Origin of the sequence: Microbacterium sp. ZOR0019 (genome assembly GCF_000800925.1) — a bacterium.
GTDB lineage: Bacteria > Actinomycetota > Actinomycetes > Actinomycetales > Microbacteriaceae > Microbacterium > Microbacterium aurugineum.
Genome location: NZ_JRKC01000019.1, coordinates 1 through 54,918 on the forward strand (window position 1 = coordinate 1; position 54,918 = coordinate 54,918).

Annotated in this window: 61 protein-coding genes and 3 tRNA genes (1 of these 64 only partly in view); 30 read left to right on the forward strand and 34 right to left on the reverse strand. The window is 68.1% G+C overall.

Annotated elements, in window-relative coordinates:
• The first annotated feature begins 192 nt into the window (after positions 1-192).
• Entirely contained in the window at positions 193-480 is a 288-nt protein-coding gene (locus L978_RS06285) for a WXG100 family type VII secretion target (RefSeq protein WP_047521471.1), read from the forward strand.
• Positions 481-546: 66 nt separating this feature from the next.
• Here L978_RS06285 and groL read toward each other — a convergent pair whose 3' ends face one another.
• The 4 genes from groL to L978_RS06305 form a co-directional block, all read right to left on the reverse strand.
• Positions 547-2,166 carry a chaperonin GroEL gene (gene groL / locus L978_RS06290; RefSeq protein WP_047521477.1) on the reverse strand — a complete coding sequence of 540 codons (1,620 nt, stop codon included), beginning with the start codon at positions 2,164-2,166 and terminating at the stop codon, positions 547-549.
• A 124-nt stretch (positions 2,167-2,290) separates the two neighbouring features.
• Complete coding sequence (locus tag L978_RS06295; protein ID WP_227991732.1) at positions 2,291-2,869, reverse strand: LytR C-terminal domain-containing protein; 579 nt, start codon at positions 2,867-2,869, stop codon at positions 2,291-2,293.
• Positions 2,870-2,948: 79 nt separating this feature from the next.
• Entirely contained in the window at positions 2,949-3,206 is a 258-nt protein-coding gene (locus tag L978_RS06300) for a DUF3263 domain-containing protein (RefSeq protein ID WP_047521479.1), read from the reverse strand.
• 9 nt (positions 3,207-3,215) lie between these two features.
• On the reverse strand, positions 3,216-4,208 hold the full coding sequence (locus L978_RS06305) for a DUF2332 domain-containing protein (protein WP_047521484.1): 993 nt from the start codon (positions 4,206-4,208) through the stop codon (positions 3,216-3,218).
• 71 nt (positions 4,209-4,279) lie between these two features.
• Here L978_RS06305 and msrB point away from each other — a divergent pair, with 71 nt between their 5' ends.
• Together msrB and L978_RS06315 are read left to right on the forward strand one after the other, a co-directional pair.
• On the forward strand, positions 4,280-4,684 hold the full coding sequence (gene msrB, locus L978_RS06310) for a peptide-methionine (R)-S-oxide reductase MsrB (protein ID WP_047521486.1): 405 nt from the start codon (positions 4,280-4,282) through the stop codon (positions 4,682-4,684).
• Positions 4,681-5,274, forward strand: a complete 594-nt coding sequence (locus L978_RS06315; protein WP_047521488.1) for a nitroreductase family protein — start codon at positions 4,681-4,683, stop codon at positions 5,272-5,274. Before msrB ends, L978_RS06315 begins: the two co-directional genes overlap by 4 nt.
• 4 nt (positions 5,275-5,278) lie before the next feature.
• Here L978_RS06315 and L978_RS06320 read toward each other — a convergent pair whose 3' ends face one another.
• Positions 5,279-6,190, reverse strand: a complete 912-nt coding sequence (locus L978_RS06320) for a DMT family transporter (RefSeq protein WP_047521586.1) — start codon at positions 6,188-6,190, stop codon at positions 5,279-5,281.
• A gap of 102 nt (positions 6,191-6,292) precedes the next feature.
• Here L978_RS06320 and L978_RS06325 point away from each other — a divergent pair, with 102 nt between their 5' ends.
• The 7 genes from L978_RS06325 (at position 6,293) to L978_RS06355 (ending at position 12,199) form a co-directional block, all read left to right on the forward strand.
• On the forward strand, positions 6,293-6,925 hold the full coding sequence (locus L978_RS06325; RefSeq protein ID WP_047521490.1) for an SOS response-associated peptidase family protein: 633 nt from the start codon (positions 6,293-6,295) through the stop codon (positions 6,923-6,925).
• Between the two features lie 79 nt (positions 6,926-7,004).
• On the forward strand, positions 7,005-7,976 hold the full coding sequence (locus L978_RS06330) for a metalloregulator ArsR/SmtB family transcription factor (protein ID WP_047521493.1): 972 nt from the start codon (positions 7,005-7,007) through the stop codon (positions 7,974-7,976).
• A 24-nt stretch (positions 7,977-8,000) separates the two neighbouring features.
• Entirely contained in the window at positions 8,001-8,411 is a 411-nt protein-coding gene (locus tag L978_RS06335; protein ID WP_047521495.1) for an arsenate reductase ArsC, read from the forward strand.
• Between the two features lie 105 nt (positions 8,412-8,516).
• Entirely contained in the window at positions 8,517-9,428 is a 912-nt protein-coding gene (locus L978_RS06340) for an ABC transporter ATP-binding protein (RefSeq protein ID WP_047521497.1), read from the forward strand.
• Entirely contained in the window at positions 9,425-10,240 is an 816-nt protein-coding gene (locus tag L978_RS06345) for an integral membrane transport protein (RefSeq protein WP_047521499.1), read from the forward strand. Before L978_RS06340 ends, L978_RS06345 begins: the two co-directional genes overlap by 4 nt.
• Before the next feature lie 10 nt (positions 10,241-10,250).
• Positions 10,251-11,525, forward strand: a complete 1,275-nt coding sequence (locus L978_RS06350; protein WP_047521500.1) for a sensor histidine kinase — start codon at positions 10,251-10,253, stop codon at positions 11,523-11,525.
• Positions 11,522-12,199, forward strand: a complete 678-nt coding sequence (locus L978_RS06355) for a response regulator transcription factor (protein WP_047521502.1) — start codon at positions 11,522-11,524, stop codon at positions 12,197-12,199. The genes L978_RS06350 and L978_RS06355 overlap by 4 nt, the downstream gene beginning before the upstream one ends.
• A gap of 10 nt (positions 12,200-12,209) precedes the next feature.
• Here the strand turns inward: L978_RS06355 and L978_RS06360 are convergent, their stop codons facing one another.
• The gene (locus L978_RS06360; protein ID WP_047521587.1) at positions 12,210-13,163 is read right to left on the reverse strand and encodes an aldo/keto reductase; all 954 of its coding nucleotides are present in this window, start codon (positions 13,161-13,163) and stop codon (positions 12,210-12,212) included.
• Entirely contained in the window at positions 13,144-14,022 is an 879-nt protein-coding gene (gene ppk2, locus L978_RS06365) for a polyphosphate kinase 2 (RefSeq protein WP_081996942.1), read from the reverse strand. Before ppk2 ends, L978_RS06360 begins: the two co-directional genes overlap by 20 nt.
• A 224-nt stretch (positions 14,023-14,246) precedes the next feature.
• Here ppk2 and L978_RS06370 point away from each other — a divergent pair, with 224 nt between their 5' ends.
• From L978_RS06370 to L978_RS06380, 3 genes are all read left to right on the forward strand, one after another.
• Entirely contained in the window at positions 14,247-14,561 is a 315-nt protein-coding gene (locus L978_RS06370; RefSeq protein WP_047521504.1) for a DUF7882 family protein, read from the forward strand.
• Between the two features lie 4 nt (positions 14,562-14,565).
• Complete coding sequence (locus L978_RS06375; protein WP_047521506.1) at positions 14,566-15,189, forward strand: hypothetical protein; 624 nt, start codon at positions 14,566-14,568, stop codon at positions 15,187-15,189.
• An 85-nt stretch (positions 15,190-15,274) separates the two neighbouring features.
• Positions 15,275-15,904: a hypothetical protein gene (locus tag L978_RS06380; protein WP_047521508.1), complete on the forward strand. Its 630-nt coding sequence runs from the start codon at positions 15,275-15,277 to the stop codon at positions 15,902-15,904.
• 42 nt (positions 15,905-15,946) lie between these two features.
• On the opposite strand, the gene L978_RS06385 is transcribed toward L978_RS06380, so the two are convergent.
• The 3 genes from L978_RS06385 to L978_RS06395 all read right to left on the reverse strand — a co-directional run bounded on the left by L978_RS06385 (position 15,947) and on the right by L978_RS06395 (position 19,497).
• Entirely contained in the window at positions 15,947-18,184 is a 2,238-nt protein-coding gene (locus tag L978_RS06385) for an arylsulfatase (RefSeq protein WP_156118240.1), read from the reverse strand.
• Positions 18,185-18,445: 261 nt separating this feature from the next.
• A tRNA-Thr gene (locus L978_RS06390) sits at positions 18,446-18,518 on the reverse strand.
• A gap of 40 nt (positions 18,519-18,558) precedes the next feature.
• Positions 18,559-19,497 (reverse strand): DsbA family protein, encoded by a 939-nt coding sequence (locus L978_RS06395; RefSeq protein ID WP_047521510.1) that lies wholly within the window; start codon positions 19,495-19,497, stop codon positions 18,559-18,561.
• A gap of 233 nt (positions 19,498-19,730) precedes the next feature.
• Here L978_RS06395 and L978_RS06400 point away from each other — a divergent pair, with 233 nt between their 5' ends.
• Positions 19,731-20,834, forward strand: coding sequence for an ABC transporter ATP-binding protein (locus tag L978_RS06400; RefSeq protein WP_047521512.1), 1,104 nt, complete (start codon positions 19,731-19,733; stop codon positions 20,832-20,834).
• 90 nt (positions 20,835-20,924) lie between these two features.
• Entirely contained in the window at positions 20,925-22,229 is a 1,305-nt protein-coding gene (locus L978_RS06405) for a DUF4032 domain-containing protein (protein WP_047521514.1), read from the forward strand.
• Between the two features lie 171 nt (positions 22,230-22,400).
• On the opposite strand, the gene L978_RS06410 is transcribed toward L978_RS06405, so the two are convergent.
• From L978_RS06410 to L978_RS06430, 5 genes are all read right to left on the reverse strand, one after another.
• Complete coding sequence (locus L978_RS06410; RefSeq protein ID WP_047521517.1) at positions 22,401-23,042, reverse strand: NAD(P)-dependent oxidoreductase; 642 nt, start codon at positions 23,040-23,042, stop codon at positions 22,401-22,403.
• A 24-nt stretch (positions 23,043-23,066) separates the two neighbouring features.
• Positions 23,067-24,080 (reverse strand): 23S rRNA (guanosine(2251)-2'-O)-methyltransferase RlmB, encoded by a 1,014-nt coding sequence (gene rlmB, locus L978_RS06415; RefSeq protein WP_047521519.1) that lies wholly within the window; start codon positions 24,078-24,080, stop codon positions 23,067-23,069.
• Positions 24,073-25,479, reverse strand: coding sequence for a cysteine--tRNA ligase (cysS, locus tag L978_RS06420; RefSeq protein ID WP_047521521.1), 1,407 nt, complete (start codon positions 25,477-25,479; stop codon positions 24,073-24,075). The genes rlmB and cysS overlap by 8 nt, the downstream gene beginning before the upstream one ends.
• A gap of 85 nt (positions 25,480-25,564) precedes the next feature.
• A complete protein-coding gene (gene ispD / locus L978_RS06425; protein WP_047521523.1) occupies positions 25,565-26,794 on the reverse strand; it encodes a 2-C-methyl-D-erythritol 4-phosphate cytidylyltransferase in 1,230 nt (409 codons plus the stop codon).
• A gap of 71 nt (positions 26,795-26,865) precedes the next feature.
• Positions 26,866-27,348 carry a CarD family transcriptional regulator gene (locus L978_RS06430; protein WP_017201416.1) on the reverse strand — a complete coding sequence of 161 codons (483 nt, stop codon included), beginning with the start codon at positions 27,346-27,348 and terminating at the stop codon, positions 26,866-26,868.
• Positions 27,349-27,483: 135 nt separating this feature from the next.
• Here L978_RS06430 and L978_RS06435 point away from each other — a divergent pair, with 135 nt between their 5' ends.
• Positions 27,484-28,017 carry a DNA modification methylase gene (locus L978_RS06435; RefSeq protein ID WP_047521526.1) on the forward strand — a complete coding sequence of 178 codons (534 nt, stop codon included), beginning with the start codon at positions 27,484-27,486 and terminating at the stop codon, positions 28,015-28,017.
• Positions 28,018-28,074: 57 nt separating this feature from the next.
• On the opposite strand, the gene L978_RS06440 is transcribed toward L978_RS06435, so the two are convergent.
• Both L978_RS06440 and L978_RS06445 read right to left on the reverse strand, forming a co-directional pair.
• On the reverse strand, positions 28,075-28,758 hold the full coding sequence (locus L978_RS06440) for a response regulator transcription factor (RefSeq protein ID WP_047521528.1): 684 nt from the start codon (positions 28,756-28,758) through the stop codon (positions 28,075-28,077).
• Positions 28,755-29,978 carry a sensor histidine kinase gene (locus L978_RS06445; protein WP_047521530.1) on the reverse strand — a complete coding sequence of 408 codons (1,224 nt, stop codon included), beginning with the start codon at positions 29,976-29,978 and terminating at the stop codon, positions 28,755-28,757. Before L978_RS06445 ends, L978_RS06440 begins: the two co-directional genes overlap by 4 nt.
• A 216-nt stretch (positions 29,979-30,194) precedes the next feature.
• Between L978_RS06445 and phoU the strand changes: the two genes are divergently transcribed.
• Entirely contained in the window at positions 30,195-30,905 is a 711-nt protein-coding gene (gene phoU, locus L978_RS06450; RefSeq protein ID WP_047521531.1) for a phosphate signaling complex protein PhoU, read from the forward strand.
• A gap of 111 nt (positions 30,906-31,016) precedes the next feature.
• Here the strand turns inward: phoU and L978_RS06455 are convergent, their stop codons facing one another.
• Positions 31,017-31,766: a phosphoglyceromutase gene (locus L978_RS06455; RefSeq protein WP_047521533.1), complete on the reverse strand. Its 750-nt coding sequence runs from the start codon at positions 31,764-31,766 to the stop codon at positions 31,017-31,019.
• 58 nt (positions 31,767-31,824) lie between these two features.
• On the opposite strand from L978_RS06455, the gene L978_RS06460 reads away from it, so the two are divergent.
• Entirely contained in the window at positions 31,825-32,652 is an 828-nt protein-coding gene (locus tag L978_RS06460; protein WP_047521535.1) for a class I SAM-dependent methyltransferase, read from the forward strand.
• 2 nt (positions 32,653-32,654) lie between these two features.
• Here the strand turns inward: L978_RS06460 and ygfZ are convergent, their stop codons facing one another.
• The 3 genes from ygfZ to L978_RS06480 form a co-directional block, all read right to left on the reverse strand.
• On the reverse strand, positions 32,655-33,791 hold the full coding sequence (gene ygfZ / locus L978_RS06465; RefSeq protein WP_052193383.1) for a CAF17-like 4Fe-4S cluster assembly/insertion protein YgfZ: 1,137 nt from the start codon (positions 33,789-33,791) through the stop codon (positions 32,655-32,657).
• A 1-nt stretch (position 33,792) separates the two neighbouring features.
• On the reverse strand, positions 33,793-34,395 hold the full coding sequence (locus tag L978_RS06470) for an FABP family protein (protein WP_047521538.1): 603 nt from the start codon (positions 34,393-34,395) through the stop codon (positions 33,793-33,795).
• Positions 34,396-34,545: 150 nt separating this feature from the next.
• Positions 34,546-34,836 (reverse strand): hypothetical protein, encoded by a 291-nt coding sequence (locus L978_RS06480; RefSeq protein WP_047521540.1) that lies wholly within the window; start codon positions 34,834-34,836, stop codon positions 34,546-34,548.
• Between the two features lie 73 nt (positions 34,837-34,909).
• On the opposite strand from L978_RS06480, the gene L978_RS06485 reads away from it, so the two are divergent.
• The 8 genes from L978_RS06485 (at position 34,910) to L978_RS18710 (ending at position 43,305) form a co-directional block, all read left to right on the forward strand.
• Positions 34,910-35,593 carry a winged helix-turn-helix transcriptional regulator gene (locus tag L978_RS06485; RefSeq protein ID WP_047521542.1) on the forward strand — a complete coding sequence of 228 codons (684 nt, stop codon included), beginning with the start codon at positions 34,910-34,912 and terminating at the stop codon, positions 35,591-35,593.
• 51 nt (positions 35,594-35,644) lie between these two features.
• The gene (locus L978_RS06490; protein WP_047521544.1) at positions 35,645-37,810 is read left to right on the forward strand and encodes an RNA degradosome polyphosphate kinase; all 2,166 of its coding nucleotides are present in this window, start codon (positions 35,645-35,647) and stop codon (positions 37,808-37,810) included.
• Positions 37,807-38,796 carry an NUDIX hydrolase gene (locus L978_RS06495; RefSeq protein WP_052193384.1) on the forward strand — a complete coding sequence of 330 codons (990 nt, stop codon included), beginning with the start codon at positions 37,807-37,809 and terminating at the stop codon, positions 38,794-38,796. The genes L978_RS06490 and L978_RS06495 overlap by 4 nt, the downstream gene beginning before the upstream one ends.
• A 171-nt stretch (positions 38,797-38,967) precedes the next feature.
• Positions 38,968-40,068 (forward strand): phosphate ABC transporter substrate-binding protein PstS, encoded by a 1,101-nt coding sequence (locus tag L978_RS06500; protein WP_047521546.1) that lies wholly within the window; start codon positions 38,968-38,970, stop codon positions 40,066-40,068.
• Between the two features lie 104 nt (positions 40,069-40,172).
• Positions 40,173-41,150, forward strand: coding sequence for a phosphate ABC transporter permease subunit PstC (gene pstC, locus L978_RS06505; protein ID WP_047521548.1), 978 nt, complete (start codon positions 40,173-40,175; stop codon positions 41,148-41,150).
• 1 nt (position 41,151) lies between these two features.
• The gene (pstA, locus tag L978_RS06510; protein WP_047521550.1) at positions 41,152-42,237 is read left to right on the forward strand and encodes a phosphate ABC transporter permease PstA; all 1,086 of its coding nucleotides are present in this window, start codon (positions 41,152-41,154) and stop codon (positions 42,235-42,237) included.
• Between the two features lie 28 nt (positions 42,238-42,265).
• Positions 42,266-43,045 (forward strand): phosphate ABC transporter ATP-binding protein PstB, encoded by a 780-nt coding sequence (gene pstB, locus L978_RS06515; protein WP_047521552.1) that lies wholly within the window; start codon positions 42,266-42,268, stop codon positions 43,043-43,045.
• A gap of 113 nt (positions 43,046-43,158) precedes the next feature.
• Positions 43,159-43,305, forward strand: a complete 147-nt coding sequence (locus L978_RS18710; RefSeq protein ID WP_156118241.1) for a hypothetical protein — start codon at positions 43,159-43,161, stop codon at positions 43,303-43,305.
• 122 nt (positions 43,306-43,427) lie between these two features.
• On the opposite strand, the gene L978_RS06520 is transcribed toward L978_RS18710, so the two are convergent.
• The 4 genes from L978_RS06520 to sigK all read right to left on the reverse strand — a co-directional run bounded on the left by L978_RS06520 (position 43,428) and on the right by sigK (position 46,558).
• Complete coding sequence (locus L978_RS06520) at positions 43,428-44,312, reverse strand: aminodeoxychorismate lyase (protein WP_047521554.1); 885 nt, start codon at positions 44,310-44,312, stop codon at positions 43,428-43,430.
• Between the two features lie 196 nt (positions 44,313-44,508).
• The gene (locus L978_RS06525; protein WP_047521556.1) at positions 44,509-45,138 is read right to left on the reverse strand and encodes a hypothetical protein; all 630 of its coding nucleotides are present in this window, start codon (positions 45,136-45,138) and stop codon (positions 44,509-44,511) included.
• A 29-nt stretch (positions 45,139-45,167) separates the two neighbouring features.
• Positions 45,168-45,962: an anti-sigma factor gene (locus L978_RS06530; protein ID WP_047521558.1), complete on the reverse strand. Its 795-nt coding sequence runs from the start codon at positions 45,960-45,962 to the stop codon at positions 45,168-45,170.
• Positions 45,959-46,558, reverse strand: a complete 600-nt coding sequence (sigK, locus tag L978_RS06535) for an ECF RNA polymerase sigma factor SigK (protein ID WP_194239273.1) — start codon at positions 46,556-46,558, stop codon at positions 45,959-45,961. Before sigK ends, L978_RS06530 begins: the two co-directional genes overlap by 4 nt.
• Positions 46,559-46,708: 150 nt before the next feature.
• Between sigK and L978_RS06540 the strand changes: the two genes are divergently transcribed.
• On the forward strand, positions 46,709-47,368 hold the full coding sequence (locus L978_RS06540) for a fasciclin domain-containing protein (protein ID WP_047521562.1): 660 nt from the start codon (positions 46,709-46,711) through the stop codon (positions 47,366-47,368).
• Between the two features lie 139 nt (positions 47,369-47,507).
• Positions 47,508-47,583 (forward strand) — tRNA-Lys (locus L978_RS06545).
• 23 nt (positions 47,584-47,606) lie between these two features.
• Here L978_RS06545 and L978_RS06550 read toward each other — a convergent pair.
• Positions 47,607-48,059 carry a hypothetical protein gene (locus L978_RS06550; RefSeq protein WP_047521564.1) on the reverse strand — a complete coding sequence of 151 codons (453 nt, stop codon included), beginning with the start codon at positions 48,057-48,059 and terminating at the stop codon, positions 47,607-47,609.
• A 172-nt stretch (positions 48,060-48,231) separates the two neighbouring features.
• Between L978_RS06550 and L978_RS06555 the strand changes: the two genes are divergently transcribed.
• Positions 48,232-48,777 carry a type 1 glutamine amidotransferase domain-containing protein gene (locus L978_RS06555; RefSeq protein WP_047521566.1) on the forward strand — a complete coding sequence of 182 codons (546 nt, stop codon included), beginning with the start codon at positions 48,232-48,234 and terminating at the stop codon, positions 48,775-48,777.
• Positions 48,778-48,806: 29 nt separating this feature from the next.
• On the opposite strand, the gene L978_RS06560 is transcribed toward L978_RS06555, so the two are convergent.
• Positions 48,807-49,322 carry a CGNR zinc finger domain-containing protein gene (locus L978_RS06560; protein WP_047521568.1) on the reverse strand — a complete coding sequence of 172 codons (516 nt, stop codon included), beginning with the start codon at positions 49,320-49,322 and terminating at the stop codon, positions 48,807-48,809.
• Between the two features lie 25 nt (positions 49,323-49,347).
• On the opposite strand from L978_RS06560, the gene L978_RS18895 reads away from it, so the two are divergent.
• Entirely contained in the window at positions 49,348-49,563 is a 216-nt protein-coding gene (locus L978_RS18895) for a hypothetical protein (protein WP_081996943.1), read from the forward strand.
• 17 nt (positions 49,564-49,580) lie between these two features.
• Here L978_RS18895 and L978_RS06565 read toward each other — a convergent pair whose 3' ends face one another.
• The 7 genes from L978_RS06565 to topA all read right to left on the reverse strand — a co-directional run.
• Positions 49,581-50,114, reverse strand: a complete 534-nt coding sequence (locus L978_RS06565) for a DUF1697 domain-containing protein (protein WP_047521570.1) — start codon at positions 50,112-50,114, stop codon at positions 49,581-49,583.
• A complete protein-coding gene (locus L978_RS06570) occupies positions 50,111-50,692 on the reverse strand; it encodes an isochorismatase family protein (protein ID WP_047521572.1) in 582 nt (193 codons plus the stop codon). Before L978_RS06570 ends, L978_RS06565 begins: the two co-directional genes overlap by 4 nt.
• Before the next feature lie 66 nt (positions 50,693-50,758).
• Positions 50,759-50,831 (reverse strand) — tRNA-Thr (locus L978_RS06575).
• 69 nt (positions 50,832-50,900) lie between these two features.
• Entirely contained in the window at positions 50,901-52,454 is a 1,554-nt protein-coding gene (locus L978_RS06580) for an alpha/beta hydrolase (protein ID WP_047521574.1), read from the reverse strand.
• Positions 52,451-53,608 (reverse strand): DNA polymerase III subunit delta', encoded by a 1,158-nt coding sequence (locus L978_RS06585; RefSeq protein ID WP_047521576.1) that lies wholly within the window; start codon positions 53,606-53,608, stop codon positions 52,451-52,453. Before L978_RS06585 ends, L978_RS06580 begins: the two co-directional genes overlap by 4 nt.
• 71 nt (positions 53,609-53,679) lie before the next feature.
• Positions 53,680-54,309 carry a dTMP kinase gene (gene tmk / locus L978_RS06590; RefSeq protein WP_047521578.1) on the reverse strand — a complete coding sequence of 210 codons (630 nt, stop codon included), beginning with the start codon at positions 54,307-54,309 and terminating at the stop codon, positions 53,680-53,682.
• Positions 54,306-54,918 carry the end of a type I DNA topoisomerase gene (gene topA / locus L978_RS06595; protein ID WP_047521580.1) on the reverse strand. The gene runs 2,249 nt beyond the window's last position, so the window shows 613 of its 2,862 coding nt (coding positions 2,250-2,862); its start codon lies beyond the right edge, outside the window; the stop codon is at positions 54,306-54,308. The genes tmk and topA overlap by 4 nt, the downstream gene beginning before the upstream one ends.

Consider the following 54,918-nt stretch of genomic DNA (forward strand, 5'->3'; position numbering starts at 1 on the left):
CAGCCGTTGGATCGGCTCGACCTCCCCTGACCCGCAGCCGCCACGGACGAGGGGACGATCCGTGACGCCGAGAGTTCTGCACGGCTCACGGGATCGATCGGCTTCCCCCAGGTGCCGAGTCCTCCCGTGACGGACGTGATTCTCGGTGCCGCCTCGCACCTAGCGTCGGAGCTCCAACGAGAAGGAGTTCCCATGTCTGTCTTCACCGTCGACACCGAAGCCGTCCACGCTGCGCACGGCGCCGTCAGGGCCACCATCGAGCGCCTGCAGAGCGAATCGGCGACTCTCATGGCGCAGCTCCGTCAGCTGCAGACATCCTGGGTCGGAAGCGCCTCCAACGCATTCCAGGGCTGTGCAGAGCAGTGGCAGGGAGCCCAGCTGCATGTGGAGCAGGCCCTCGACTCGATCGGCACCTCGCTCGGATCGGCCGCCTCCCAGTACGCCGATGCCGACCAGTACTCGGCGAGCCTGTTCCGCTGAGACTGGTTCCCGAGAATGCAGAACGCCCCCGGCCGAAGCCGGGGGCGTTCTGTCAGGAAGGATGGATCAGAAGTCCATGCCACCCGACGGGTCAGCCATCGGAGCAGCTGCCTTCTCGGGCTTGTCGGCCACGACGACCTCGGTCGTGAGGAACAGAGCCGCGATCGATGCCGCGTTCTGCAGCGCCGAGCGGGTGACCTTGGCCGGGTCGATGATGCCGGCGCCGAACATGTCGACGTACTCGCCCGTCGCCGCGTTCAGACCCTGGCCCGCGGGGAGCTCAGCGACCTTGTTGGCGACGACACCGGCCTCGAGACCGGCGTTCAGCGCGATCTGCTTCAGCGGAGCCTGGATGGCGACGCGGACGATGTTCGCGCCGGTCGACTCGTCGCCCGTGAGCGAGAGGGCGTCGAGCGCCTTCGTGCCGGACTGGATCAGCGCGACGCCACCACCAGGGACGATGCCCTCCTCGACGGCCGCCTTCGCGTTGCGGACGGCGTCTTCGATGCGGTGCTTGCGCTCCTTGAGCTCGACCTCGGTCGCTGCACCCGCCTTGATGACGGCGACGCCACCGGCGAGCTTGGCCAGGCGCTCCTGGAGCTTCTCACGGTCGTAGTCGCTGTCGGTGTTCTCGATCTCGCGACGGATCTGCGTGACGCGACCCTCGATCTGGTCGGCCTCGCCGGCACCCTCGACGATCGTGGTCTCGTCCTTGGTGACGATGACCTTGCGCGCACGGCCCAGCAGGTCGAGCGTGGCGTTCTCCAGCTTGAGGCCGACCTCTTCGGTGATGACCTGACCACCGGTGAGGATCGCGATGTCCTGCAGCTGCGCCTTGCGACGGTCGCCGAAGCCGGGAGCCTTGACGGCGACCGACTTGAAGATGCCCTTGAGCTTGTTCAGCACGAGCGTCGCGAGAGCCTCGCCCTCGACGTCCTCGGCGATGATGACGAGCTCCTTGCCGTCCTGGATCACCTTGTCGACGATGGGCAGGAGGTCCTTGATGTTGGAGACCTTCTGGTTCGCGATGAGGATGTACGGGTCCTCGAAGACAGCCTCCTGGCGCTCCGGGTCCGTGACGAAGTACGGGTTCAGGTAGCCCTTGTCGAAGCGCATACCCTCGGTGAGCTCGAGCTCGGTGCCGAACGTCTGCGACTCCTCGACGGTGACGACGCCTTCCTTGCCGACCTTGTCGATCGCCTCGGCGATGAGCTCGCCGATCGCGGGGTCCGCAGCGGAGATGGAAGCCGTGGCCGCGATCTGCTCCTTCGAGTCGATCTCCTTGGCGGTCGAGAGCAGCTCCTCGGTGATCGCTGCGACGGCCTTCTCGATGCCGCGCTTGAGCGAGATGGGGTCGGCGCCGGCCGCGACGTTGCGCAGACCTTCACGGACCAGAGCCTGAGCGAGGACCGTGGCGGTGGTGGTGCCGTCACCCGCGACGTCGTCGGTCTTCTTGGCGACCTCCTTGACGAGCTCCGCGCCGATCTTCTCGTACGGGTCGTCCAGCTCGATCTCCTTGGCGATGGAGACACCGTCGTTCGTGATCGTGGGGGCGCCCCACTTCTTCTCGAGGACGACGTTGCGACCGCGCGGGCCGAGGGTCACCTTGACCGCGTCGGCGAGGATGTTCAGGCCGCGCTCGAGGCCGCGGCGGGCCTCCTCATCGAAAGCAATGATCTTTGCCATGAGTTTTTTCGTCCCTCCTGGACGTAGACGTTGGGTTTAGCACTCAGAGTGAGAGAGTGCTAACGCCATTCTGGCACTCGACACCTTCGAGTGCAAGCCGCCGGGCGCGGGTCACCTCCGGAGGTCAGGAGGCGGGCTCGTCGGCGGGCGTCTCCGGCGCGGAGGGCGATCGATCGAGACCGATCACCACGGTGAACTGCTTCTCCCCGTCTTCGGTCTGACCGGAGTAGTAGTCGCTCTGCTGGACCTGTGCGCCACCGAGGAGGTTGGCCAATCCGATCGCGGCCTCCTCATCCTCTTCGTTGACGTAGAAGACGGTCGTCTCGGCGAAATCCTGGCTGGAGCTGTCGCCGGCGAAGACGTCGTCGGCCGCCCAGCCGTTGTTGATCAGGGTGTCGCGCATCTGCGTGTCGAGGCCCTCGTCCGGCGTCCCGTTCAGGACCATCACGGAGATGGTCGGGTCGACGATCCCCGTGTCGACCGGCGACGGGACCACGGACGGCGCGGCCTCGGGAAACAGCGAGACCCGCCCCATCACGACGAGCGAGCCGAAGATGCCGGCGATGATGAGGATGAGCGCGGCGACGAAAGACCACAGCAGCACGACCCAGCCGTTCATGCCGGGCGCTTCGGCGCGGTGCGCTCCCACGCGTCCGGAGGAACGGGGAACGTCATCGAAACGATCGCGGGAGGGCTTTGACACCCCTCGATGCTAGCGGCAGGTTCCTGTCAATCGGTTCTGCGGCGAGGCGACGACGCCCCCACGATTCGGGCAGGACCGCTCAGCCGACGAAACCGGGGGTGCGTGCGCGACGCCGTGCCGCTCGCGAATCGCGGAGGCGACGGAGCCTGCGCACCAGCATCGGGTCGTATTCCAGCGCGACCTCCGAATCGATCAGACGTCCGAGGAGCTGGTAGTAGCGCGCGGCGCTCATCCCCAGCTGCGTGCGGATGACCTCTTCTTTCGCCCCGTCATGTCGGGGCCAGGTCCCTTCCAGGGCGAGGATCGCGCGATCGCGCTCCGTGAGGTCTCCGATCATGGGTACAGGTTAGGGCGCGTTCGCAGGCAGAGCCGCTCGCCACTCCCACCAGCGCCCGAGCGGATCCGCGGCGGCGCGCACTCGACCGTCCAGCGCGACCACGAAACCCGGCCAGTCGTCTGCATCGACCGGCGGCTCCCAGACGTCGAGCACACCCGGCGGATCGATCGTGATCCAGCGCGCGTCCAGGCCGTCGATGGTCGCGACGAGCGCGTTCCGGGACGCCCGCGGGATGTGCACGAGCACCCCCGGCGTCGTGATGACGAGGGTGGCGTCGTGCGGGGCGGACGCGGCGAGCGCCTCGATGGACGCCAGCGCATCTCCGGCGACGAGCCTCGGAGGATCGACCGCGACGATGTCGAGGGCAGCGGCGATGCGCTCATCGCGTCCCGTCTCGCCCGGCCACACGAGCCCACGCAACCAGCGACGGTCGCGCTCATCCGCCGCGTCGAGCGGAGCCAAGTCGATTCCGGCACGCCAGATCACCTCCGGCATACGCAGGGGCGGCAGAGGCCCGGACGCCCGGGTCTCCAACACGACCGACGACGGCCCGTCCACCGGATCCAGTGCGACACGCAGCTCCCCGTCCTCCCCGGCGACCCGGTACGAGTATCGATCCGGGTAGAGGCAGAGTCCGGCCGCAGCGCCGACCTCGAGCAGTGCCAGCGGGCCGGGTATCTCGGAGAGCACGGGAAGGAGAGCCGCGAGCCGGAGCGGCTCGTTTGTCTGCAGCGACCGCCGCGCGCACTCGGCGACGATCTCGTCCGCATGCTCCAGAACGAAATCACGCCATTGCGGGTATCCGGCCAGCGGTGCGCCGAGGAGCCGCGTGACGGCGAACACCAGCGGAGGCTGCCTCCTCGTCTCCGGGATGCGACGGAGGACCGCCGCCACCGCATCGTCGTCCGCCACTCCGCTCGCCCATTCGACATAGAGGGCACTACGACCCGGCGCCTCGTCACGAGCGAAGCGCACATACCGCTCCTGGACAGCATCCGTCATCCGTCCATTCTGACGCGAAGCACCCGAGTGGCCGTTGCAGGAGGGAGAATGGAGGCGACTCAGGAGGACACATGTCGTACAGCGTGGACAAGACCGAAGACGAATGGCGCGAGGAGCTCGGCGATGAGCGATACGCCGTACTGAGGAAGGCCGCCACCGAGCGCGCGTGGACGGGTGAACTTCTCGACGAGGAACGCGCGGGCCTCTACACCTGCGGTGCCTGCAACGCCGAGCTGTTCAAGAGCGGGACCAAATTCGACTCCGGCTGCGGGTGGCCGAGCTTCTACGAGTCGATCCGTCCCGACGCGGTGGAGCTCCTCGAGGACGACAGCCTGGGCATGGTGCGCACCGAAGTCCGCTGCGCCAACTGCGGCTCGCACCTCGGCCACGTCTTCCCCGACGGGTTCGGCACGCCGACCGGCGACCGCTACTGCATGAACTCGATCGCGATGAACTTCACCCCCGACGCCTCGTGAGCGCCCTGGACGCCGTTCGCGCGCGTCAATCCTGGTCGAAGGTCGAGGACACGGCCCCGGGCCGCGAGGAGTTGCTGACCTTCGTGGCCGCAGCCGGTCGCGTCGCCGATCATTCTTCGCTGCGCCCCTGGCGGCTCATCGAGCTACGCGGCACGGACCGCGAAGCGCTCGGCGCTGCGATCGCGAAAGCCCAGGGGGACTCCTCTCCTTCCACCAAGCCGCTGCGCGCTCCCCTGCTGATCGCCGTCGTCGCGAGCTACCGCAAGAGCGAGAAGGTGCCGCGCTGGGAGCAGGAGGCCGTCGCCTCCGGCGTCGCGCACATGCTGAGCCTGCTGCTCGATGAGGCCGGCTGGGGCGTGATCTGGCGGACGGGTCACTACACCCGCGCCAAGGCGGTGGCGAAGGTGCATGGTCTCGGTAAGGACGAAGAACTTCTGGGCTGGCTCTACGTGGGCGGCAAGCCGGAGGGGAAGAAAGCGGGACGCCGCAAGATGGTCGATGCGCGGAAGCTGCTCACACGCATGCCCGCGCCGGGCTCGGCCTCCCCGAAGAAGTCGAGCAAGAAGAAGAAGGCCGAGAAGAAGAAGTAGCGCTTCAGCGGCGCCAAAGGCGCGGGACCGCGACGAGTACCGATGCGACCGCGACGGTGACCATCGCGATGACCTGCCAGAGGGCGGGCCCTGCCGCAGCCGGCCAGATCAGGTCGATCGCGACCGAGGTCAGAAGCTGCCCGAGCACGGACCCCAGCCCCATCAGGAGCACTCCGGTGTGCCCGACGATGAACGCCCCGAGGAGGATGTAGCCGGCGCCGAGGAACCCGCCCAGATACAGCCACGGCTCGGTGGGGAGGGCATCGGGCATCCCCCGGAACGCGATGCTCGCTCCGGCCGCGAGCATCAGTACGACCGTTCCCGTGATGAAACTCATCAGAGTCGCCGCGAGCGGCGAGCGCACGCGCTGGGCGAGGCGTCCGTTGGTGGCCGCCTGCCATGCGATGCCGACGCCCGCGGCGAACGGCAGCAGCAGCATCCACAGCGGAGCGGCCGCGAGCACGTCCCCGGACAGGGAGATTCCGACGGCGGCGAGCGCGAGCACCCCACCGGCGACGCGTCCCGGCGTGACCGCCACGACACCGGCCGGCCCGAAGCCGATCCGATCGAGCACGAGTCCGTGCAGTGTCTGGCCCGCGACGACGCCGACGCTGAACAGGGAGACCCCCAGCACGCCGGCCGTCAGCCCCTGCGTCGAAACCGTGAGCGCTCCGCACGCGCCGCCCAGCAGCATCCAGAACGGGATGGTGTTCTCACGGATCCCGCGCCACAGACGCCCGACACCACGACGGGCGGACGGGATGCAGGAGATCACCGCGACGAGAGCCAGCAGGCCCACCGAGAACGAGAGGAGACCGGCGACGATGCCGTCGTCGACGCGCACCCCCAGTACACCGTTGATCCGCGCCTGGACGGCTGTCATGACCCCGATCGCGACGGCCCCGCCGAGTGCCAGAGGAGCGGGGAGGCGGGGTTCTGACACCCGTCGACCCTACCCGAGCACGCATGCGCTCCCGAACGCCTGCGCGATGTCGGAGCTCGGGTCTACTCTGGCGGCATGTGCGCGAGCTATGGTCTCGATCCCCGGTTCACTGACGACGCCTATCGGGATGCCCTCGATGCCGACGTCCTCGAAGGGCTCCGCTCGTGGGCAGCGGGCAACGACGGCGAGATTCTGCGCCCCACGGGAAAGAACCTGCGCAACCTGAACCCGATCATCACCGACCCCTCCACTGTGCAACTCGCCTGGTGGGGGTATCTGGTCAACGGCGCGCCCGCGAGCTTCGCGTCGATCAACACCCGATCGGAACGACTCGCCACTGCCAAGGGGGCACTCCCCGATCGCGCGATCGTGCCGGTCTCGTTCTGGCGAGAGATGGCCAAGCCGTCCCGCATCTGGCACCACTTCACCGCACCCGATGACGGTCTCCTCGGGCTGGCAGCGGTCACTCGGCCCGGACGCACCGCCGACGGTGTCGACTACACCTGCTACAGCATCGTGATGCAACCCGCTGCGGGGCATCTGGCGCACATCCACGACCGGATGCCCTTGCTCATCAATCCGGGTTTCGCCGAAGAATGGCTCACGACGCCGAACGCACCCGGGGAGTTGATCAACGCGGCCGTCGCGGCTGCCGCTCCGATCAATGACCGGATCCGTGTGGAACCGGCCGACCGACGATCCTCGTGATCTGACCGCCACGGTGACGAACAGGTGAACTCTTCCGGCACCGGTTGCGCATGATATCGACAGGCGTCAATATAGACACATGTCGATTCAAGAGGGCCCCGTCGCCACTCACGCCATCGGGCTGGAAGCAGCCTCTTCCGTTGCCGCGACGTTGAAGGCTCTGTCGGATCCGCTGCGGCTGCGGATGCTGTCGGCCATCGCGTCCGACCCGCGCGGGGAGTCGTGTGTCTGCGATCTCGCCGAGCTCGCCGAGGTCTCGCAACCGACGGTTTCCCACCACCTCAAGGTGCTCAAGGACGTCGATGTCCTCACCTCCGAGCGGCGAGGAACCTGGGTCTGGTATCGGATCACCCCGAACCGCCGCAGCGCGGTCACCGCTCTGCTGGAGTCGTTCGCGCCCGCGACGCTCGCACCGGGGGGTGTCACCGGCGACCACGATCACCCGCGACCGGACTTCGACGCCCGCGTGACCCGTCTCGCGGACGAGCTCGCGGCGGAAATCCCCGACCTCGACCCCGACGTGGTGCTCACCATCGTCCGAGAGTCGTACACCGCGCTCGCGCGCACCGCCAGGGTCACTTCCTCCCTCGTTCCTCTGACCGAGCGCTTCGCGCGTCAGCGACTCGCGGACCTCACTCGTGACCGCGATGCGTCCGTCCCCCAGGTGCTCTTCGTCTGCGTCGCCAACGCCGGACGCTCGCAGCTCGCCGCCGCGCTCGTCAACACGCTCGCCGCCGGCAAGGTCGTCGCACGCTCGGCAGGATCCGCTCCCGCGGACATCATCCACCCGCACGTCCGCTCGATCCTCGCCGAGATCGAAGGCGACCGGGCTGCCGAGCGCTACCCGAAGCCGCTCACCGACGACGCCGTTCGCGCGGCCGACATCGTCATCACGATGGGCTGCGGCGACGTCTGCCCGATCATCCCCGGCGTGCGCTACGACGACTGGGCCGTCGGTGATCCCGCCCTCGCGTCGCGGGAGGGCGTCGAAGCCATCCGCGACGACATCGCCGCCCGCGTGCGCGCGCTCGTCGACGACCTTCTCTCTTGACCACCCCTCGCACCAGGAGCAACCATGACTGACACGACCACCGCCAAGCCCTCCGTCCTCTTCGTCTGCGTGCACAACGCCGGACGCTCGCAGATGGCCGCCGGGTTCCTCCGCGACATCGCCGGCGACCGCATCGAGGTCCGATCGGCCGGCTCCATGCCGGCACAGCAGATCAACCCGATCGCCGTCGAGGCCATGAGCGAGCTCGGCATCGACATCACCGCTGAGCAGCCCAAGGTACTGACGACCGAGGCCGTACAGGCGTCCGACGTCGTGATCACGATGGGGTGCGGCGACGCCTGCCCGTTCTTCCCCGGCAAGCGCTACGAGGACTGGAAGCTCGACGACCCGGCGGGCCAGGGCATCGATGCTGTCCGTCCGATCCGCGACGACATCCGCGCGCGCATCGAGCAGCTGGTGAACGAACTGGTCTAGGCGAGGCCCGAGCCCGGGATGTCCTCCGCGGGGAGGACGTCCGGAACAGAAGACGGTACCTGGGGCGGATGCGGAGTCCGGAGGATGCTCCGTAGCGTGGATGACATGATCACAGCAGAAGGCCTCACGAAGAGGTTCGGAGACAAGACCGCCGTCGACGACGTGTCGTTCACCGTCAAGCCGGGCAGCGTCACCGGGTTCCTCGGACCGAACGGCGCGGGCAAGTCCACCACCATGCGGATGATCGTCGGGCTGGATCGCCCGACCTCCGGCCGCGCCGCCGTCGCCGGTCGTGAGTACCGCAAGTTGCGCGCTCCCCTCACCGAGGTCGGCGTGCTGCTCGACGCGAAGGCCGTGCACACCGGGCGCACCGCGCGCAATCACCTTCGCGCGATGGCGGCGACCCACGGCATCCCTTCCTCGCGGGTGGACGAGGTGATCGACCTCGCGGGTATCGGCTCCGTCGCCCGTAAGCGGGCGGGCAAGTTCTCCCTCGGGATGGGACAGCGCCTCGGCATCGCCTCGGCGCTGCTCGGCGACCCGCACACGCTGATCCTCGACGAGCCCGTCAACGGCCTCGACCCGGAGGGTGTCCGCTGGGTGCGCCAGTTCGTCCGGCATGCGGCTTCCGAAGGGCGCACCGTGCTGCTCTCGAGTCACTTGATGAGCGAGATGGCGCAGACGGCGGATCACGTCATCGTCATGGGTCGCGGTCGGGTGCTCGCGGATGCGGCCCTGGCCGACCTCGTGCGTTCCTGGACCAGGAACACCGTGCGGGTTCGCACGCCCCGACCGGCTGACCTGGCCGCGGCCGTGGGCGGCCCGGATGTGGAGATCGTGAGCTCCGCTCCTGATCTGCTCGACATCGTGGGACTGCCCGCCGCACGCATCGGCGACCTGGCCGCCGATCGTGGCATCCCGCTACACGAACTCACCCCCACCACCGGTTCGCTCGAAGACGCGTACCTCGCCCTCACCGGCGACTCCGTCGAGTACCGCACCAAGGAGATCTCATGACCACGACACAGGCACCCGCTCCCACGCGGCCGCGCGTCGACACCGGTCGACGCCTGACGTTCGTGCGCGCACTGCGCGGCGAGTGGATCAAGCTCGCCACCCTGCGCTCCACCTGGTGGTCCATCGGGATCGCCGCAGCTCTCACCATCGGGATCGCCGTGCTCATCGCACAGGCGGTCGACATGCCGGGCTTCGAGCCGATCCAGGCCGTCATCATGCCGATCCAGTTCACCATGTTGCTCGCCGGCATCATCGGCGCGATCTCGGTCACCGGGGAGTACTCCACCGGCATGATCCGCTCGACCCTGACGGCCAACCCGATCCGCGGATCCGTGCTGGCGGCGAAGTCGATCGTGCTCGCCGTGTTCCTGTTCCTGTCGTCGCTGATCATCTTCGCCCTCGCGGCCGCCGCGGTCTCTCTCGTCGTGGCACCGCGTGACCAGAGCATCGATTGGTCAGACCCATCGATGTCGCTGCTCCCGATCGTCGTGGCCTCGCTCTCGATGGCGGTCTTCGCCCTGATCGGTGTGTCGTTCGGATTCATCCTGCGCTCCGGCGCGGGTGCGATCGCCGCGACCGTCGGTGTGCTGTTCGTACTGCCGATCGTGGCGAGCTTCTTCACCTTCGCCGGCGAGACCTGGGCATGGCTCGTCGATGCCGCGAACTACCTCCCGGTGGCAGCCGCGCAGAGCGCCATCCTGCCCAGTGATGGCGCCCCGCTCGATACTCCTGTGGCCTTCCTGACGCTGGCCTGCTGGGTCGCCGGCGGCGCCCTCGTGGCCTGGGCGGTTCTGCGCACCCGCGACGCGTAGAGTCGGGTCCGTGAGGAGAACGCGAAGCCGCAGCGACTCGGTCCGTGAGGACGAGGAGCTGCGGCTTCCGCGTGCGCCCGGGCTCTTCCGGCGCTTCTGGGCGCGGCACCCGGTGCTCGCCGATGTGCTGCTCGCGCTTCTCTGCCTCCTCCTCTCGCTCGTCCCCGCCGGGCGACTCCTGGACGATTCGATCCCCGAGGCGACCGCCATCGCGATCAACATCGCCACGCTGTCGATGGTGGTCCTCGCCTGCAGTACCCTGCTCTGGCGGCGCCGGGCGCCGCTGGCCCCCTTCGTCGCGTCGGTGGTCCTGGGCACCGTGGGCCTGTTCACGGGGCTGTCCGGCGGGCTGATCCTTCTGCTCGTCGCCTGCTACGGTCTGGCGGTCTACCGCTCCTCCCGCGCGGCCTGGACCTGGTACGGAATCGGCGCCGCGTGGTTCGTCGGCCTCACCACTCTGCTCATGCTCTCGGGCGGAGTCGTGCTCCAGAGCGGGCTCGACACCGCCCTCAGCTACATCGTGCTCGGCTTGATCGGCACGCTCATCGGCGTCAACGTCGGAGGACGCAAGCGCTACCTCTCCGCCGTCATCGATCGCTCCCGACAGCTCCTCGTCGAACGCGACCAGCAGGCCAAGTTGGCGGCCGCCTCCGAGCGCGCACGCATCGCACGCGAGATGCATGACATCGTGTCGCATTCGCTGACCGTGATCGTGGCGCTCTCCGAGGGCGGCGCGGCGACGTCGGACCGCGAGCAGGCGCGCAAGGCCGCGCTCTCGACGGCGGACACCGCTCGTGCCGCGCTCACCGAGATGCGGTCGATGTTGGGCGTCCTGCGTGGCGACGATTCACCGCTGCCTCTCGCGCCGCTGCAGCCGGTACCGCCCCGGGACACCGTCGAAGCCGCGCAACGCGCCGGCTTTCCGGCCACGCTCACCGTGGTGGGGCAGCCCGATGTCTCCCCCGCGGTCGCACACGCGATCGGTCGCATCGTCCAGGAGGGCGTGACCAACGCGATGCGCCATGCACCGACCGCGTCGGCGATCACCGTACGCCTGGACTATGGACCGGACACGGCGACGATCGAGATCGTGAACGACGGCGTCACGGGCGAGGTCGGAACCGCCGGTTTCGGTGTCCGCGGACTGTCCGAACGTGCGGCCCACGTGCACGGCACGCTGCAATCGGGGCCGGCCGGTGAAGGACAGTGGGTGCTGCAGGCTGTGCTACCGACAGGGGGAAGCGCTCCCGGCGCCGGGAGCGAGTCGATGGAGGGCGACAGATGACAGACGCGATCAGAGTGCTCCTGGTGGACGATCAGGAGCTCATCCGAGTCGGGTTCCGCATGGTTCTCGAAGCCGAGGGCGACATCGTCGTGGTCGGTGAGGCCGCCGACGGGAGAGCCGCGATCATGCAGAGCAGGAGCCTCGCCCCCGACCTCGTGCTGATGGACATCCGCATGCCGGAACTGGATGGCATCGCGGCCACCGAGACGATCGTGCGCGAACATCCGCAGACGAAAGTGCTCGTGCTGACCACCTTCGACCTCGACGAATACGCCTTCGGCGCCATCCGCGCGGGCGCGAGCGGCTTCCTGCTGAAGGATGCGCAGCGACAGGAGATGATCTCCGCGGTGCGCGCCGTGCACCGCGGAGATGCCGCCCTCTCACCGCGCGTCACACGGATGCTGCTCGAGCACGTGACGCCGCACCTGGGACCCTCCGCGGCCCCGGCGCCCGACGCGGCGGAGAGCGCCGCGCTCGCCTCCTTGACCGAACGAGAACGCGATGTGTTCCTGGCGATCGGACGCGGCCTCACCAATGCCGAGATCGCTCAGACGCTCTACGTGGGAGAGTCCACCGTGAAGACGCATGTCGGCCGGGTGCTGACCAAGCTCGCCGCCCGCGACCGCATCCACGCGGTGATCCTGGCCCATCGGCTCGGCCTCGTCGGCGACTAGCCGCCTCACATCACGCCTGGGCGGGACTCCACTCCGAGACCTGATCGAGCACGGCCACCTCTTCCGGGGAGAGTTCGAGGCGTGCTCCCGCGAGCAGGGCGGGCACCTGCTCGACCGAGCGGGCGCTGGCGATCGGTGCGACGACGGTGGGCTGCGCACGCAACCAGGCGAGCGAGGTCGCCGCGATCGACGCGCCGTGGGCGTCGCCGATCTCCTCCAGCGCGTCGATGATCCGCAGGCCGGCCTCGGTGGCGTACTTCGCGGCGCCCTGTGCGCGCGGAGAGGCCTGGCCCGCGGCATCCGTCGAACGGTATTTGCCGGTGAGGAACCCGCTCGCGAGAGAGTAGTACGGGACGAGCCCGAGCCCGAACTCCTCGGCGACCGGGATGATCGTCTCCTCGACCTCGTTGCGGTGCACGAGGTTGTAGTGCGGCTGTACGGCGACCGGCACGGCCGCTCCGGTGCGCCGGGCGATCTCGATCCATTCCCGGATCCGATCGGCCGAGTAGTTCGAGACGGCGACATGCCGCACCAGGCCATCCGCGACGAGCTGGCCGAACGCGGCGACGGTCTCCTCCAGCGGGACGGTCTCGTCATCGAAGTGCGCGTAATACAGATCGAGTTCGTCGACGCCCAGGCGCATCAGCGATGCCTCGGCCGCCTTGCGGATGTTGCCCGCGGACAGCCCTCGGAACTGCGGGTGCTGGCTGACCTTGGTCGCGACGACGATGCCGGCGGGCTTGCGGGAGGCCAACCATTCGCCGACGATGGTCTCGCTCTCCCCGCCCTCGTTGCCCGCCACCCAGGAGCTGTAGGAGTCGGCGGTGTCGATGAAGTCGCCGCCCCCGTCCACGAAGGCGTCGAGCACCGCGAAGGAGGTGTCGCGGTCGGCCGTCCAGCCGAACACATTGCCGCCGAGCGAGAGCGGGAGCACGTCAAGATCACTACTGCCGATACGAGTCATGTCGGTCATAACCGCCCGCGGTGCCTTGCGCATTCCCGCTCGCCTCCTCCTCCTCGAGCCGGACCTGCGACGGGCGCCCGACGAGACGCGGATCGGGAGCATGAGCGATCAGGGGGTCCTTGCCGGGGTAGTCGAATCGGGCGAGAACGCATCTCATGGCTTCGAGCCGCGCTCGCTTCTTGTCGTCCGAGGCGATGACGATCCACGGGGCGGCCGATGTGTCGGTGTGGATGAACATCGCCTCCTCTGCCGCCGTGTAGTCCGCCCACCGATCGACGCCGGCGAGATCCGTCGGACTCAGCTTCCACTGTGTGACCGGATCCGCGCTGCGTCGCTGGAACCGCCGCCTCTGCTCCGCCTCACCGACCGAGAACCAGAGCTTGACGAGACGGATGCCCGATCCCACGAGCATCCGCTCGAACGAGGGAGCCGTCTGCAGGAACTCCTCGTAGTCGGCGGACGAGCAGTAGCCCATCACCCGCTCGACCCCGGCACGGTTGTACCAGGAGCGGTCCATCAGCACGATCTCGCCGCCGGACGGCAGGTGTGCGACATAGCGCTGGAAGTACCACTGGGTGCGCTCGGCATCCGTGGGCTTGTCGAGAGCGACGACCCGCGTCCCGCGCGGATTGAGGTGTTCCATGAAGCGCGTGATCGCGCCTCCCTTGCCTGCCGCATCCCGCCCTTCGAACAGGACGAGCACACGTTCGGAAGCGCTCTTGACATGGCATTGGAGTTTGAGGAGTTCGATCTGGAGCAGTCGCTTCTCGCGTTCGTATGCCGCCGCAGAGAGCTTCTCGGTGGGCGGGTAGCCGTGCCGCCCCTCCGTCGCGACCGTGGCCACGTCCGATGCACTCATGAGGTACGTCCCTTCCGACCGGCCGACCCGAGCGCACCGCGCCTCACCGCGGCGCAGGTGGCCGGACCGGGGAGGCGGCCACCTGCGCCGTCTCCCCCGGTACGACTCCATCGGGCACCGGAGGATCGGCGTGGGTAACATATCACCCACTAAGGTGATATGTCAGGATACGAGATCACACCGCAGAATCGGCGAAAGGCGCGAATCGCGACTATCGTGCGGGGATGGGAACGATCCAGTACGGCAACGGCGAAGAGATCCACATCGAAGACCGCGCGCTCGCCCATCTGAAGGTGGTCATCGCGACCAAGCTCCGCCGCAACGAGAGCTTCACCCTGTCCTGGCGTCATCCCGATGGCGAACCCGCCGGACGCTCGACGATCTGGCTGCACCCCTCCATTCCGCTGCGTTTCACCTTCGAGGCACCCGAGGCACCGCAGCTGAATCCGACCTGGATCCAGAACCTGATGCACTCCGCGAGCTCGACGGGCGGAATCAGCCTCGTCGACGAGGTGCTCGACGTGCCGCAAGAGGCGTGACACCGTGGCACCGCGCGAAGAGCACGTCGACGGCCGCCCCATGGGGAACCCCGCGACCCGGGAGCGACATGGCGAGGTGAGACGGCGCTCGCTCCTGGCTGGTGCGGCATGGTCGGTTCCCGTGATCGCTGCGGCTGTCGCGACACCGCTCGCCGCCGCATCGGCGGGTGCGCGTGGGCGGTTCGTGATCGAGTCGATGTTGGGCGGCACCTGGATCGATCCCGAGTACTACGGGGCATCGATCCAGCTGCGCAACGACGACACACAGGCCGTCTCGCTGCCTGTCGAGCCGATCACCAGCGGCGTCGTCGTGGTGACGTTCGCCTCGATCGATGTCGGCGCCGTAGCACCCGCCATCATCGCGAACGCCGGCGGCGGCAGCCCCGTGGTGGGTGCACTGCCGGCGACCGACCCGACGTGGACGGCCGGAGGCGCGGTCGACAACGGCGACGGCACGGCGTCCTACACACTCGTCTTGGCAGGGTCGGTGCCCGGTCAGGGCGTGACCCACGTCAGCTTCGGCATCCTGGGCTCGAGCCCGCTGCATTCAGGCATCACCGTGGAGGTCCGAGCCACAGGCGACCCGACGGACGGGACGACGAGCTCTCGCACGGTGACCCTGTTCTGAGTGCCATCGGATGAGTGTGCCGCCGGTCACCCCGTCCGGGTGAGAAGAACGGCAGCACCCACGTCGAGGGCCGCAGAATCGGCTCATGCACAGAGGCGCCTCGGATGAGCCCACCCCCACGACACGTGTTCTGGACATCGTCACGGTCGTCCTGCTCTCGGTGACCGCGGTCGTGACGGCGTGGTGCGGCTTCGAGGCCTCGAAGTGGGGCGGCGAGATGTCCATCGCGTTCAGCCAGGCCTCCAGCGCTCGCGTTCAAGCGGCTTCCGCCCAGTCCACGGCCCAAGCCGCGCGCCAGTACGACCTCACGCTGTACACGGAATGGGTTCTCGCGGAAGCCGACGGGCGGGACGATCTGGTGAGCTTCGTCGAGGAACGCTTCACCGAGGAGTTCGCGGTGGCTTTCGACGCGTGGACCGCGGACGGGCGCGCCGCGCGCGGGCCGTTCGTGATGGAGGAATACGTGCCGCCCGGCACACAGGAAGCCGAGCAGTTGAGCGCGCGAGCGGATGCGAAGTTCGACGAAGCGCTCACCAACAATCAGCGCGGCGACAACTACTCCCTGCTCACCGTGCTGTTCGCGCTCGTCCTGTTCTTCGCCGCGATCTCTCAGCACCAGGCGGTCCCCTGGCGACGCCGGGTGTTCCTCGGCCTGAGCGGCGTCATCGTGCTGTGCGGACTGGCTCTGTTGGTCACGTTCCCGATCAAGATCTGACCCGGGAGGACGCCACCCCGACCAGAACCCCCGCCGCCGCCATCAGAGATAGGCGATGTGCACGTCGTCGATGAGGCCGTCGAAAGGAAACGGCATCCGATCCGCATACCGACGTGAGACGGGGCCGCCGTATGCACGCCCGATATCGAGGCAGTCGTTCGCACTGAACAGCAATGGCGCGCTGACCGGCACCACCCCGGACGCCACCTCGACGCCGTCGGCCCGGAGCACGACCTTCAGCGGACCGCCTGGTCGACGTTCCACGTAGTCCGTCACCACTTCGATCACCGACTCCCCTGGGGCGAGAGGCGACTCTGTCGCGATGGTGGTCCGTTGGATGAGGAAGAGGTTGTACTCATAGGTGAGGACACCGTCATCGAGGAAGCACGTCAGCCCGCCTCCCGAGCCCCCGAGCTTGTACAGAACCCCGTTTGCCCGCTCCGGAAGGGTGACGCCCAACCGGACCACGTTCGGCTTGTTACCGAGAGCGGGAGCGCAGAACTCCGGAATGCGGAACGTGTCGCCCGTGAAACTCCACTCCGTGTACGGCGGCGCGATGCGCTGTTCCGGATGGAGGGCGACGACCCACAGTCCGCCGCCGACGGGCAGCACCTTGTTCTTGGCCGCTTCCATGGCGAAGAGTTCTTTGAGCTGTGCGAGCTTCTCCGGGTGCTCCGACGCCACGTCGTGGGCCTGGCTCCAGTCGTGCTCGAGATCGTAGAGCTCCCACTGGTCCTCATCCGGGGTCCAGGTCCGGATACCCGCAGGCAGGCCTTGCACCCAGGGCAGACGCGGTCCGATCGCGGAGGCCATCCACCCATCCGAGTAGATGGATCTGCTCCCCATGATCTCGAAGTACTGCGTGTGCCGGCGTCCTTCCGCCTCCGCATCGGCGAGCGAGTACGCGAAGCTGACGCCGTCGAGGGGCTCCTGGGGGATCCCGTTCACCACGTCGGGTTCGCTGATTCCGAGGATGTCGTAGATCGTCGGCACGACGTCGATGACGTGGTGGAACTGAGTACGCGGAGTCGCATCGGGCTGGAGCCGCGCGGGCCACTTCACGATGAGCGGGTTCCGAGTGCCCCCGAGGTGCGAGGCCAGAAGCTTCATCCCTTGGTAGGGAGTGGAACCCGCCCAGGCCCAGCCTGCGTGATACTGGTTGTCGGTCGCGGGCGTGCCGATCGCGTCCAGTCCTCCGAGCTCTTCGAGTGCGGCGATGTGATCGGAGACGTTGCTCGGGATGCCGTTCTGCGCGAGCAGCTCACTGATGGTGCCGTTCTGCCCCTCGCCGGACGAGCCGTTGTCGCCCCACAGGTAGAGGACGATGGTGTTCTCTCCGTAGCCGAGTCGTTCCACCTCGTCGATGACCCTGCCCGCCTGCACGTCGACGTGCTCGGCGAAACCGGCCGCGACCTCCATCAGACGACGTTGGAATGGCTTCTCGTCATCGGGAATGTCATCCCATGCGGCCATTTCGGGATGGCGGGGAGTGAGCTCGGCATCGGCGGGGATCCACCCTGCGCTCTTGGCCCGTTGATGGACGCGCTCACGGTACGCATCCCACCCGTCGTCGAACTTGCCCTTGTACTTGTCGGCCCAGTCCTTGGTGACGTGATGGGGACCGTGGATCGCTCCGCTCGCCCAATACATCAGGAACGGCTTCTCGGGCGCGAGCGCCTTGTGCGCGCGGAGCCAGCCGATGGCATCATCGGCGATGTCCTCGCTCAGGTGATATCCCTCCTCCGGCGTCTTCGGCGGCAGCACGACCGTCGTGTTGCGCACCAAGTTCGGTTCATACTGCGACGCCTCCCCCGCGAGGAAGCCATAGAAGTACTCGAACCCGTATCCGGTGGGCCACCTGTCGAAAGGACCGGCAGCGGTGGTCTCCTCCGCGGGAGTGTTGTGCCATTTCCCCCACGCCGCGGTGGAGTAGCCGTAGTTGCGCAGCACCTCCGCGACGGTCGCCGTGCTCTTGGGAATGTGGCCGGAGTAGCCGTCCCAGTCGTTCGCCAGCTCGGCGATCTGGCCGTTCCCGACCCGATGGTGGTTTCGCCCTGTCAACAACGCCGCTCTCGTGGGCGAGCACATCGCCGTCGTGTGGAACCTGTTGTAGCCGACTCCCTCGTCACGCAGCCGGTCGAAAGTCGGCGTGCTCACCTCGCCGCCGAGCGACGTCGGCAATGCGGGGCCTGCATCATCGATCAGAACGATCAGGATGTTCGGCGCATCCGAGGGAAGATGCGACTCGACAGGCTTCGGGGAATACGTCGATTCCTGCATGATGCGCCCCGCGACGCTTCCCGATGGCGGCGGCGGAAAGGGCAGCACCCTCGCGGGCGGCAACGGTGCCGAACGAATCGGCCGAACTCCTTCGGATCCAGCAACCATCGACTTCTCCGAACTCCCGCCAGAGACGAAGGTCGGATCGATCCGAGCACCGCGCACTGGATGGCGCTCAAAGTAGCGCATCGCCCCCTCGTCGACAAGACCTCGTCGCGTCGACGAGGGGCCTCCCATCGGGGCTTTTCACTGCGTGTGCTGAGCCGACTACGGGACTCGAACCCGTAACCCCCGTATTACAAGTACGGTGCGCTACCAATTGCGCCAAGTCGGCGGATGCCATCAGCTTAGCGATGGCATCGACCCCCTCCGAATCAGGGGGCGGGCGTGGAGGTCGGTGTCGGGGTCGGCGTTTCGCGCGACGCGTCACTGGCGACGCTGAGGACGAACTGCGAGAACTCGGCGGGATCGTCCATGGCGCCGACGTAGGCCTCGCCGTTCGCCACGATCATCGGGGTCGCGGTCAGCACCAGGTTATCGGAACCGGCGAGCGGGCCGTCCAGCGCCCGGGTCGTGGCTTCCTTGGCCCAGCTGACGAAGTCGCCGTCCTCGATGCACGAGCGGACGGCCTTGCCGTTGTCGACGCCGACCGCGAGAGCGAGATTCGCGAGGTCTTCGTCGGAGAGACCATCGCTGCCGACCTCGGGCTGATCGTCGAGCAGCTCGTGGTTGAACGCGTAGAACTGCTCGGGCGAATGCGTGGCGACGCACGCCGCAGCCGCAGCCGAACGCAGCGAGAACTTGGTGCCGTTCGAGCTCGCGGTGAGCAGGGCCACCGGGTGGTAGCTGACGGTGACCGCGCCTTCCTTGATCCATCCGGCGAGCTGGCGGGCGTTGGCACGCTCGAACATTCCGGCGTCGGGCGACAGGTAGTCGACGTAGACGTGGATGTCGACCTTCTCGGACGCCGTCGGCTCCGGCGTCGGAGATTCGGAAGCGCCCGCGTCGCTCGGCTCGGGCGTGGGGGTCGTGGGTACCGCAGCGGATCCGGCGAAGGCCTCGACGTCGGTGACGACGACGCCGTCCGATTCCATGCCGGTCGGCGTGAGTCGCGGCTTGGACACCTGCGATGACACCGCCAGCGTCACCGCCGTGCCGATCGCGCCCACCGCGACCAGCGCCACGGCGCCGATGATGATCCGTCGCATGAGGCGCGCCCGCGACTGCTGGGCGTGCACTCTCTGGGCCTTCTCCCGCACGACCTCGCGGGAATTGCGTGGCGTGGGGACGTTCGGCGTTTCGTCGCTCGACATCGTTCCTCTTGTAAGTCTCCAGGGGGGTCCGGGTTGGCCCCGACCGCCGCTCGGCGACGATCGCCGCAGCGCGCGGCCGAGTTCGATGCTAGCGATTCAGGCTGAGAAATACCCAGGTACCCCGGTTCATGCCATACTGATTCCGACCCAGAGTCGGGTCACGGCGGGTTCACTCCGCCGCTTCATCACTACGGATCGTCCGGCACGTACCTGCCGGTGAAGGAGAAACAACGATGGCATCTGTGACTTTCGACGAGGCCACCCGCCTGTACCCCGGCGGAACCCGTCCCGCTGTCGACAAGCTGAACCTCGAGGTCGGTGACGGCGAGTTCCTCGTCCTCGTCGGTCCTTCCGGGTGTGGTAAGTCGACCTCCCTCCGCATGCTGGCCGGCCTCGAAGAGGTCAACGCCGGCCGCATCCTCATCGGCGACCGCGACGTGACCGACGTCCCGCCGAAGGACCGCGACATCGCGATGGTCTTCCAGAACTACGCGCTCTACCCGCACATGACGGTCGCCGAGAACATGGGCTTCGCCCTGAAGATCGCGGGCGTCGGCAAGGAAGAGCGCGCGGCCCGCGTGCTCGAAGCCGCCAAGCTGCTCGACCTCGAGCCCTACCTGACCCGCAAGCCGAAGGCCCTCTCGGGTGGTCAGCGTCAGCGTGTCGCCATGGGACGCGCCATCGTGCGTCAGCCCCAGGTGTTCCTCATGGACGAGCCGCTGTCGAACCTCGACGCCAAGCTCCGCGTGCAGACGCGTACGCAGATCGCCTCGCTGCAGCGCCGTCTCGGTGTCACCACGGTCTACGTCACCCACGACCAGACCGAGGCCCTGACCATGGGCGACCGCATCGCGGTCCTCAAGGATGGCCTCCTCCAGCAGGTGGGCTCCCCGCGCGACCTGTACGAGAAGCCGAACAACGTCTTCGTGGCCGGCTTCATCGGTTCGCCCGCGATGAACCTGTTCGCTGCCGACCTCGCCGACGGCGGCATCCGCTTCGGCTCGGAGATCGTCCCGCTCGATCGCGACACGGTCGGCCGCGCCAACGGCAGCCAGGTCACGGTCGGCGTGCGCCCCGAGGACATCACGGTCGGACCGGCCGACGGCAAGGGTCTTCCCGTCGTCGTCGACCTGGTCGAAGAGCTCGGCGCCGACGGCTACCTCTACGGCCACACCGAGATCAACGGCAAGCGCAGCGACATCGTCGCCCGTGTCGACGGCCGCAACCACCCGAACGCCGGCGAGACGGTCACGCTCGCGGCGAACCCGGGCCACGTGCACGCGTTCGACATCGAGTCCGGCGACCGCCTGAACGACAAGCCGGTCGTCTCCGTCTGATCGGATCCACAGACGCGGCGCAGGCTGACTTCGGTCGCCTGCGCCGCGTCTCTTTCTGTCTCCGTCGTCACCCCGCGTTCAGGGAGCACCATGCACGATTCACTGCGGATCACCGCGAGCAAGATCGATCCGGGTCTCCTGGCCCTCCCTTGGTCCACGACGCTCGCGAAGTGGCCCTCGGAGTACATCGTGTCGCTTCCGAAGGGTCTTTCCCGCCATCTCGTGCGCTTCGCCGACCTCTCCGGCCGCGTGATCGCGGTGAAGGAGACCACGGCCGAGATGGCCCAACGCGAATACGACATGCTGGGCAACCTCGCTCGGCTCGATGTCCCCTGCGTCGACCGCGTCGCCGTGATCGCCGGACGTACGGACGCCGACGGGGAGCCGTTGCCGGCAGCCCTCGTGACAGCGCATCTGCGCTTCTCCATGCCCTATCGCGCGCTGTTCACTCGCGTCCTCCGTCCGGATACGGCCACCCGGCTCGTGGACGCCTTGGCACTCCTCCTGGTGCGCCTGCACAACGTCGGCTTCTACTGGGGCGATGTCTCCCTGTCGAACACGCTGTTCCGTCGCGACGCCGGAGCCTTCGCGGCGTATCTGGTCGACGCCGAGACCGGGGAACTGCACGAGGAGGGGCTGACCGACGGCCAACGTGCCTACGACCTCGACCTCGCCCGCACGAACATCGCCGGGGAGATCATGGACCTCGCCGCCGGGGGCCGCCTGGAGCACGGTGTGGACGCCATCGCGATCGCCGACGGCATCGTGTCCTCGTATCGGTCCCTGTGGGCGGAGCTGACCGCCCAGGAGTCGTTCTCTGCCGCGGAGACGTGGCGCATCACGGAACGCGTCGAGCGTCTCAACGCTCTGGGCTTCGACATCGACGAGATGTCCATGTCGACGACGGCGGATGGCACGGTCGTCGAGATCCAGCCGAAGGTGGTGGACGCCGGTCACCACCAGCGCCGCCTGATCCGCCTGACGGGGCTCGACGTCGAAGAGAACCAGGCCCGGCGCCTGCTCAACGACCTGGACGAGTTCCGCGCCCGTTCGACGAAGCAGTGGTCCGACGAGGAGATGTACGCGCACGAGTGGCTCACGCGGGTCTTCGAGCCCGTCGTCCGCGCGATCCCGTACGAACTGCGCGCCAAACTCGAGCCCGCGGAGGTGTTCCACCAGGTACTGGAGCACCGGTGGTACCTGTCACAGGCGCAGGGACGTTCCGTGCCCCTCGCGGAAGTCCTGACGAGCTACATCAACGAGGTACTGCGCCACCGCCGTGACGAGGCCACCATCATGGGTCCACCCACCGAGACGATGAGCCTGCCCGTCATCACCGGGGTGACTCCCGTCACCGACGACGACGAGGACATCGACTGGCGGGACCTGGTCTGAGCGGCGGGACCTGGTCTGAGCGCCGAAACCCCTCTTCATCGTCGATACCCCCGGTGGACGGCGCCGGAGCCCGGGGGTTTCGACACGGCAGGGGGGCGTCGACCGCCCGAGACGCGGTTGCGCCGGTACGCGTGGTCGCGCCGGTAGGCGCGGTTGCGCCGGTACGCGCGGTCAGTAGCCGACCGTGAAGCGCTCGCGGTGGTGATTCCCCTGCTCGATCTCGTCGACCACGGCCATCGCGAAGTCCGCACCGGAGATGAACGACTTCCCCTCGGCATCGCGGACGATCACGTCACCGCCGTCGCGGTAGTGTCCGGTGCGCTGACCCTCGGCCCAGGGACCGAAGACCTCTGCGGGGTGGATGAAGAACCAGTCGAGATCGTCGTCCGTGCTCTCCAGGAGCGCGAGGGAATCGATGCCGACCTGCGCTTCGTGCTTGTACTCCTCGGGGAAGTCCTGATCGAACAGACGCGGTCCGCCCGGAGCGACGAGGCTGCCACCTGCTCCTCCGACCACACCGAGACGCGTCGGCGTACCGGCGAGCTGAGAGAGGACATTGGTCAACGCCTCCAACGCCCGATCGGCCATGTCCCCGCGCGGTGAGAGCGCCGAGACGACGGCGTCCGCACCGACGAAGGCGTCCGCGAGCGACGCCGGCTCCAGCGCGGAGCCCTGCACGTAGGCTGCGCCCGCCACCGGATCAGCCGCCTCCGAGCGCGAGATCGCGATCACGGCATGTCCTCGACTCACCGCCTCGGCGACGATATGACGACCGGCGTACCCGGTTCCTCCGAGGACGATGATGCGAGCCATGGTGAACCTCTCTCTGGACGTGCGCTAGGACTGCTTCGCGGCGCGGACCGTCGCCACCTGATACAGCGCGACCGACGTCGCGATACCGGCGTTCAGCGACTCCGTCGCGGCGGAGATCGGGATCGAGACGATCTGGTCGCACGTCTCGGTGACGAGCCGCGACAGCCCCTTGCCCTCCGAACCCACGACGATCACCACGGGACGATCGGCGAGCTGCAGGTCGGGAAGCGACACATCGCCGCCGCCGTCGAGTCCGAGCACGAACACGCCCTGCTTCTTGAACTCCTTGAGCTGCGTCGTGAGGTTCGTCGCGAGTGCCACCGGGATCCTCGCAGCGGCGCCCGCACTGGTCTTCCAGGCCGCGGAGTTCACCCCGGCGGAACGGCGCTGCGGCAGGATGATGCCGTGACCGCCGAAAGCGGCAGCGGATCGGATGATCGCTCCGAGGTTGCGGGGATCGGTGACACCGTCCAGCGCCACGAACAGCGGCACCTCGCCCTGGTCGATGACCTTCTCGAGGAGGTCCTGCGGGTGGGCGTACTCGTACGGGGGCACCTTGACCGCGACGCCCTGGTGCACGCCGTCGAAGCCGGCCATGCGGTCGAGCTCCTGCCGGGTGACCTCCATCACGGGGATTCCGCGATGGGTCGCGATCGACAGCATCTCCTTGACGCGGTCGTCCATCTCCACGCGCTGCGCGATGTAGAAGGCCGTCGCGGGGATCTTCGCCCGCAGCGCCTCGAGCACCGAGTTACGCCCGGTGACCGTCTCGGTGTCGGTGGTGTTGTCCTTCGCCCTGGCGGAGCGGTTGGGATTGCCGCCCGAGGTCTGGCGCTGTCCGCCGGGCTTGCCCTTGCCCCCGGAGGCCGCATAACGCTCGGCTGCTGCCTTGCGCTTGCCCGCGGGGTGCCAGGCGCGGTCCTCCGCCTTCGGGGTCGGACCGCGGCCCTCGAGTGCCTTGCGCCCGAGTCCGCCCGTGCCCTTGGTCGGGCCCTTCTTCTTACCGTTGCTCGCGCCGGGGCGCTGTGGCTTAGCCATCGATACTCCAATGAGTTCCGGCCGGAGTGTCCTCCAGCGTGATTCCTGCGGCGGCGATCGCGTCTCGGATGCGATCCGCCGCCGCCCAGTCCTTGTCAGCGCGAGCCTGCGCGCGCTGGGTGATCATCGTCTGGACGAGGGCGTCCAGAGTGCGGTGCTCGGCGAGGTCTGCCCCACCGGACGGGAGTTCGTCGAATCCGAGGAGGCGGACCATCGCGTCCACCTGGACGAAAGCGGTCCAGGCCTCCTCCTTCGACCCGGCGTCGAGTGCCGAGTTGCCGCGGCGCACGGTGTCGTGCAGTACGGCCAGCGCCTGAGGGACCCCCAGGTCGTCGTCCATCGCGTCCGCGAACGCATCCGGAACAACCGCATCGCCCTCAGCGTCATCCGTCATGCCGGGAACGGCGCGGCGGACGCGAGCGGCGAAGGTGTCGATGCGCGCCAACGCGGCCTCGGCCTCCGCCCAGGACGATTCGCTGAGGTCGAGGCTCGATCGGTAGTGCGCGGCGGCGAGCGCATAGCGCACCACCCGAGGGTCATGCGCCGACAGCACGTCCGCCGCCAAGGTGAAGTTACCCAGCGACTTGGACATCTTCTGCCCGGCCACGGTCACGAGACCGTTGTGCACCCAGTAGCGGGCGAAACCGTCGCCCGCTGCCGTCGACTGGGCGAGCTCGTTCTCGTGATGAGGGAATCGCAGGTCGAGCCCGCCGCCGTGGATGTCGAACTCCGCGCCGAGGTAGCGCTTCGCCATGGCGGAGCACTCGATGTGCCACCCAGGACGACCGGCGCCCCACGGCGAGGCCCACGTCGCGTCCGCCGGTTCCTCCGGCTTGCTGCCTTTCCAGAGCGCGAAGTCCTGCGGGTTCCGCTTGCCTCGGGGGTCGGCGTCCTCCACGGGCTCCATGGCGTCGATGGACTGATGCGTGAGGGAGCCGTACTCCGACCAGGAGCGCACGTCGAAGTACACGTCTCCCGAGTCGTCGGGGGCGGGGTAGGCGTGTCCGCGGGTGATCAGACCAGCGATCAGTTCCTGCATCTGAGGAACGGATGCCGTGGCGCGAGGCTCGTAGGTCGGAGGAAGGATGCCGACACCGGCATACGCGGCCGTGAACTCCTGCTCCATGCGGTAGGCCAGTGCCCACCAGGGCTCCGCATCCGTCGCATTGGCGAGCACCTTGTCGTCGATGTCGGTGACGTTGCGCACGAAGGTGACCCGACCATAGCGGTGGGCCAACCAGCGACGCAGCAGATCGAAGCTCAGGGCCGCTCGGACGTGCCCGATGTGGGGTCCGGATTGCACCGTGGGTCCGCACACGTACATCGTGATGTTCTCGGGATCGAGAGGCACGAAGTCGCGCAACACCGCAGCGCGGGTGTCGTAGAGGCGGAGAGTCACCGCTCAAGCCTACTCGGCGACTGCTGAGCGACCGCCCCGCGATGACGATTCATGCGGCGTGTGACGATCTGAACGTGGTGGACCGTCACCCGTCGCGCGGATCGACGGCCACCACGACCGCGACCGCCGTCACCGCGATGCCCTCGCCCCGCCCGGGAAAGCCCAGCCGGTCGGTCGTGGTCGCTGTGACGGACACGGGAGCGCCCAGCACGGAGGACAAGACGCCTTCCGCCTCGCGGCGACGCACGCTGAAGCGCGGCCGGTTCCCCTGCAGCTGCACGGAGACGTTGCCGATCTCGAAGCCCGCGTCTGCCAGCAGCTCACGGGTGCGCGCGAGGAAGACCTCCGCATGTGCGCCCGCGTACTCCGGGTGCGAGGTGCCGAAGTGCTCGCCGATGTCCCCGAGGCCGGCGGCGCCGAGGAGAGCATCGACGATCGCGTGTGCGACCGCATCCCCGTCGGAGTGTCCGGAGAGGGGCTGCTCCCCCGGCCATTCCACGCCGGCGAGCCAGAGGCTCCCCTCGCCGCCGAACGCATGCACATCGGTGCCGATGCCGATTCGAGGGATGACGGGACGAGTGATCGGCGCCTCCTGCGGTGCGTGCGCCGGCGGTGCAGACGCACCGAGCAGGTGCCGGGCGCGCTCGAGGTCCTCTGGTGTGGTGATCTTGAACGCTCGAGCGGAACCGTCGATGTGCCGCACCGTGTTCCCGGCCGCGGCGAACAACGCCGCGTCGTCGGTGTACTCGACCCCCGCGGAGACGGCTGCCGCGTAGGCCGCTTCGAGCGCAGCGCGGGGAAAGCCCTGCGGCGTCTGCGCCGCAGCGAGCTCGGAACGGTCGACCGCGGCCACCACGGCACCTTCCGCCACCTTCTTGAGCGTGTCGACCACGGGGAGCGCGGGCACGACTCCTTCCTGCGCGGTGACGGCACGCGCGACCGCATCGATCTGAGAGGGTGGCGTGAGGGCGCGCGCCGCGTCGTGCACGAGCACGGTCTTCACGTCGCCCCAGAGCGCGTCGAGCCCCGCGGCGACGGACTGCTGCCGCGTCGCGCCGCCCGTCACGACGCGACCGAGGTCTCGCCGGTCTCCTGCGGCGGCTTCGAGTTCCGCCAACGCGTCGCCCTCGTGGCCGGCGGGTGCGACGACGATCACCTGCGCAGGCAGGGCTGCGAACACGCCGTCCAGGGCATGCCGGAGGATCGAATGCGCGTCGATCCCCACGAGAGCCTTCGGCGCCCCCGCCTCCAGCCGAGTGCCGGAGCCGGCGGCGACGACGATGATCGCGATGTCGGGGACAGGAAGCAGGGTCACCCTCTCACGCTACCGCGTGGCAGGGACGACGAAGGGGCGGATGCCGCAGCATCCGCCCCTTCGTCGAGAACTCAGGAAGCGAGGACCTCGTCGAGCAGTGCGCCCGCCTTGTCCTCATCGGTCTTCTCCGCGAGCGCGAGCTCGGAGATGAGGATCTGACGAGCCTTCGCCAGCATCCGCTTCTCGCCCGCCGACAACCCGCGGTCCTGATCGCGACGCCACAGGTCGCGGACGACCTCGCTCACCTTGATGACATCGCCGGAGGCGAGCTTCTCGAGGTTCGCCTTGTACCGGCGGGACCAGTTCGTGGGCTCCTCCGTGAAGGGTGCGCGCAGCACCTCGAACACGTGGTCGAGGCCCTCTTTCCCGATCACATCGCGAACGCCGACCAGGTCGACATTCTCAGCAGGAACCTCGATGATGAGATCGCCCTGGGTGACGTTGAGCTTCAGATATTTCTTCGCCTCACCCTTGATGATGCGCTCCTTGACCTCGATGATGGTCGCAGCGCCATGGTGGGGATAGACGACGGTTTCGCCAACCTCAAAAAGCATAAAAACGTGTCCTTTCGGCAACCTCAAGGATACCACAGGGCAGATGCGCTAAGGTTCGCGCCCCAGGGCCGCAGAGTCGCTCACGACTTACCCATAGAATGGATGCGGATATCCCGCCGGACCTCAGGAGGACCCGTGAAATCGCGCCTTGTTGCGTCTGCAGCCCTCAGCGCCCTCGTTCTGCTCGGCGCGACCGGGTGCACGTTCATCACCCCGCAGTCGACCAAGATCGAATATCCGGCGTCCGACGGTGTGAACATCTCCGACGCCGACGGCCCGATCGACGTGCGCAACGCCCTCGTGATCGCGACGGAGGACGGATCGATCGGCAACTTCATCGCCGCCGTCGTGAACCCCACCGAAGAGAGCGCCACACTCACGATCTCCCTCGGAGACGGCAACGATTTCAAGGTCACGGTCCCCGCGGGCGAGACGAAGAGCCTGGGCGCCGACGAGGAGCCGCTGCGCATCGTCGGACTCGACACCAAGCCGGGTGCGACCGTCGAGATGCACTTCCAGTCCGGAGACTCCACCGGCGTCAAGGCCGACGTTCCCGTGCTCGACGGCTCTCTCCCCTACTACTCGGACCTCGTCCCCTCGGAGTCGGTGCGCACATCGGCACCGACGCCGATGCCGACCGACACGGCGGCGCCTGCTCCCTCGGAGTGACCCCGCGCTGAACGCAGAGGAGGCCGGCACCTTACGGGGTGCCGGCCTCCTCTGCGTTCAGCCCTCGAAGCGGTAGCCCAGGCCGCGCACCGTGACGAGCATCACCGGTTCGCTCGGGTTCTCCTCGATGCGCGAACGGATGCGCTTGATGTGCACGTCGAGCGTCTTGGTGTCGCCGAAGTAGTCGCTCCCCCAGACCCGGTCGATGAGCTGACCGCGGGTGAGCACGCGTCCGGAGTTGCGCATCAGGACCTCGAGGAGCTCGAACTCCTTCAGCGGCATGTTGATCTGCTCACCCGCGACGGACACGGTGTGCCGGTCGATGTCGAGTGAGACCCTGCCGCCGTCGAGCACGCGTTCGTCGAGCTCGCCGTCGGCCTGCACGACCCGGCGCAGCACGGCGCGCATCCGCGCGAGCAATTCGCGCGACGAGTACGGCTTGGTGATGTAGTCGTCGGCGCCCAGCTCGAGCCCGACCACGATGTCGACCTCGGAGTCCTTCGCCGTGAGCATGATGATCGGCACGGCCGACGTCGAGCGGATCTGACGGCACACCTCGGTGCCCGGCATCCCGGGCAGCATCAGGTCGAGCAGCACGATGTCCGCGCCCCGCTCCCGGAACGCGGAGAGCGCGCCGGGGCCATCCTCCGCGATCTCCACCTCGTAGCCTTCACGGCGAAGCAGATACGCGAGCGGGTCGGCGAGGTCGGGCTCGTCCTCGACGAGAAGGATTCGGGTCATGTTCTCTCTCCGTTTCGAACGCGCGCGGATGCCGCAGCCTTGGCGGCCTTGCGCGCACGTTTCTTCTTGCTCTTCTTGCCCGACCCGCCGTGCTCCGGGGCGTCGATCCGAGGAAGCCGGATCGTGAAGGTGGAGCCGCGTCCGGGGCGGGACCACAGCCGCACCTCCCCACCGTGGCGCTGCGTGGCGTGCTTGACGATCGACAGCCCGAGTCCCGTGCCGCCCGTGCGCCGGGAACGGGCCTCATCCGCTCGGTAGAACCGCTCGAAGATGCGCTCACGGTCCGCTTCCGCGATACCGATGCCCTGGTCGGACACCGCGATCTCGACCACTCCGTCCTCGGCGCGCACGCCGACGCCCACCCGGGATCCACGGGGCGAGTAGACGATGGCATTGGCGATCAGGTTGCCGACCGCCTCGATGAGGATCTGCGCGTCGCCGCGCACCCAGACGCCGCGGTCCCCGCCTCTGGCGAGCTCGACGCCGGCGGAATCGGCCTGTACGACGTGGCCCTCTATCGAGGACGCGATGACCTCGTCGATCGCCACGGGACCGACCTTGGTCAGACCGTCCTCGGCCTGGAGGCGGGACAGGCTCATGATCCGACCTGTGAGCTGTCCGAGTCGCCCGGCCTCCGCCGCGATGCGGGCGGCGAAGATGCGCACCTGCGCGGGATCGTCGGCCGCCGACTCGATGGCCTCGGCGAGAAGGCTCACTGCGCCCACCGGTGTCTTCAGCTCGTGACTCGTGTTGGCGACGAAATCCCGGCGCATCTGATCGAGGCGTTCCTGCTCGGTGACGTCGCGGATGATCAGCAGCACCAGGCGCGTGCCGATCATGCTCGCGCGCGCCGACACGAGTCGCGGATCGAGGCTCAATCCTCCCCGCGTGATGCGCATCGACTCGGTGACGGAGCCTCCCGTGTCCCGCACGACACGTACGAGCTGACGGAGCTCCGGGTTGTCGAGCGTCGCCCCGACCTCGATACCGAAGCGGGTCGCGGCCTGCGAGGAGGCGAGAACCATGCCGGAGGTGTCCACGATCGCCGCTGCATCGTCCATGCTGTGCAGAACGTCGGTGATACCGGCCGGGACGGCCAGCGACGTCTCCTCCTGCACACGTGCGCGTGCCCGGTATGCCCAGGCCACGAGCAGGGAGAGGCCGACACCGATCACCAGCCCGATGGCGAGCGAGGACAGCGCGAGCTGCGGCAAGGTCATGTCACAAGCGTAGAGTGCGTTCACCGTCCGTCCGGCGGGTTTCCGCGCCCTGGCGGGAACAGGGGAAGTACTATTCACGTGCTGGGCACCGTTCGTTAACCTTCGAAGCGGACAATCGCTTCGGGCTTGTGCGGGAGCACAGACCTGCTCTCGTGCGGACGACCCGCCGTCTCGCGCTGACACAGCCGAGATCCGAATGAAAGGTTGCGCCCCAACATGCGCGAAGTGTTCCACCAGTCCCTCGAGGATCTTCAGAACCGCCTGGTCGAGATCGCCGACCTCGTCACGGTCTCCATCGACAAGGCCACCCGGGCATTCGCCACGAGCGACGTGGCACTGGCCGAGGAGGTCATCGCCGACGACGCGAAGATCGACGAGCTGGCCGTCGCCCTCGACGAGCAGGCGATCGAGATCCTCGCCCGCCAGCAGCCGGTCGCACGCGACCTGCGCATCGTCGTGACGGCTCTGCGCGTGAGCGCCTCGCTCGAGCGCATGGGCGACATGTCGGAGCACATCGCCCAGCTCGCCCGCCTCCGTTTCCCCGAGCGCGCCATCCCGAAGGGCCTCAAGGGCACGTTCGTGAAGATGGGCGAGCTCGACGTCGAGGTCGCGCGCACGCTCTCGGAGCTGCTGCGCACACAGGACCTGCGTTTCGCCGACGCCATCCGCAACGCGGACGACGATGTCGACGAACTGCACGCCACCGTCTTCGAGAAGGTGCTCAGCGACAACTGGAAGGGCGAGGCCACGGCGACCGTCGACGCCACGCTCGCCAGCCGCTACCACGAGCGTTTCGCCGACCACGCGGTGGCCGTCGCGAAGAAGGTCGTCTACCTCTCGACCGGCGACTGGGCGGTCGAGGAGGAGGACATCCCCCTCGCCGTCGAACAGCAGGAGCTGGAGCAGCAGGAACACGGCCACGCCTGACCCGTCGTCCCTCCTCCCTCCCCCCTCCGGTCGAGACCCCCTCTGCACGTCGGCGCCCCTCCTGATTCGCGTGAATCAGGAGGGGCGCCGACGGTGTGAGGGGGTCTCGACCTACTTCTTGCCCTGCGCGGCGACGGCGGCCGCGCCGGCAGCCGCAGCCTCGGGGTCGAGGTAGCGGCCGGGACCGGTCGGGACGTTGTTCTCATCGAGCTCGTACACCAGCGGGATGCCGGTCGGGATGTTCAGCTCGGCGATGTCTTCGTCGCTGATGCCCTCGAGGTGCTTCACCAGGCCGCGCAGCGAGTTGCCGTGCGCGGTGACGAGGACCGTCTTGCCGGCTTCGAGGTCGGGGACGATCGCGCTCTCCCAGTACGGCAGCAGACGGTCGATGACGAGCTTGAGCGACTCCGTGCGGGGCACCTCGCCGTCGATGCCCTGGTAGCGGACATCGTGCACCTGGCTGAACTCGCTCTCGTCGTCGAGCACGGGCGGAGGCACGTCGAACGACCGGCGCCACAGCTGGAACTGCTCGGGACCGAACTCCTCGAGCGTCTGCGCCTTGTCCTTGCCCTGGAGCGCACCGTAGTGACGCTCGTTCAGACGCCAGGAGCGCGTCACGGGGATCCACAGACGGTCGGCGGCGTCCAGAGCGATGTTCGCCGTCTGGATCGCCCGGCTCAGCAGCGAGGTGTGCAGCACGTCCGGCAGGATGCCGGACTCGGCGAGCAGCTCGCCGCCGCGACGCGCCTCCTTCTCGCCCTGAGCGTTGAGGCGGACGTCCACCCAACCGGTGAAGAGGTTCAGTTCGTTCCACTCGCTTCGGCCATGGCGGAGCAGGATGAGGGTACGCGTCGCAGTCATGCCGCCAGTTTATCCACCTGGGACGTCCCGCCGAGTCGGATCCTGGGAGGATGGTGACATGGCGTCATCTCCCCTCGGCCGGCCGACCCGCGGCACGACGGGGACGAACCGACTCCGGCGCAACGACCGTTGGATCGCGCAGAGCGACGCGCTGCGCCGCGCGCACGATCCCCTGGTCGTCGACCTCGGCTACGGTGCCAGCGGAGTCACCGCGTTCGAACTCGCCACACGTCTCGTGCGCGTCCGCGACGATGTCGAGGTGCTCGGGCTCGAGATCGACCCCGCCCGCGTCGCCACGGCCGAGGCTCAGCTCGCGGAGGTGCGGGCCGGACGGACTCCTTTCGCCGCTGATCTCCCCGTGTCGTTCGCGCGGGGTGGCTTCGAGGTCCCCCTCCCCCGAGGACGCAGCGCTGCGGCGATCCGGGCCATGAACGTCTTGCGCCAGTACGACGAGGAAGACGTGCCGGATGCCTGGGCACGCATGACCGCACGCCTGTCCCCCGGAGGCCTGCTCTTCGAAGGGACCTGCGACGAGATCGGGCGCGTGTCGAGTTGGATCGACGTCGATTCGCAGGCCACACCGCTGCGCTTCACGATCTCGCTCCGTCTCGCCGATCTCGAACGTCCGAGCGTCGTCGCCGAGCGTTTGCCGAAGGCCCTGATCCACCGCAACGTCGCCGGGGAGCGCGTGCACGATCTGCTCATCGACCTCGACCGGGAGTGGGACCGCGCGGCTCCCCTGTCGACGTTCGGCGCCACGCAGCGCTTCCTCGCCGCGGTGACAGGACTACGGGATCAGGGCTGGCCGGTGCTCGGCGGGCGCACCCGCTGGCGTCTCGGCGAGCTCACGCTGCCGTGGGCCGCGGTCGCGCCGCTGCCCGGCTGAGCTCAGCTTCCGGTTCCGGGGACGGCGTCACGCGGGTCCGGCGCCGTGGGTCTCCGAGACAGCCGGGTCAGGCGCGGGACGTCTGCCGTGGCCCCCGCATCAGCCGGGACGATGACCTGCTGCGATGCGGCGATGTCGATGCCGTCGGCGCGAACCACCAGGTCGCCGATGGGCGCGCGCCGGGAGAGGATCGCGAGGGCGATCGGACCGTCTTCGTGATGACGCGCCACCGAGGTCAGATGCCCGACCTCGTCGTCACCGGCGAAGACCGCGGTACCGGGCTCGGGCAGGACCGCATCGCTGCCGTCCAGGTGGAGCGCGGCCAGACGACGCGGCGGATGCCCGAGGTTGTGGACCTTGGCGACGGTCTCCTGCCCCCGGTAGCACCCCTTGCTCAGGTGCACCGCGCTGCGGATCCAGTCGGACTCATGAGGAAGCGAGCGCTCGTCGACCTCGGTCGTCCAGCGCGGGCGCCACGCCGCGACCCGCAGAGCCTCGGCGGCGAGAAGGCCGGCGAGCGCCTCCCGGTCGAGAGAAGCGGCGAGAGCGTCGGCCTGCTCGGCGGTGAGGATCGCCACCCGCCAGGCGTAGTCGGCTGCCGGATGCTCGATGACCTCGGAATACTGGTGTCCGCCGACGCTGATCCGCTGCCACGGGTCGGACCACACGAGAGCGGTGCCGTTCGGGGCGAACGCCGCGGCGGTCGCCGTCGCGGAGATGACCCCGCCGTCGATGTATCCGACCAGCACGAGGTCGGAGCGGAGGTCGACGGTCGCCTGTGTGCGGAACTTCATCCGCGTCAACCAGCCGGCAAGCGCCTCGGCGTCTCCGTCGTCGGCGATGAGCCACGTGGATGCACCGTCGTCGATGACACCGGCCGCGTGCTCCACCCGGCCCTGCGGGTCGAGCACCAGAAGCTCGGTGCTGTCACCGGGGGCGAGGCGTCCCACGGCCTGCGACGTGATCGAATCGAGCCAGCTCAACCGCTCCGTACCCGCGACCTCGATCACGGCGCGATCGCCGAGCGGGGCGAGAGCCGCGCCCTCGGCGAGACGCCGCTGCTCTCGGAACACATCGCCGAAGTGGGCGATCAGATCACCCTCGGCGACGGCACCGTCGACCTGGTCGAAAGCGGACATCTCAGACCTTGGCCAGCCGGGCGGAGGCATGGGAGCGCAGCGGGGTGCCGAGCGCGGCGATGTCCCACGCCCACAGCAGGTGTCCGTCGACGAGGCCGTACATGCGCGATGATGCGGTGTGCACCTTGGCGCCGGCACTGCGCACGACGGCGTCGGAGCCGATGTCGATGCGCGGACCGTTGATCTCGCCGATGTACAGCTCGAGAGCACCGTCTGCGTGCGCGAGCGACACCTCGATGGGGAATCCGCCGCTCGGCGCGCGCAGCTCCTCCACGTCGTCGACCGTGCGTGCGACGGCGGGCGCGGTGGGCGGGAGCAGCGCGGGACCGGGATCCGAGTCCGTCGCCGGTCGCGCGAGTCGCCAGAATCCCGTCTCGGCGAGCAGTGCCGCCGCCGGCGCCCCCTCGTCGGTGAGGAAGGTGGCTGAGCCGGAGTAGTTCAGGAACGGGCCGCCGTCATGGCTGAAACTGACCCGATGGGTGAACTCGCCCTGCAGGCGTTCGTCGCCGACCGGGTAGTCGATGACACCGGTACCCTCCCAGACGCCGATCAGCCACGCGAAGGGGACGAGATCGGCCGGAAGGTCGACGGGCAGTTCGATCACGATCGCGTCAGCGCTGGCCGCGGAAGAGGTTGCGCAGCACCACTGCCGAGACGAAGACGATAGCGAGGCTCGCGAGGCCCAGCAGGCCGATGAAGAAGATTTCGAGCGCCATGAGGTCCATGTCCCCCACCTTACCGCGCCCCGCCGTCGTCAGGACGGGATCAGCGCCGCGAGACCGAAACCGACCGAGATGAGCCCCATCAGCATCAAGGCGCCGATCACGCTGCTCGCCACCCGGAAGATGAATCCCTGGGTGCGGCCGTACCAGAGCTGCACGGCGAAGGAGAGCAGGACGACGCCCCCGAAGCCCACGAGCATCCAGGGGACACGCCACTCCTCCGGCACGAAGATCCCGATCGCGACGGTCGCGACGAATGCCGCTGCCCACACGACGATCACACCGACGAACGCGTTGCGTGGTGCGAGTGCTGGTTCCGTCATGACAACCATTGTTGCGCATCCGCCCCGGTATCATGGCGGCACGACGTCGATCCCCCGTCGGTGAGGAGTGCGCGTGGCCCTGGTCCTGGTTCTGACCAATGCTCCGCTCTCGGAGCAGGTCCTGCCCGCCCTTGAGCTGCTGAGCCATAGAGCGCGCCAGATCCCTGCGGAACCCGCACAGCTGGTCAACGCTCCGGAGTACGACGTCGTGATCGTCGACGGACGTCATGATCTGGTCGCCGCGAAGTCACTGTGCCGGCTCCTGCGCGCCACAGGTCAGGACGCCCCTCTCCTCCTCGTCGTCACGGAGGGCGGAATGAGCGCTCTCTCGGGCGACTGGGGAATCGACGATGTGCTGCTCGCGACCGCGGGCCCGGCGGAGATCGACGCGCGCCTCCGCCTCGCGCTGGCCCGACGCGATGAGGTCGCCGAGCCCGCGAGCGTGCAGGCTTCCGGAGTCACGATCGACGAGCAGTCGTACTCGGCGAAGCTGCGCGGCAGGCCGTTGGACCTCACCTACAAGGAGTTCCAGCTGCTGCACTTCCTGGCCACCCATCCTTCGCGTGTCTTCACGCGGGAGCAGCTGCTCAGCGAGGTGTGGGGCTACGACTACTTCGGCGGAACCCGCACGGTCGACGTGCACGTGCGGCGCCTCCGGGCGAAGCTCGGCGACCAGGAACAGATCATCGGCACGGTGCGCAACGTCGGCTATCGCTTCAACGTCAACGAAGAAGAGAGCGTCGCCGCGGGCCACTGAGGATCGACACCGTTCACACGAGCGTCACCTGGCGGTGCTTAGATGTACCCCATGATCGATCCCGCACTCGCCGACGCCGGTCTCGGTGACGCCGAAGACGACGACTTCGACGCCATCGAGTCCCCGGACTCGTTGCTGCCCGACCACCGCTACCTGGATCGCGAGCTGAGCTGGCTCGCGTTCAATCAGCGCGTGTTGGAGCTCGCGGAAGACCCGTCACTCCCCGAACTCGAGCGGGCGAACTTCCTGGCCATCTTCGCCAGCAACCTCGACGAGTTCTTCATGGTGCGCGTCGCAGGCCTCAAGCGGCGCATCATGACCGGTCTCGCGGTGCCGACGAACATCGGTCGCTCCCCCGTCGACGCGCTGGCCGACATCTCCCGTGAGGCGCACGCACTGCAGCTGCGCCATGCGGACGCGTGGAACTCGCTCGTGCGCCCCGCCCTCGCCGAATCCGGTATCGAGATCACGGACTGGTCCGAGCTCACGGACGGCGAGCGCTCCGCGCTGTCCGACTACTTCCAGGCGCAGGTGTTCCCGGTGCTGATGCCCCTCGCGGTCGACCCGGCGCACCCGTTCCCCTACATCTCCGGACTCTCGCTGAACCTGGCGATCCGCATCCGCAACGCCCGCACCGGGCGCCAGGAGTTCGCGCGCATCAAGGTCCCGCCGATGCTCCCCCGCTTCGTGGAGGTTCCCGGCGCCGGCGAGATCAAGCGCTTCCTGCGCCTGGAGGAACTCATCGCCAACCACCTGGGCGACCTGTTCCCAGGCATGGAGGTGCTCGACCACCATGCGTTCCGCCTCACCCGCAACGAAGATGTGGAGATCGAGGAGGACGAGAGCGAGAACCTCATCCAGGCGCTGGAGGCCGAACTCCTGCGCCGCCGGTTCGGTCCGCCGATCCGGCTCGAGATCACCGATGACATGGATGACGTCACGATGGATCTGCTGGTGCGCGAGCTCGACATCACGGATCTCGAGGTCTACCGCCTCCCCGGGCCTCTCGACCTCCGCGGACTCTTCGACCTCTCGCGCATCGACCGGCCCGATCTGCGCTACCCGCCGCACCTGCCCACCACGGCGGTGGCCTTCCAGCCCGCGGGATCGAGCGCACGGGCCGACATCTTCAAGGCGATCCGCAAGTCGGACGTGCTCGTCCACCACCCGTACGAGTCGTTCACGACGAGCGTGCAGGCCTTCCTCGAGCAGGCCGCCCGCGACCCGCATGTGCTCGCCATCAAGCAGACGCTGTACCGCACCTCCGGAGACAGCCCCGTCGTGCAGGCCCTGATCGACGCCGCTGAGGCCGGCAAGCAGGTCCTCGCGCTGGTCGAGGTGAAGGCCCGGTTCGACGAGGCCAACAACATCGTCTGGGCGCGCAAGCTCGAGAAGGCCGGCGTGCACGTCGTGTACGGCCTCGTGGGACTCAAGACACACTGCAAACTCGCCCTGGTCATCCGCGAAGAAGAAGGGATGCTGCGGCACTACTCCCACGTCGGGACGGGCAACTACAACCCCAAGACCAGCCGCATCTACGAGGACTTCGGGCTCTTCACCGCCGACGCACAGGTCGGCAAGGACCTGACGCGCCTGTTCAACGAGTTGAGCGGGTACGCCATCGAGAAGAAGTTCAAACGACTCCTCGTCGCCCCGCTCCACCTCCGCAAGGGACTGATCCGCCAGATCGACGCCGAGCGTAAGAACGCGGAGGCCGGGATCCCCGCCCACATCCGCATCAAGGTGAACTCGATGGTCGACGAGGAGATCATCGACGCGCTGTACCGCGCGAGCGCCGCGGGCGTGAAGGTCGACGTCTGGGTGCGCGGCATCTGCAGCCTGCGCACCGACCTGGACGGCATCAGCGACAACATCACGGTGCGCAGCATCCTCGGCCGCTATCTCGAGCACTCGCGGATCTTCGCGTTCGAGAACGCCGGTGACCCGCAGGTGTACATCGGCAGCGCGGACATGATGCACCGCAACCTCGACCGTCGCGTCGAGGCACTGGTGCGCGTGACCGACCCCGCCCATCTCAAGGAGCTCCGGACCTTCTTCGACCTGGCGATGAACGACGGCACCTCGTCATGGCACCTCGGCGCCGACGGCGTCTGGGAGCGCCACGCCGTGGATGCCGACGGAAAGCCCCTGATCGACCTGCAGGATAAGACCATGGGGTTGATCCAGCGGCGCCGCCGCGCACGGGCGGTTCGATGATCCGGCGGCAGCTGCAGCTCCCGCCCGACTCCGAGACGGGGTCGAAGTGGGCCGACAAGGCGGTGTACGCCGCAGGCGCCGTGGTCTGGCGGATCATCGACGGCAAGTTGCGGATCCTCCTGATCCACCGCACCAAGTACCGGGACGTCACGCTGCCCAAGGGGAAGGTGGATCCCGGCGAGATGCTCGCCGAGACCGCCGTGCGCGAGGTGCACGAGGAGACCGGCATCCGCGTCTCCCTCGGCGTTCCCATCGGAGTGAGCCGCTACCACCTCGCCTCCCGCAAGCAGAAGGTCGTGCACTACTGGGCGGCCGAGGCGACGGAGGACGCGATCCGCGAGTCCACGTTCGTACCCAATCGGGAGATCGCGGCGCTCGAATGGGTCAGCGTGAAGAAGGCACGCAACCGACTGAGCTACCCGGTCGACCTGGAGATCCTCGACTTCTTCTCCAACCTGGTCGATGACGGCGTGCTGCGCACCTTCCCGGTGATCGTGCTGCGCCACGCGAAGGCGCTCTCGCGCTCGGACTGGAACCGCTCGGACGCCGCGCGCCCGCTCACCGAACGTGGCCGCACCCAGGCGAAGTCCATCGTCGGGCCGCTCCGCGCCTTCGGTGTGCGCAAGATCGTCACGAGTGACGCGGTACGTTGCGTCGCGACCGTCACCCCGCTCGCGAAGGCCCTCGGCCGGAAGCCTGTGCAGACGGAGAAGATCAGCCAGGACGCCTGGGAAGACGGCGCGGCCGATCTTCGATCCGTGGTCGGCCGACGAGTGCGGTCCGGAAAGCCGGCCGTGCTGTGCAGTCACGGTCCCGTGCTCCCCGGGCTGCTGTCGGAGATCGCCCTCGCGACCGGCACCGTCACCGGGTCGTATCTCGGCAGCGCCGCCGACCTCGAGCCTGCCGCGTTCTCGGTCGTGCACCTGTCGTCCACGAACCCCGGTTCCGGCATCATCGCGATCGAGACGCACATCCCGAAGGTCTGACGCGTCGACGGATTCCGGACACCACCGCCGGAATCACGCGGGAGCACCCCAGAGAGTCGCCCGTCGTTCACCTGCCGTTCACCTGCTCGGGAGAGTCTCGTTAACCGTCGCCCATAGCGTCACTGTGTGCCCTGCACCGGGCCCCACCCATCCAAGATCGAAGGATCCACAGTGAAGATCTCCCGAATCGCACGAATCGGCGCCATCGGCGCCGTCGCCGCTCTCGCTCTCGCCGGTTGCGCCGCGAACGAAGGCGGCTCCGGTTCCACCGAAGCTCCCACCGATTCCACACTCTCCGGAACGATCGACGCCACCGGTGCGTCCTCGCAGGCGGCCGCTCAGGAAGCCTGGGTCGCCGCGTTCCAGACCGCGAACCCCGACGTGACCGTCAACTACGAGCCCACCGGATCCGGTACGGGTCGCGAGAACTTCCTCGAAGGCGGCAGCAACTTCATCGGCTCCGACCGCGCGTTCAACGACGAAGAGGTGGCCGCCGGCGGCTTCGGCGCCTGCACGACCGACGACATCGTCGAGGTCCCGCTCTACATCTCGCCGGTCGCCGTCGCGTTCAACCTCGAGGGCGTCGACTCCCTCAACCTGGACGCCGCGACCATCGCGGGCATCTTCGCCGGCACCATCTCCAACTGGAACGCCCCGGAGATCGCCGCGCTGAACGACGGCGTCGAGCTGCCTGACCTGGCCATCTCGCCCGTGCACCGCTCCGACCCCTCGGGGACGCAGGAGACGTTCACCAAGTACCTCAACGCCACGGCGGGTGACGTCTGGACCTACGAACCGGCCGACGTGTGGCCGATCCAGGGTGGCGAGGCAGCGCAGGGCACCTCCGGTGTGAAGCAGGCCATCACGGCAGGCAACGGCGCCATCGGCTTCCTCGACGCTTCGCAGGCCGAGGGCCTCGGACAGGTCGCTGTCGGCGTGGGCGGGGACTTCGTCGCCTACTCGGCCGAGGCTGCCGCCAAGCTCGTCGAGAACTCGCCGCTGGTCGAAGGCCGCGGTGCAGGGGACCTCGTCTTCGACGTCGACCCCGCCACCGCTTCGGACGGCGCCTACCCGATCGCCCTGGTCAGCTACCTCATCGGCTGCGAGCAGTACGAGGACAGCAACGTCGCGGAGCTCGTGAAGGAGTACTTCACCTACATCGCGAGCGCTGAGGGCCAGGACGCTGCGGCCGAGAACGCCGGCAGCGCACCGATCTCGGACGGCCTGCGCGATCAGGTCCTCGCCGCGATCGACCTGATCCAGGTCGGCTGATCACGCCGACACGCTGACACGGTGCCCCCGCGTCCCGACGGGGCGCGGGGGCACCTCCCGGTCAGTATCCGATCCATATCGACCCGGCCCGAAACAGGGAGATCATGAGCACGACAGCCCAGGCGCCGACACCGACGCCGACCAAGGCGCCACCTGCGCCTATCAAGGCGAAGCAGCGACTTGGCGACCGGGTCTTCTCCGGCACCGCGCTCGGGGCGGGGATCGTCATCCTCGTCGTCCTCGCGCTCGTCGCCGCCTTCCTCTTCATTCAGAGCCTCCCCGCCTTCGAGCTCGACACCAGCGACAACCACATCCTCAAGGGTGAGTCCTTCTGGTCGTACGTGTGGCCGCTCATCTTCGGAACGCTCTGGGCCTCATTCATCGCCCTGCTCATCGCCGCTCCCATCGCGATCGGCATCGCGCTGTTCATCTCCCACTACGCCCACCGGCGTCTCGCCGCGGTCCTCGGCTACATCATCGATCTGCTCGCCGCCGTCCCCTCCGTCGTCTTCGGGCTCTGGGGCGGCCTCGTGCTCGCCCCGCTCCTGCAGCCGATCTACGCCTGGCTGAACGAGAACGCCTCCTGGGTCCCCTTCTTCGGGGGCCAGGTGTCGTCGACCGGGAAGACGATCCTCACCGCGGCTCTCGTGCTGGCAGTGATGTGCATCCCGATCATGACCGCCATCTGCCGCGAGGTCTTCCTGCAGACCCCGAAGCTCCACGAGGAGGCAGCCCTCGCCCTCGGCTCCACCCGATGGGAGATGGTGCGTATGGCCGTCCTGCCCTTCGCTCGCGGCGGCATGGTCTCGGCGGCGATGCTCGCCCTCGGCCGGGCACTCGGCGAGACCATGGCTGTGACCATGGTGCTCTCCCCGTCCGCGGTGGTCACCTTCCTGGTACTCACCGCGACGAACCCCACGCCGATCCCGGCCAACATCGCCCTGGCCTTCCCCGAGGCACACGACACCGGAGTGAACACGCTGATCGCCACCGGCCTCATCCTCTTCGTCGTGACCTTCGCCGTCAATGCGCTGGCGCGATGGATCGTCGCCCGCCGCGCCGAGTTCTCGGGAGCCAACTGACATGACCGTCCTGACCGCCGCTCCCGCGAGCACCGCGTCGCTCACCTCGGGCAAGCTCCCCAAGTGGGCTCCGTGGGCGCTGCTCGCCGCATCTTTCGCCATCTCGGCCGCGATCTTCGCCGTGGCCGCTGCCGGTTCCAGCCTCGCCGACTTCAACATTGTCGGTACCGTGATCTGCGGGATCCTGATCTACATGGTGATCATCACCGTGATCTCCTCCATCGCGGAGAGTCGACGCAAGGCGATCGACAGGCTCATGACCGCACTGGTCGCGACAGCCTTCCTCATCGCGCTCCTGCCACTCATCTCGTTGCTCTGGACGGTCGTCGCCAACGGCATCGAGCGCTTCGACCTGGAGTTCTTCTCCTACTCGATGCGCAACGTCGTCGGCGAAGGCGGTGGAATCGTCCACGCCATCTGGGGCACTGTGCTCATCACGCTGACAGCCACCGTCATCTCCGTACCCATCGGCCTGATGACCTCGATCTACCTCGTCGAGTACGGCCGCGGGAAGATCGCGAAGGCGATCACCTTCTTCGTCGACGTGATGACCGGTATCCCCTCGATCGTGGCGGGTCTGTTCATCTACGCAGTGTTCTCGCTGCTGGTGCGCCCGGGCATCTCGATGGGATTCATGGGAGCTCTCGCGCTTGCCGTGTTGATGACCCCCGTGGTCGTGCGAGGCAGCGAAGAGTTGCTGCGCATCGTCCCCAACGAGCTGCGAGAGGCGTCCTACGCCCTCGGAGTGCCGAAGTGGCTCACCATCCTGAAGGTCGTGCTGCCGACGTCGATCGCGGGCATCATGACGTCGATCATGCTGGCCATCTCGCGGGTGATCGGAGAGACGGCGCCGCTTCTGCTCACTGCCGGCTTCACCCAGAGCCTGAACACGAACATCTTCAACGGGCAGATGATGACGCTGCCGGTGTTCGCCTACAACCAGTACATGAACCAGGGCACGAACCCGGACGCGGCAATCGCCCGCGCCTGGGCAGCGGCCCTCACCCTCATCCTCATCGTCATGCTGCTGAATCTGCTCGCCCGACTCATCGCGAAGCTGTTCGCACCCAAGCTCGCCGGCCGCTGAGCGGCGGCCCACCCGGAATAGGAAACACGTGTCCAAGAGCATCGAAGTCAACGACCTCAACGTCTACTACGGCGACTTCCTCGCCGTCGAAGGCGTCTCCCTCGACATCCAACCGCGCAGCGTCACAGCCTTCATCGGCCCCTCGGGCTGTGGCAAGTCGACGTTCCTTCGCACCCTCAACCGCATGCATGAGGTCATCCCCCGCGCACGCGTCGAGGGCGAGGTCCTGCTCGACGGCAAGGACCTCTACGGCCCCGGAGTCGACCCGGTGCTCGTGCGCCGCCAGGTGGGCATGGTATTCCAGCGGCCGAATCCGTTCCCCACCATGTCGATCAAGGAGAACGTGCTCGCCGGGGTCAAGCTCAACAACAGCCGCATGTCGAAGAGCGACCAGGATGCCCTCGTCGAGAAGTCCCTCACGGGTGCGAACCTGTGGAACGAGGTCAAGGACCGGCTCGACAAGCCGGGTTCCGGGCTCTCCGGCGGCCAGCAGCAGCGACTGTGCATCGCCCGCGCGATCGCCGTGTCGCCGCAGGTCCTGCTGATGGACGAGCCGTGTTCGGCCCTGGACCCCATCTCGACCTACGCGATCGAAGAGCTCATCAGCGAACTCAAGAACGAGTTCACGATCGTCATCGTCACGCACAACATGCAGCAGGCCTCGCGCGTGTCGGACAAGACGGCGTTCTTCAACATCGCCGGCACCGGCAAGCCCGGCAAGCTCATCGAGTACGACGACACCATGTCGATCTTCACCACCCCCTCTGTGCAGGCCACCGAGGACTACGTCTCCGGCCGCTTCGGCTGACCCCTCGCGCGGGGACTTCGAAAACCCAGACCATTCGCACTCGTGACGGCGTGTCCCCCAGCGACACGCTGCTCTGAGTCCCGATGGTCTGGGTTTTCGCATATCCGAGGGTCGTGTGCGACGACTGTGTCGGCGAGGCCGCGCCGGTGTCGACTCTCCGGTTCACCTACGAGCTCATCATCGACGACTGGCCGCTCGTGGAGGCCGCGATCCGGGGTGCTCTCGCACGCGGAGCACACCTCGCCCCGGCTCTCCTCTGACGACTGCGTGGCGTGGCAAAACAGAGACGTCTCGCGCACGCCAGGGCGTGTCTGGTGGGGCACACCGCAGTGCGGACGGATGCTCTCCGTTTCGGCCCAGCGAACCGGACCGAGGAGAGGCTTCAGTCGCGGGGAGAGAGCAGGTAGCGGTTCAGGTCGGCTGTCAGGCTCGGGTCCACCGGGAGAGAGGCACCGTCGATCGCGGTGATGGCCGCGGCGAGGCGGACGCTCGACACCAGCCACGCCGCATCCGCTCGCGGGAGATCCGCTGCCGGGATACGGTCGTAGGCGGTCTCGAAGCCCTGCGCCGCGAGGTGCTCGTACACGCTGAGCTGGGTCGTCCCGTGCAGGATGCCTCCGTTCGGCGCCGGGGTCACGAAGCGGTCCCCGAACCGCAGGATCAGCGAAGCCGTCGGTGCCTCGAGCACGAAGCCGTCGCTCGAAAGGAAGATCGCATCGTCCGCGCCGCGGCGGTGAGCCTCACGCAGGGCCGCCATGTTCACGGCATACGACACGGTCTTGGCGCCCAGCAGCAACCACGGTGCCCGCTCGGCCGCACCGAGGTCGTAGCCACGGTCCAGAGTCACGACGCGCACCCCGTTCTCCCGCACGGCGGAGAAGTCGGGCGCCGGTGCAGCCGTGACCCAGGCTGTGGGAGTGGGCCCGTGCTCGACGCCACGACTGAGGATGAGCTTGATGACGGACTCACCGGATCCGAGCTGCGCCGCCGCCTCGTCGATGGCCTGATGCCACTGCTCGAGGTTCGGTGCGGGGAGATCGCACAGGCGCGCGGAGTGCGCGAGCCTCTCCAAGTGCGGGAACACTTCCTGCGCGTGTCCGTCGACGACGCCGATCGACTCGAACACGCCGTCACCCCGCTGCGTGCTGAGCTCACCGACGCTGAGCGCCGGCGCCGCCGCATCCAGCTGGGTGAACGTGTCGGCGTAGTCGGAGCGCTGCTCCTCGATGTCCACGGGATCGATCATGAATGCGAAGCGCCCGGTCATGATCCGAGCCTAGAGGGCGGGAATACCCACGGCTGCATCGCGTTACAATTGAATGGCCGGGCCGCATAACCCCGGGCTCCATTTTTTGCCGCTACGAGCGGCCTTCCGCCGAGAGGCGTTCTTGCGGCCCGGTCTTTTCTTGTGCAGGCGCGCCGAACGCTGCGGAAGCACCAGCGCTCCCCCGGTGAGGGTCCGCTCAGCTGAGGGCTCCTGTGCGCCACAGCACGGCCGAAGCTGCCAGATCCTGCGCATAGCTGCTCAAGCGGAGTGCCCGCGTCGTGAGCTCGCTGGCGCGCGCAGGCTCCGTCGGCTCGTAGTCGTCGGCGGTATGGGTCGCACCGGACGCCTGCACACGACAGAAAGCGGCGGCGCGATCGAGTGCCACGGCGAAGTCGCCGCGGAAGGCCCCGCGCAGGATGGTGTCGATGAGGGCGACGAGTTCCTCCGGCCCCGCCGGCACCGGAGCACCCGCGATCACGGTGTCCGCCGACGACAGTTCGACACGGCCCCGGTCGTAGAGCAGTGCGGCCGTGCGAGCGTCGGCGTGGATCGCCAGTTGCAGCACGTAGAGACGCCACAGCGCTCCGGGAAGCGTGCGCGATGGTGCCTTCGACCAGAGCTCGGCGATCTCGTCGATGCCGTGCTCGGCTGTGAAGGCCACGAGTCGCTCGGCGCTCGCGCCGCTCTCGTCCGCACGTACACGGGTCAGCAGCGCGGAAGCCGTGGCGTGCGCAACGCGGGTCTCCTCGGCGGGATCGTGCGAACCGACGATGTTGTCGAAGGCGGTGGTGGGGCGACGCACGGGGCGGTGGTGCTGCTCGGGCATCCCTCCAGGGTACGCGCGATCGACGACGGTCAGGCCGTGGGGATGACGATGACCGGGTCCGTGGTCGGCTGGCCTGTGGGAGATCCACCGGCCTGCTCGACGGTCACGGCGATCGCGTCGCCCGCCTGCATCTCGCCCGTCAGGAGCGCGGTGGCATCGCCGCCGTCCACATCGAACACACCCGCTGAGACCGGGGCATCACCGCGGACGAACCAGAGCTCGTACGTCTCCCCCTCTGCCGGGGTGGGGATGCCGTCGGCGACCAGCACGGCCTTGCCGACCGAGGCGGACCAGTGCGCGGTCGCCGATCCCCCGTCATCGAGGGCGACGGTCGCCTGCTCGGCGTCTCCCGCGGCCTCGATCTCCTGGAGCGCGACCACGCTGGCGGGAGGATTCAGTTGCTGGTTGAGGGCGACCGCACCGATTCCGACGCCGACCAGCACGGCCAGGCACGCCGCCAGGGCGAACACGCTCCGCGTCCAGCGGCGCTGCTTCGGCTTCTGCTCGGCACGAGTGTCGATGGCGTCGCCCTGGGTGGCGGCGGGGGCGTCCGTGATCGCCGAGGTGGCATCCGGATCGGACCGCGTTCCGCCGTCCTGGGGCAGGTCCGCGATCTGTGCGAGCAGCGCGGATCGGATGTGCGCGGGAGCGGTGACCGGTTCGACGGGGTCCGCGAGTGACGCAGCGGTGGCAGCATCCTCATCCACGGTGTCCTCCCATTCCGGGTGCTCCGCGAGGGCAGCGAGGTACCGACGCTCGTCGTCTGCAGACAGCGAGTGCAGCGCGGCACCTGCCGCGAGCTCTGCGAAGTCCTTCTCGTTCATGCCGTCACCCCCATCGCCGTGCGCAGACGGGTCAGCCCGTCTCGCATCCGTGTCTTGATCGTCCCCAGTGGCGCGCCCACGAGGGCCGCGATCTCGTTTTGACTGTAACCGCCGTAATACGCGAGGACGAGTGCTTCGCGCTGCGCTTCCGGAAGCCCCGAGAGCGCTTGGACGACCTTCCCTCCCTCTATCCCCAACTCGACCTGCTCCGCGACACTGTCGTGCGCGACGCCGATGTCCTTGAATCCTGCTCGTACGTCTCGGTCGGCGCTCGACTGCGATGCACGCACCCGATCAACGGCCCGGCGATGAGCGATCGTCATGATCCATGCTCGTCCCTGACCTCTGTTCGGAGCGAAGCGCGAAGCGGATTGCCAGATCTCCAGAAAGACCTCTTGGAGCACTTCTTCGCTCTGCGAGCGGTTGACCAGCACACGGAGAATGAGGCCGAACACGCGAGAGGAGAGCAGATCGTAGAGAGTCGCGAAGGCAGCTTGATCACCTGACGCGACGCGGACGATGAGGTCGGCGACAGCATCCTGCGTCGCTCCGTCCTCGGGAACGTCGAACCCATCGATGACCATCCCTATAAGCATGCCGCATCTCCGCTCCGGTCTCGCGCAGACGAGGCCGCTGCCGGAGCGATTTCAAAGATTTCTGAGATTCTTCCCATCCGATGCCGCAGGGGCTCCGAACAGCACTCGACGCCACGGAGAGGCCGTGGCTCAGTTCTGAAGGAGCTCGACATGTTCAGCACCAAGAAGAAGGTCACCGCGGCAATCACCCTCGGCCTGGCGAGCGCATTCCTGCTCTCGGCCTGTTCCATGGGCAGCGGCAGCACCACGGACGAGTCGTCCGAGCCGAAGGCACCGGAGACGTCGGAGTCGACGCCGATGGAGATGGACCCGGCGGCGAACCTGGTCGGTCCCGGCTGCGCGGCATACGCCGACGCCGTGCCGGACGGCGCAGGATCCGTCGAGGGCATGGCCCAGGACCCGGTCGCGGTCGCGGCCTCGAACAACCCGCTGCTGACCACGCTGGTCTCGGCGGTGAGCGGACAGCTCAACCCCGACGTCGACCTGGTCGACACCCTGAACGGCGGCGAGTTCACCGTGTTCGCACCGGTGGATGACGCCTTCGCGAAGATCGACCCGGCCACGATCGAGGCCCTCAAGACCGACAGCGCCACGCTGAGCTCGATCCTGACCTACCACGTGGTCCCCGGCCAGATCGAGCCAGCCGACATCGACGGCATGCACAAGACCGTGCAGGGCGCCGAGCTCGAGGTCACGGGCAGCGGCGACGACCTGATGGTCAACGACGCGAAGGTCATCTGCGGTGGAGTCCAGACCGCGAACGCGACCGTGTACCTCATCGACACGGTCCTGATGCCCCCGGCATCCTAAGCCGGGCGCTGTCGGGTGGGAGGACACCCGACGCACGCCCTTCTCGGGAGTAGGGGGAGGATCCTGAGAAGGAGAGAAGGGCCGTCAGCGGAGTCATGTCGCTGACGGCCCTTCTTCTTGCGCACTAGACTTGACGCAGGGGCCTCTAGCTCAGTCGGCAGAGCATCGGACTTTTAATCCGCGGGTCGTGGGTTCGAGCCCCACGGGGCCCACCACAACACGTTCAAGCGAAATCCGTTCAGGATTCGCCGTCGTGCACTCCTGCCAGGAGCTCGTCACGGATCTCGGCCACGCCGCTCGGCAGCGTCTCGCCCTCGAGGTCGAAAACCGGAGCGTCCGGGGTGCCGCCGATCGCGCACACCGCGACACTGTCCTGCCCGTCCAGGGTCTTCGGGATCACGACGAACCAGAGCGACTGCCCACCGAGCCACTCCGTGGTCGCCATGTCGGCGAAATAGGTCGCATCCGGCGCGAGACTCCGGGTCTTCTGCGTGCACAGTTCCACCAGTTGGGCGGTCGCGAATGCCGTCGCAGACTCGGTCGGCTCGGGTGTCGCCGTGTCGGTCGGAGATGACGTCGGCGAAGGCGAGGCGGTCGACGCGGTCGGCGAGGGGCTCGGCGCCGGCTCAGGAGCGCAGCCGGCGAGCAGCACGAGCACCGGCACGAGGACGAGGGCAGAACGGAAGCGCATGGCTGGATGCTACTGCCTCCCTGCTCCGATCCGACGGGAGCGCTCCGCGACCGCCCGACTCCGCCTCTAGCATCCTCCCCCGGTCCCCGGCCACCCCCTTCACTCCTCGCTCGTTCCGGGAGAGGGTCGACTCGTCCGCATCCGCGGGCGACTCCCCACGAAAGGATGAACGATGACCCTCACCGGCAACCGAGTGGCGTTCCTGGCGACCGACGGATTCGAGGACAGCGAGCTCACCAGCCCGTGGGAGGCGGTCACCGCCGCGGGCGCGAGCGCGACACTGATCGCCCCGGCGGGAGCGGCGATCACAGGGAAGAACGGTCACGAGCAAGCCGTCGACCTGCTCGCCTCCGAGGCGGCGGCCGACAGCTTCGACGCCCTCGTCCTTCCCGGCGGTGTCGTCAACGCCGACCACCTGCGCCTCGACAAGCCGTCGATCGCGCTCGCCCGCGCCTTCTTCGACCAGCACAAGCCCGTCGGCGTGATCTGCCACGGCGCCTGGATCCTCATCGAGGCGGACGTCGTGGACGGCCGGACGCTCACGAGCTACCCGAGTCTGACCACCGACCTCCGCAATGCCGGAGCGACCTGGGTCGACGAAGAGGTCATCGTGGACGAAGGACTCGTCTCCAGCCGCACACCCGATGATCTCCCGGCTTTCAACGCGAAGCTCGTCGAGGAGATCGGCGAAGGGAAGCACGCGGGCCAGACGGCCTGATTCCGCGCCCGCGGGCCGAGACCTCGGCCTCAGAGGCGAGCCCGATGCCGACGGACGGCCGCACGGTTGGCGCAGCGCACCGAGCAGAACCGCTGGCGACCGTTGCGCGTCACGTCCGCCACGACATTCGTGCACGGCGCGGCCTGGCAGCGCCCGAGCCTGCTCATTCCCCGGGTGACGAGATGCAGCGACGTGCCGAGGCTGATGATCGCCCGGAGCACATAGGGCAGCGACGGCACGTCATCGCGGTAGTGCAGGTGCCAGCCCTCGCCGTCGTGGTTGGTCAGCCGCGGATACGCGGCGGCGGCGGCGAGCTGTGCGTTCAGCAGCAGCGCCCTCGCGTCGGCATCGGGCTCGTCGACGATCGCGAGCCAGTCGTCGATGACCGCTCGGACTTCCGCATGGTCCTCGGGCGCGGGCGGGAATGTCTGCGTCATCCCGAGGGCGAGGGTGCGCTCCTCGATGCCGGCGCGATCCTCGGGCCAGTCGTTCGCCAACGACGCGGCCAGCAGGACCGCATACTCGCCGTAAGGGTTGAGATGCATAAGACCATTACATCACGCTGGATGCATGACCTCGCCGAACACTCTCCCGATCCCCCGCCTCCGACCGGAGACCGCGACCCATGAACACGGCTGGCGGGTGGAATCCCGACACCCGACGAGCGAGGGCGTCGTGCTCTACGTGCGCTGTGCGGACTGCGGATCCCGACGTGTCGACCTTCAGGAGCACCCTCACACACCACCCGTCGGGGTGAGCGCGGAACTCGGTGGTGCAGGGCGCTGAGGCTCAGACGTCGACGATCACGCGGCCAGCTCGATGAGCGTGCGGATCGTGCGGAGGTTGCGCGCTGTGCCCGCCACGCCGAGCGCACGGTCGAGCACCGCCTTCGTCAGCTTCGTGGAATGCACGCCGCCTTCGCCGTAGTCGATCCACAGGTCGTCGTCGACGAGAGCGAGGCGCTCTGCAGGGAGCAGGCGTTCCTCCAACGCTGCGAGCGCACCACTCGCAGGCCGCCCCTCGAGGAACATCGCGTGCACGAAAGTCACATCCCCTTCGGGAAAGGGCTGCGCGGACTCCGACGAGACCAGCTGCGCATGGGTCCGATGGATCACGGGGGTGTCCACCCCGAACTCGCGGTGGATCACGGAACGGACAGCAGCGCGTGCGGTCTCGGGATCCGGTGGAGTCGCGCAGAGGATGTTCCCGCTGGCGATGTAGGTGGAGATATCGGTGAGGTCCGTCTCGGCTGCCAGCACGTCGCGCAGCCGCCCCATCGGAACCCTGTTGCGCCCGCTGACGTTCACGGCCCGCAGCAGGAGGACGCTATGACTCACGCGTCCGCGCTCACGACCAGTTCCGCGCCGGCATGCACGAGCTCGGCCAACGCGGTCTCACTCGCCTCCGGAGCGACCCCCGCGACGAGGTCGGTCAGGATGCGGACGTGGACACCGTGGGCGATCGCGTCGAGGGCTGACGCACGGACACAGTGATCCGTCGCGATCCCGACGACATCCGCGCTGAGCACCCCGGCCGCCGCCAGTACCTCACCGACGGTCTCCTGTGCTTCGGTCTCCCCCTCGAACATCGAATAGGCGGGCTCGCCCTGCCCCTTGCGGACGTGGTGGGTCACGGAATCGGTCACCAGGAGCGGATCGTAGTCGGCCCCCGGGGTCCCGGCGACGCAGTGCACCGGCCAGGAGTCGATGAAGTCCGGCGTCTCGGCGAAGTGACCCCCATTGTTCCCCTCGGCGTCATGCCAGTCGCGGGAGGCGATGATCACCTCGTAATCCGTGGCGTGCGCGGCGAGGTAGCCCGTGACGGCGGAGGCCACCGCATCACCGCCCACGACCTCGAGCGCACCGCCCTCGGTGAAGTCGTTCTGCACATCGACGATGAGAAGCGCTCTACTCATACTTCGAGGTTACGCCGTGGGGACGGGAAAGGCCCCGTGATGTTCTTCGCATCACGGGGCCTTCGGAGCCGCTTGTCAGAATCGAACTGACGACCTTTTCATTACGAGTGAAATGCTCTGCCGACTGAGCTAAAGCGGCGTGCGACGCGTGAGCGGCGCGATCACCGATATTACCCTGTCTCGCGCTCGCTCGCGAATCGGGCCGGTCTCACTCGCAGCGGAGGCCGTCTTCGGGCACCACGTCGTCGAGCAGGAACGCCTCGACCGCGTCGTCGACGCAGATGTTGCCCTTGTTGTAGCCGGTGTGCCCCTCGCCCACGCGAGTGATGAGAACGCCCTCCTCCAGCTGATCCGCGAGCGATTCGGACCACTCGTACGGGGTCGCCGGGTCGTTGGTCGTCCCGATCACGAGGATGGGTCCCGCTCCTTCGGCCGTGATCTCACCCCGGGTTCCGGTCGGCGGATAGGGCCAGACCTCGCAGGAATCCGGACCGCTCCAATACGGCGCGATGGTGGGGGCACCCTCGGCGATCTTGGCATCGATGGCGGCTTCCGCGGCGGGGTCGTCCTCCACCGGGTAGTCCATGCAGTTGTATGCGCGGAACGCCTCGGTGGAGTTGTCGATGTAGACGCCGTCTTCGCGGCTGTTGTAGAAGTCGGCGAGGAGGAACGCCGAGGTCGGGTCGCCCTGCAGAGCCTCATCGAGCGCCTGCGTGAGGAATCCCCAGTTGTCCTGCGAATAGAGCGCCGCGATGATGCCCGTCAGCAGGGTGTCCGCGCCCATGAGTCGACCGTCTCCGCTCTGCAAGGGCGTGCGATCGACGCTCGCCAGCAGCGCTCCGAGATCGGCCATCGCTTCATCGACCGTCCCGGCGAACGGGCACTCCCCGGAGTCGAGGCAGCTCTGCATGTAGGCGCGCAGCGCCGATTCGAAACCGAGTGCCTGCGTCGCGCCGACCTCGAGGCCGGGGACAGCGGGATCGATCGCACCGTCGAGCACCAGACGCCCGGCCTTCTCGGGGTAGAGCTTCGCGTAGGTCGCGCCGAGGAATGTGCCGTACGAGTAGCCGAGGTAGTTCAGCTGCTTGTCGCCCAGCACGGCACGGATCAGATCCATGTCGCGGGCGGCGTTGACGGTGGTGATGTACGGCAGGATCCCGCCGCTGTTCGCATCGCACGCCTCGGCGAACGACTTGTGTGCGTCGAGCAGTTCGGCCTCCCACTCCGCGGTACCGCGGGCGGCGGCGGGGATGCCGTAGAGGTAGTCGTCCATCTCGGGGGCGTCGTAGCAGGTCACCGCGGTCGAGTCGCCGACTCCGCGCGGGTCGAAGCCGATCACGTCGAAGTTCTCGATGAGGTCGGCCCCGACGGCGAACCCGAGGTTGTTCAGGACGAGGTCCACACCGCTGGCGCCCGGGCCACCGGGGTTGGTCAGCAGCGAGCCGACCGGGGTCCCCTCTGCCCGGTGGCGCACGACCGCGAGCGTGACGTCGCCCGCTGCCGGGTTCTCCCAGTCGAGCGGCGCCGTGACGTCGGTGCAGTCGAAGCCGGTGCCGCACTCGGTCCAGGTCAATTCCTGCGAGTAGAACGGCAGCAGGTCTTCTGCCACACCCTCGGTATCGGGAGCGGCGGTCGTGGACGGCCGCGAGGACTGCTCGGGGATCATCGCGTAGAGGCAGCCGGAGAGGGCGACGGAAGCCGCGGCGAGGCCGGCGATGGCCCCGAGGGCACGCCGGAAGCGGGAAGTCGATCGGTTGTTCACGGTTTCCTCCCGCTCGTGATCGTCACGAGCAAGCTCTCCAGGGCGAGCAGCGGAGCGACATTGCGCTCCAGGGACTGCCGCGTCTCGGCTAGGTGGTCAAGTACGACAAGAGTACGGGTCACGGGCCAGACGGCCGCGAGCTCCTCGAGTTCGGGACGGAGTTCTCGGTTGATGAGGTCGCCGCCACGGTCGAACTGCAGCATCACGACGTCACGGAACAGCGATTGCAGGTCGGTGAGCACCCGGTCGATCCCGTCGCGCAGACTCCGGGTGGCGCGCTTCTTCTGATCGTCTTCGAGCGCGGACAGCTGGGTGCGCAGCGCCGGCGGCACCGCCTGGCCCTCCGCGATGCCGATCGTGCGCAGCAGCGAGGCGCGCTCGCTCGCATCGCGCTCGGCCGTGAGCGCCTTCGCATCCTCCGTCGCGGCCTGGATGATCCGGCCGGCGACCTCGACGGCATCGCCGACGCCGCGTACACCGAGGACGGATCGCAGCGTCTCGTCGCGGCGACGGCGCGCCGCATCGTCGGTCGCGAGCCTCTGGGCCATGCCGATGTGGCGCTGCGCGTGCCGAGCGGCCTGCTCGGCGATGGCCTCGTCCGCCCCCGTGCGCAGGCTGATGAGACGCGCGACATCGTCGACGTCCGGTTCCGTCAGCCGCAACGACCGCACGCGAGAGCGGATCGTGGGCAGGAGGTCGGCCTCGCTGGGGGCGCACAGGATCCAGACCGTCTGCTCCGGCGGCTCCTCGAGCGCCTTCAGGAGCACGTTGGACGTGCGCTCGACCATGCGGTCGGCGTCTTCGACCACGATCACGCGATATCGCCCGGCGGAGGGGGCGAAGTAGGAGCGCTCCACCAGGCCTCGGGCCTCGGCGATCGTGATGATGACCTTGTCGGTGCGCAGCGCGGTGACGTCGGGATGCGTGCCCGCCAGCACTTGCCGCATCACGTTCTCGTCGTCGGGGTGATCGGCGATCAGCGCGGCCGCGAAGGCATAGGCCAGGGTCGATCTTCCTGATCCGGGTGGACCGGTGATCAGCCAGGCGTGCGACAGCGCGGCGGGATCGGAGGCGGCGGCACGGAGCGTGTCGACCGCGGCGTCCTGCCCCCACACATCCACCCACGGGAACGGAGCGGGAACGGTCTGGGGCATGTACTCAGCCTAATCGGGACCACTGACCTCGTCGGGACCCTGACCTCCCCTCGCGGAGAGCCGCGGGCTGATCAGCCGAGCAGGTCTCCGACCCGCGCGCGGATCCGTTCGGCGATGCTCTCGGGAGAGGCAGCGGCGTCCAGAACCAGGAACCTGTCGGGCTCGGCGTCGGCGAGCGCGAGGTAGGCATCGCGGACCCGGCCGTGGAACTCTTCCTGCTCGGCCTCGAGGCGGTCGAACGGCTTGTCCGCCGAGTCGAGACGGGTGCGTGCTGCCGCGGGATCGAGGTCGAGAAGCACGGTCAAGTCGGGAAGGGCACCTTCCGCGGCCCAGAGCGACAGGTCGCGGATCTCTTTCGCATCGAGCACGCGCCCGGCTCCCTGATACGCCACGGACGAATCGAGGTAGCGGTCCTGCAGCACGACGTCGCCACGCTCGAGCGCCGGTCGCACGACGGTCGCGACGTGATGCGCACGGTCGGCCGCGTACAGCAGAGCCTCCGCGCGCGGCGCGATGTCACCACGGTGATGCAGCACGATGTCACGGATCAGCTGGCCGACCTCGGAGCCGCCCGGTTCCCGCGTGCGCACGACCGTGCGACCCGCAGCCACGAGCCACTCGGCGAGCAGGTTCGACTGCGTGGTCTTGCCGGACCCGTCGCCGCCTTCGAGCGTGATCCACACCCCGCGGCCTGAGGTCACGAGTCCGCCTTCTCGGCGGCCTTCGCGGCCGCGTTCGCCGCACGGGTGGCCGCCGCCTTCTTCGCCGCCGCCGACCGCGCGGCCGATGTCGCCGCTGTCGTCTTCTTCGCGGGAGCCTTCTTCGCGGGAGCCTTCTTCGCGGAGGTCGCCTTGGCCGCCGCCTTCTTGGCTGGCGCCTTCTTCGCCGGAGCCTTCTTCGCTGCTCCCCGCTTGGGGGCCGGCCCCTTGGCACGCTTGTCGGCGAGCATCTGCACCGCGATCTCGAACGTGATGTCTTCGACGGTCTGACCACGCGGGATGGTCACGTTGGTCTCTCCGTCGGTGACGTACGCCCCGAAACGACCGTCGCGAATGCGGATCGGCTTGCCGCTGACGGGATCGGCCTCGAACTCGGCGAGCGCGCTCGACGCCCGTCGACCGGCACCGTACTTGGGCTGCGCGTAGATCTCGAGCGCCTGCTCGAGCGTGATGCTGAAGATCTGCGACTCGCTCTCGAGGGAACGGGAGTCCGTGCCCTTCTTCAAGTACGGACCGAAGCGGCCGTTCTGCGCCGTGATCTCATCACCGGATTCCGGGTCGACACCCACCACGCGCGGGAGGCTGAGCAGC

Coding starts and splice junctions, on each gene's coding strand:
- L978_RS06340 (WP_047521497.1), top strand. CDS start 8,517: ATGATCACAGCAGAAGGCCTCACGAAGAGGTTCGGAGACAAGACCGCC.
- L978_RS06400 (WP_047521512.1), top strand. CDS start 19,731: ATGGCATCTGTGACTTTCGACGAGGCCACCCGCCTGTACCCCGGCGGA.
- L978_RS06530 (WP_047521558.1), bottom strand. CDS start 45,962: ATGAACGAGAAGGACTTCGCAGAGCTCGCGGCAGGTGCCGCGCTGCAC.
- msrB (WP_047521486.1), top strand. CDS start 4,280: ATGTCGTACAGCGTGGACAAGACCGAAGACGAATGGCGCGAGGAGCTC.
- L978_RS06585 (WP_047521576.1), bottom strand. CDS start 53,608: ATGCCCCAGACCGTTCCCGCTCCGTTCCCGTGGGTGGATGTGTGGGGG.
- L978_RS06330 (WP_047521493.1), top strand. CDS start 7,005: ATGTCGATTCAAGAGGGCCCCGTCGCCACTCACGCCATCGGGCTGGAA.
- L978_RS06460 (WP_047521535.1), top strand. CDS start 31,825: ATGGCGTCATCTCCCCTCGGCCGGCCGACCCGCGGCACGACGGGGACG.
- L978_RS06495 (WP_052193384.1), top strand. CDS start 37,807: ATGATCCGGCGGCAGCTGCAGCTCCCGCCCGACTCCGAGACGGGGTCG.
- L978_RS06410 (WP_047521517.1), bottom strand. CDS start 23,042: ATGGCTCGCATCATCGTCCTCGGAGGAACCGGGTACGCCGGTCGTCAT.
- ygfZ (WP_052193383.1), bottom strand. CDS start 33,791: ATGTCCGCTTTCGACCAGGTCGACGGTGCCGTCGCCGAGGGTGATCTG.
- pstA (WP_047521550.1), top strand. CDS start 41,152: ATGACCGTCCTGACCGCCGCTCCCGCGAGCACCGCGTCGCTCACCTCG.
- L978_RS06445 (WP_047521530.1), bottom strand. CDS start 29,978: ATGACCTTGCCGCAGCTCGCGCTGTCCTCGCTCGCCATCGGGCTGGTG.
- L978_RS06285 (WP_047521471.1), top strand. CDS start 193: ATGTCTGTCTTCACCGTCGACACCGAAGCCGTCCACGCTGCGCACGGC.
- L978_RS06345 (WP_047521499.1), top strand. CDS start 9,425: ATGACCACGACACAGGCACCCGCTCCCACGCGGCCGCGCGTCGACACC.
- L978_RS06555 (WP_047521566.1), top strand. CDS start 48,232: ATGACCCTCACCGGCAACCGAGTGGCGTTCCTGGCGACCGACGGATTC.
- L978_RS06560 (WP_047521568.1), bottom strand. CDS start 49,322: ATGCATCTCAACCCTTACGGCGAGTATGCGGTCCTGCTGGCCGCGTCG.
- L978_RS06405 (WP_047521514.1), top strand. CDS start 20,925: ATGCACGATTCACTGCGGATCACCGCGAGCAAGATCGATCCGGGTCTC.
- L978_RS06325 (WP_047521490.1), top strand. CDS start 6,293: ATGTGCGCGAGCTATGGTCTCGATCCCCGGTTCACTGACGACGCCTAT.
- ppk2 (WP_081996942.1), bottom strand. CDS start 14,022: ATGAGTGCATCGGACGTGGCCACGGTCGCGACGGAGGGGCGGCACGGC.
- L978_RS06395 (WP_047521510.1), bottom strand. CDS start 19,497: ATGTCGAGCGACGAAACGCCGAACGTCCCCACGCCACGCAATTCCCGC.
- L978_RS18895 (WP_081996943.1), top strand. CDS start 49,348: ATGACCTCGCCGAACACTCTCCCGATCCCCCGCCTCCGACCGGAGACC.
- L978_RS06385 (WP_156118240.1), bottom strand. CDS start 18,184: ATGCAGGAATCGACGTATTCCCCGAAGCCTGTCGAGTCGCATCTTCCC.
- L978_RS06430 (WP_017201416.1), bottom strand. CDS start 27,348: ATGCTTTTTGAGGTTGGCGAAACCGTCGTCTATCCCCACCATGGCGCT.
- L978_RS06360 (WP_047521587.1), bottom strand. CDS start 13,163: ATGACTCGTATCGGCAGTAGTGATCTTGACGTGCTCCCGCTCTCGCTC.
- L978_RS06440 (WP_047521528.1), bottom strand. CDS start 28,758: ATGACCCGAATCCTTCTCGTCGAGGACGAGCCCGACCTCGCCGACCCG.
- pstC (WP_047521548.1), top strand. CDS start 40,173: ATGAGCACGACAGCCCAGGCGCCGACACCGACGCCGACCAAGGCGCCA.
- phoU (WP_047521531.1), top strand. CDS start 30,195: ATGCGCGAAGTGTTCCACCAGTCCCTCGAGGATCTTCAGAACCGCCTG.
- L978_RS06570 (WP_047521572.1), bottom strand. CDS start 50,692: ATGAGTAGAGCGCTTCTCATCGTCGATGTGCAGAACGACTTCACCGAG.
- L978_RS06305 (WP_047521484.1), bottom strand. CDS start 4,208: ATGACGGATGCTGTCCAGGAGCGGTATGTGCGCTTCGCTCGTGACGAG.
- L978_RS06380 (WP_047521508.1), top strand. CDS start 15,275: ATGCACAGAGGCGCCTCGGATGAGCCCACCCCCACGACACGTGTTCTG.
- L978_RS06335 (WP_047521495.1), top strand. CDS start 8,001: ATGACTGACACGACCACCGCCAAGCCCTCCGTCCTCTTCGTCTGCGTG.
- sigK (WP_194239273.1), bottom strand. CDS start 46,558: ATGCTTATAGGGATGGTCATCGATGGGTTCGACGTTCCCGAGGACGGA.
- L978_RS06300 (WP_047521479.1), bottom strand. CDS start 3,206: ATGATCGGAGACCTCACGGAGCGCGATCGCGCGATCCTCGCCCTGGAA.
- L978_RS06355 (WP_047521502.1), top strand. CDS start 11,522: ATGACAGACGCGATCAGAGTGCTCCTGGTGGACGATCAGGAGCTCATC.
- L978_RS06490 (WP_047521544.1), top strand. CDS start 35,645: ATGATCGATCCCGCACTCGCCGACGCCGGTCTCGGTGACGCCGAAGAC.
- L978_RS06525 (WP_047521556.1), bottom strand. CDS start 45,138: ATGCCCGAGCAGCACCACCGCCCCGTGCGTCGCCCCACCACCGCCTTC.
- L978_RS06455 (WP_047521533.1), bottom strand. CDS start 31,766: ATGACTGCGACGCGTACCCTCATCCTGCTCCGCCATGGCCGAAGCGAG.
- rlmB (WP_047521519.1), bottom strand. CDS start 24,080: ATGGCTAAGCCACAGCGCCCCGGCGCGAGCAACGGTAAGAAGAAGGGC.
- L978_RS06480 (WP_047521540.1), bottom strand. CDS start 34,836: ATGACGGAACCAGCACTCGCACCACGCAACGCGTTCGTCGGTGTGATC.
- groL (WP_047521477.1), bottom strand. CDS start 2,166: ATGGCAAAGATCATTGCTTTCGATGAGGAGGCCCGCCGCGGCCTCGAG.
- L978_RS06370 (WP_047521504.1), top strand. CDS start 14,247: ATGGGAACGATCCAGTACGGCAACGGCGAAGAGATCCACATCGAAGAC.
- L978_RS06550 (WP_047521564.1), bottom strand. CDS start 48,059: ATGCGCTTCCGTTCTGCCCTCGTCCTCGTGCCGGTGCTCGTGCTGCTC.
- L978_RS06520 (WP_047521554.1), bottom strand. CDS start 44,312: ATGACCGGGCGCTTCGCATTCATGATCGATCCCGTGGACATCGAGGAG.
- L978_RS06540 (WP_047521562.1), top strand. CDS start 46,709: ATGTTCAGCACCAAGAAGAAGGTCACCGCGGCAATCACCCTCGGCCTG.